Origin of the sequence: Corynebacterium sp. HMSC062A03 (assembly GCF_001811145.1) — a bacterium.
Classification (GTDB): Bacteria; Actinomycetota; Actinomycetes; order Mycobacteriales; family Mycobacteriaceae; genus Corynebacterium; species Corynebacterium aurimucosum.
Genome location: NZ_KV803652.1, coordinates 1 through 55,676, shown reverse-complemented (window position 1 = coordinate 55,676; position 55,676 = coordinate 1). Strand labels below are relative to the sequence as shown.

Here is a 55,676-nt window from a genome sequence, read left to right as displayed (position 1 = left end):
CCGTCAGAGTTGACCGCGGAGCCCTTGATGACGGCGTGGATGGTGTCGCCGTCGCGCTCGGCGTCCTCCAAGCGCTTGAGCACGAGCACGCCCGCCGCATCCGCGCGGACGATGCCATCGGCATCATCGGAAAAGGCGTGGATGGCGCTGGTGGGGGAGGTAACCCCCAGCTCACTAAAGCCGATGGAGGCGTGCGGCGAGGCCAGGATGTTCACGCCGCCGGCGAGGGCCGTATCGGCCGCACCCACGCGCAGATCCTTCACCGCCTGGTTGACCGCTACGAGGGAAGCCGAGCACGCGGTATCCACGTTGAGGGAAGGGCCGCGCAAATCGAAGGCGTAGGAAAGGCGGTTAGCCACGATCGCTGAGGACGTACCCGTCATGGCATAAGGGTGCATCTCCGCCGGGTCGGCGGTAATCAGCATGCCGTAGTCATTGTTGGTGGAGCCCATGTAGACACCGGTGGCGGTGCCGCGCAGCTGGTTGGCGGGCACCCCGGCATCCTCGAGAGCTTCCCACGCCACCTCTAGGAGAATGCGCTGCTGCGGGTCCATGTTGGCTGCCTCCAGCGGGGAGAGGCCAAAGAACTCGGCGTCGAAGGAGGCGATGTCCTCGATGTAGCCGCCGTCGGTGTTTTGCTGCTCCATCTTCTCGCTGGTAATTGGGTCGGAGGAGTACTCCGACCAGCGCCCGACGGGCAACGGGCCGGTGCCCGCGCGGCCCTCGACGAGCATGGTCCAGAACTCGTCGACGTTCTTGGCTCCCGGGAAACGGCCGGCATAGCCGATGACGGCGATATCCCCGCCCGCGAGGGAAGCAGAACGCGGCGAAGCCTCACGCGGCGCGCTTTCTGCCAAGGTGCCGGCCGCGCCGTTGACAAGGCGCTCGGCCAGCTGCGCAATGGTGGGGTACTCGTAGGCCACGGTGGGCTCGAGCTTAATCCCGAGGAGGTTTTCTAACTCGCCGGAGAGGACGACTGCGTCACGCGAGGACAGCCCGAAATTCTCCAACGGTTTGGTGTCCGTGATTTCCTCAGCTGATAGGCCGGTGGTCTGCGCAACCCAGGTGCGCAGCCAGCCACGAAGCTCTTCAACGGTCATAAATCTTTAGCTTTCTTACGCGGACTAAAACTAACTAAATGTGCGGTCGATTTTGCGCAGCACAAAAGCGCGCACATCGATGCGTATATAGGGGTTATCGGACGATTATCCCACTTTGTTAACTTGGGTTTCATAACCGACATACCCACAGGCAGCGACAACCCCCGCTCCGCGGTTGCGCGGAAACGGGGGTTGAACAGGCGTGGTTTCGGAAGGCCTAGGAAGCGAGGTAGCTCTTCTTCGCCACGCGGCGGGCAATCTTGCCCGAGGAGGTGCGCTTGATCTCATTAGCGTTGAACCACTGGATGACGGCCGGCGTCACGCCGTGGTGCGCGGAGACTGCGGAGCGGATGGCTTCGGACGCGGCGGCGTCATCGGCTGGGTTGGCGCCGTCGGCGCGCTCAATGAGCAGCACGAGTTCCTCGGTGCTACCACCCTCCACGGAGAAGGCCGCGATGGAATCCGCACGTACGTGGCCCGAGGCCTCCTGCACGGTGCCTTCGATGTCCTGCGGGTAGTGGTTGCGGCCAGCCACCACGATGAGGTCCTTGAGGCGGCCAGTGATGTAGAGCTGGTTATCCACGATTGCCGCCAGGTCACCGGTGGCCAACCAGTTGTTATCCTCCGGCGCGTTCGGCACGCGGGAGCCCTCTTTCAGGCGCTCCCCCAGCGTGTTGTGGAAGGTCGAGGTGGTTTCCTCCGCGCGGTCCAGGTAACCGGCCGCGCGGTTATCACCGTGGAGCCAGATTTCGCCCACTCGGCCATCCGGCAATTCGGCCTTGGTCTCTGGGTCCACGATGGTCAGGTGCTGAGCCACGACGCTCTGACCACAGGAGGCATAAGCCACGGAGTCCGCGGACTTCTCCACGATGACCGCCTCGCCGTCGGCCAAACGCTCGCGGTCGAAGTGGGAAATAATCGGGCGCTCCAATGTCTGCGGGGTGGTCACAATCAGCGAAGCCTCCGCCATGCCATAGGAGGGGCGCAGGGCATCGCGGCGCAAGCCGTACTCTTCCTTGCCGAAGGTCTCCCAGAAGGAATTCACCGCGGACTCCGTGACCGGCTCCGAGCCGATCACGATGCCATCAACGTTGCTGAAGTCCAGCGTCTCACCTTCCGCCGGGGCGCCGTAGCGCGCGGCGAGCTCGAGGGCGAAGTTGGGAACCACGGCATAGGTTCCCTGCAGCTGCTCATCGATGGGCTGGCGCTTGAGCTGGTCAATCCAGCGCTTGGGCTGCTGTACGAAGTCCCGCGGCGTCATGATTTCCAAGTTGAAGCCCAGGATGGTCACGAAGGTTGCCAGGATGATGCCCATATCGTGGTGCATCGGTAGCCAGGACACCACGCGCGCCGGCAGCTTGATCTGCACCGCGGTGAAGATCTGCAGCACGTTGGTCATGATGTTGCGGTTGGTCAACAGCACACCCGCCGGGGTGCGGGTGGAGCCGGAGGTGTACTGCAGGAAGGCCGGGTGGTCCACCGGCGCGGTCTGCAACGCGGCCAGGGCCGCCTTGCCCTCCTCGGTCTCCAGCGGGTTCACCCAGCTCTGCGCCAAGGAATCCGGCAGGGAGTCGATGGAGATGATGCGCGGGCGCTCAGACGCCGGGCGGTCCGCGAAATAAGCTCGGTTAGCCGCAGCTGAAATGTTGTTGGTCAGCACGATCGACGGGTTGGCATCGCCGAAGACTGCCCGCAGGTGATCGGTGTGGCCGGGCTCGTTCGGATCGTAGAGCGGAAGCGGCGTCATGCCCGCGTACATCGCGCCGAGGAAACCGAAGATGTACTCGGGAGAGTTGCCCGCCAGGATCGCCACACGATCCCCCATCTTGCCTACCTGCTGCAGGCGTGCTGCTACCGCCTTGATGCGGGTATTGACCTGGGAGCGGGTGATATCGCGCGGGGTGCCCTCCGGGTTATCGGTATAGACCCACTGGCGCATGACCGGGCGATCCGGGATTCCCGCCTGCTGCTCCGCGGCATAGACGTGTTCAGCGAGCCCCGCCAACGTCAGGTGAGGCGGCAGGGCAATGTTGCCCTTCTCGTCGAAGAACTGGCCGATCAAGGCTTTCAGGTCCATGTGGGAAAGCTCCTTCGTAGGGTTGAGAGGGGCACGCACCCCTACTTCACGTACTTTTGACATTGAAAATATCAGAAGAGATGTGCCGAGCGTTACATGGCACGCGGTGGAGGTGGGGTGCGGGGGCGTCGCCAAGCACTACTGCGCGTCGATGGTGTCCTTCGCCCACTGCGTGACCCACTGATTGGCCGTGGTGCCTTCGATGACGTCCGGATTGTAGGCATACAGTGCATGAACACCGTTGGCGTCGATGAGATCACGCGCGCGTTCGAGCCCGTTGCTGACATCCAGCGGGGCATCACAAATCGAGTCATTCGGCGCACAGATTTGGAAGGTGCGGTCCGCCAGCGCCCCGAAGCCATTGGCGCGCTCACCGCGCATCGTGGCACCCGGGACGATACCCTGAATCAACGTCGAGACCGGCTGCAGGGCAATCTCCGCGCCCACACCGCCGACGTGCGCGCCCGGGTTAATGCCCACGCCATCCTGGCGCCGCCCATCCGCAATGAGAGCTACGCCCGCCACGCTTTCTGCGGGCACGGGACCGTTACCGCCGCCAATCCGGTCCGCCACATCACCCGCGATGACCGCTCCCTGCGAAAACCCGCTCAGGATGAATTTCGTGTTCGGGCAGGTCTCGTGCATGTAGGTCAACTCGCCCTCTAGGCGCGAGGTGCCCTCATTGCGGGAATCGTCGTAGCTCATCTCGTGCTGCGCGTTGATGTTCTTAAACTGCGCGGTGTACGGCAGCGTCCACACCTTGACGTCCTCGGGGACGTAGGCCTCCTTCAGAGGATTCGTAATCGACAGCATGAAGGAGTTCGGGTTCGCGCCTGGGTTAATGGGATCATCGTCCGCAGCGGATTCCCACGTTCCCGGAGCGGAGATAAACTCCACGCGCGGGCACCAGTCCGGTTGCTCGGGGCTCGCGTCCCCCTCCTCCTGGGAGGGGGCGGGCTCCGCCAGGTTCCCTTGCTCTCCTTCCTCATTGCTATTGAGAAAGTGGACCGCTCCCCCGCCAATCACGGCTAGGAGAACAACGACGGCAAGGACGGTGAGTGTTTTACGCATGAAGAAATTTCTACCTTGACAAGGCGCGGGATTGGCTGGAAAATCCCTGCCACATTACTGAGCGCAGAGCTTGTTGCCCTGCTCGGTGATGAGCTGGACGACGTCCTCGTGGCTGAGTTCCGTGCGGCCCTGCTCGATGAGCTGCCCGGCCACAGCCGGCACGGTGACGGCATCGCCCTGGCAGGAAGCCTGCGCAGCACCCACCAGTTGGTCTTCTACGCCGTCGATGTTCACACCTTTCTCAGCCACTGCAGCCAGGAAGTCCTGGTCCGGGCCTTGCGCGGGCACGGGCGTTGGGATTTCGGAGATCTCGCGCGCACCACGGTCTTCCGGCTCCTCGCCTGGCGTTCGCTCGGCCGAGGCGGATGCAGAGCTTTCGGACGCCTTGCTTGCCGACGATTCACCACTCGCCACCGAGGAGCGCTCCAGCGGAGCCACGGAGGTTTCGGTGGCATCACCCTCGTCGACGGTGGCGGAACCGCAAGCGCTCAGCAAGGTGCCGGCCGCAAGCAGCACCGCCGCACCAGCTGCTGCGGTGGGTCGGGCAGAGAAAAGACGCATGACAGTCCCTACTTCTTATCCGCCTGGACCTGACCCATGACCTCACGAATGACGCCGTGCTGGAAGGACTGAGTCAGTCCGCCTGCCGGAATGGAGGCGTAGTCCTTGGTGGGCCAGCCAAACTCACCCTGCTCCCAGCCGTGCTTGCCCCACTCATCAAAGATCTTGCCCTTGAGGATGTAGTGCGCGCCGGAATCCATGGACCAGTAGATGTTGCCGTGTTCGAATTCCTGGAAGAAGCCGCCGTTGACGGCCGTCTCCTCGCCCACCGGGTAGCCCAACTCGGACTCGGCAGCCTTCAGCTCCTTGTATTTCACGCCGATAGCACCGTGCACGATGTGGGTGGAGCCATCCGGGTTGCGGGTTAGCACGCCGTTCTCGAAGTCCTGGACCTCGCCCTCGCCAACCTTGCGCGGCTCGGACACCGGGTACTTGAGGTCGCCGCCCTCGAAGCCGTTCTTGCCCCAGGCATCGAAGAGGTCCTTCGAGATGGGCCAAGCGCCGGTCTCCGGGGTCCAGTAGATGGAACCGTGCTCGAAGTGGACGTAGCGGCCGCGGCCGTCCGGGGTCTTTTCCTCGCCGGTCTTCGGGAAGCCCAGCCAAGAGGTCGGGCCACCGAGCTCGGAGTAGCGCGCACCAATGCGGCCAATGACGGCGTGGGCACCGGTCTCCGGGGACCAGTAAGCGGTACCGGCCTGGAAGTCCTGGGCCTTGCCGCGATCGGCAACGTCATACTCGTTGTTCACGCAGTCACCGATAATGCCGGACTTGGTGGCCTCTGCAATAGCGCCGATCGGGGTGCAGTCAGCGCCGCGGTCACTCTTGTCCAGGCCGAGAGAATCAGCGATGTAAGGCCAGGCCTCGGTCATCTCGAACTGCCAGTACTCCCAGCTGTGAACGCCGGTCGGGCGGAACTTCACGACCGGCTCGACACCGGCGCGCTTGGCGTAGTCAACGAAGGTCTGGGTGGACATGCGGGAGATTGCCTCTAGACCCACGCCGGCCATGTTGGCCTTGCCCTTGGCCACCGAACCAAGCTGGCCGTAGTCATCCTTGCCGTTGCCAGCGGAGACGTAGACCTTCATGTCCTTGAGGTTCTCGATGCCCAGCTTCGGATCGTGGTCAATCCAATCCTGGGAGTAGAGGTCACCCCACATGTTGGTGGAGGTGAATCCGCCAGCATCAGCCTGGGCAGCGGTAATAGCCTCCGGCATACCCGTGGTGGTGGTATCGAGGTAGCCCGAGAAGGAGCCAACGTACTTGAAGGCCCACGGGTTCCGCTCAGCTAGGTTCATGGCGGCGGTACCACCCATGGAGATACCGGTAACGGCGCGCTTGCCGTTGGAACGGTAGCCCTTCTCCAGAATCGGGATAAGCTCCCGCATCAGGAAAGTCTCCCACATGTAGTGCGTGCCGTTGTCCTCCTTCTGCCAGTCAGAGTAGAAGGAGGACTCACCGCCCACCGGCATGATGAGGTTGACGTTGCGGTCGGCGTACTGGGAGAGGATGTTGGTCTCGATAGTCCAGCCGGACTCGTCATCGCGGGCACGCAGGCCGTCCAGCGCCCAGACCTCCGGGAAGGTCTTATCCGGGCTGGAGTACCAGTCACGCGCGAGCTGGATCTGTACGACCTGCTCCTTGTCCGGCATGGCAGCGGACTTGATGTAGACCATGAGGTGGCGGTTGGTCAGGTACTCAACGCGGGAAACAGATACGCCCTCCGGCAGGCCCTCAATCTCCGGGTATTCGGTATCTACCGGGGTACGCTGCGGCGGATTAGAGGGAGCGAAGGAATCGGAAAGGTTGGAGCTGCCTAGGAGATCAGTAATGCCCTCGGTGGAGGAGCTGGACGACTGCGCGTTGGCGATTGGCAGCAGCGCAAAGCCCACTGCCACGGCGGTGGGCAGTGCGGCGATGGTCAGGCCCTTGCGGGCTGCGGACGGGGAACGCAGGCCGGACGCCTTGGCGGACCGGCGGGGCTGAGTTGACGCAGTGTTCGGCATTGAAGAGTCCTTGTAGGGGTAAATCGAGATGAGGGCACGCGGTGCCGCGAGCGGGCTCCGCAGGTTCCCCTCCTGCGGAACTCGCCGCCGCACGCGTGGTGAGCGGTCTAATGTGTTCTCAAGTTTAAGTTTAACTTGAGACTTTCGGTAGGGGGACACGCCCAGCAAACCAATGAAAAAGCCGCCGTGCTCTTAAGCACGGCGGCGAGACAGTAAGTACTTACCAGGCGTTCATAACGTTAAGCACCTGCGGCTTGGAGCGCTCGAGTTGGTAGCCGAACTGCTCCCAGTTGTGCAGGCCCTGGGCCGGGTAATTCGTCTGCAAGCGAACACCCATGGCGCGAGCCTTCAACTCCCACAGGCGGGTGGTGCCGTTGGCAAAGCCCTCCAGCGCCACGCCGGCCGCGATGTGTTCCGGACGGTAGCGCTGCTGATCCAGCGGCCCCGGGATGCCGGAGGCGGCGGAGACGTAGACATCCGTTCCGTTCGCAGCCAGATCCGGGATCAGGTTGAAGGGGTCATTGCTGAAACGCTTCGGGTTGATGATGGACCCGTACATGGCGTTGATGTTGAAACCGCCGGCGTCGAGAAGCGCCAGGCGCATGAAGGTCTGGGCACCCGGCAAGGTCGTGGTGAGGTAACCGGAGTAGGACAGCGCCTGACGGAACTGCTCCGGGTGCTTACCCGCGAGGGTAATAGCAGCGGTAGCGCCCATGGACAGGCCGGCAACGGAGTTATTGTTGCGGGCCACACCGAAGTTGCCCTCAAGGTAGGCCGGCAGTTCCTGCGTCAGGAAGGTCTCCCACTGGTAGTTAACCGGCTTGACCAGATCGTAGGTAGCCGGACCGTTCCAGTCCGCGTAGAAGGAGCCAGCGCCACCCACCGGCATCACCAGGGTGATGTTGTGGTCTACATAACTGCGCGCAGCGTTGACGTCATTGACCCATGCGTTGGTGAAATCGGTAGCGCGCAGGCCATCGAGCAGGTAAAGACCCGCATTGCCGCCGTTCTTAGCGGGCTGGATCTGCACTGGGATGTTGCGGCCCATGGCCTGGGACCACACGTCGCAGCGCTGTACCCAGTAACCGACGCGATCCCATTCGCAGGCGCCGGTGGCGTCGCCACGCAGCCAGTCACGGTGAGCGGCGGATGCTTCTTGCGTACCCGCGGTCACGACCAGGCCCAGAGCCACAGCGATGGCTGCCACCACTGAGAGGACCCGAGTCCGCAGGCCGGAGCTTAGTGAACTCATGTTTCTCCTTAACGTTTTTACTGCCACTAGTACATCGCCAACACGCCAGCGATAGTTACAGATCAATAACAGGAATCTTTCGTAGCGTAACGCACCCTGGCAATTTTCGCCTACCCATGGGGGTGCTCCCCAGCTCACACCAAGCTAATGGACAGGATAATCGCTGGGCTCATCGGAGAGCATGAGGGTGCGGCCCGAGGTCAGTGAGAAGGTCAGGTTTTTGAGGAAGCGCTCCCGCGTTAGGGGCTCACTGTAGGAAGCGATGAGCTCCTGCACCTCTGGCGTCGCCAGCGCCGCTCGCGCCTGGCGGGTCTTGTCCTTGTCATACCACGGCGGGAGGTACTCGATGTCCGCGCCCGTCTGCGCAGCCTGCCACTCCACGTCGAGGTGCTTGTCGTGGCCCACGCGCCCGCCTTCCTCACGGGGCATGCGCGCCGCCAGCGGGGTGGCCAAGCCGATAGTGTCGAGAACTCGGACATTGAGCGGCGCGTTCATCGACGTCATGCCCAAGTTCACCAGATACACCGTCGGCGGCTGATCCATACCCGGCTCGCGCGGAACGGTGAGCCAATTGAGAAGGTCCTTCTCCTCATCTTCCACATAGATCGTGGCCAGGGCATCTCCGTCCACCAGTTTCTCGCCGGCTTCTTCATAGCCGCGCATGAACTTCATCCCCAGGTAGTCTTTGGCCGAGCGCGGCGGGTAGCCCGCCTCACGGTTGGTGGCATAAGTCCAGAAATCACGTTCGTCCACGATAGACAGCGGTTGCTCATAAGCCTCCCAGTCCATCGGGTGCCCGCGCAGCACGATGACGACAGCCCACACCGCACAGAAGACTGCTGCAAGCGCGGACACCAGCTCCTTTAGCGGCATCACGAAAACCGGGAGGAGCGCAGCGAAGAGCGGCAGCAGCAGCATGCGGCCATGCATGAAGTCACCGCCGACGCGCAGCACGTACAGCACGTGCACCGCCGCGGCCCCGACCATCAGGTAGGTCACGGTGGTGGAACTGCGCAGGGCTGCCGGGCGCAGCTGGGCGCGGAAGGTCCACAGCGCCGCACCCGCCAGCACGAGAACGGGCAGGTACAGGGCATAAGGCCCTATAAAATCCTGCAGGTAGTTCAGGCCGCTGCCCCACGCGCTTGACGACGCCGACTTTGCCACCGCCGTGTGCGGCGTCAATAGGCCGTAATAGCCCATGCGGAAGAACTGGTAACCCGCGGGGATGGGCAGGGCCGCGCCGAGGATGCCGAGCCAGGCTTTCCAGTTGCGGTGCGTTGCCAAAAGCAGGAGGCCGGCAAGGCCGCCGTAAAGCGCGAACTCCGGGCGCACGAGCCAGGACAAACCAGCCCACAGCGCGAGCCAATAAGCACTAGTATTCGTGCGGGATTGCGCCCAGTGCTGCAGCAGCGCCCAGAGGCCGGCGAGGTAGAAGATGGACAGCCCCCATTCCAGCCCGGAGGTGAAGAAATCACGGGCCGGAGGCAGTGCGAGGTAGACCAGCGCGCCGGCGGGAGCCACGAGTGGTGCAGAAAACTGGCCCGAGCGGAAGAAGGCCCGGGCTGTGGCCCACGCCCCCAACATCATGGCCGCGACCGCCAGAAACAATCCCAGGTTGACGGCGATGGACTCCAGCGGGGCGTTCGTGACCCAGCGGGCAAGCAGGATAAGGTACTGCCATAGCGTCGAGGTATTGGCCTCCACGCGCTCACCCACGTTGAAAACGGGGCCGTTGCCCTCCTCCAGGTTGCGCACGGTACGCAGGACGATGAGGCCGTCATCGGAAATCCAGCGGCGCGCGAAGCCACCCCACAACGAGAAAACTCCGATCACGATGACCGAGGCCAACGCGCTGAGCGCCGCCGCGGTACGTGATTCGGATTTTCGCATGAGGAGAGAGTTTAGCCCATCATGACCGGCATGATGTAAACAGCCATAGCAATGCAGGCCAGCCACAGCAGAGCCAGAATCTGGAGGACGCGGTCCTCCAGGGCAATCTCATCCGGGGCACCACCGTTGCCGCGGTCCACGTCGGCGGCATAGCGCAGAATCGCGATAGTAAACGGCACCATGGACACCTGGTACCACACGCTGGCCGGGCCATCAGACTCGTTGGAGAGCTGGAATCCCCACAGGGAGTAGGACATGACAACTGCGGTGGCCGCCAGGGTCCACACGAAGCGCAGGTAGGTAGGCGTATAGCCCTCCAGGGATTTGCGTATCTTGGCGCCCGTGCGCTGCGCTAGAAGGATCTCCGAGTAGCGCTTACCCGAGGCCATGAACAGGGAGCCGAACGCGGCAACCAGCAGGAACCATTGCGACAACACGATGCCCGCGGCCACACCGCCGGCCATGGTACGCAACATGAAGCCGGAGGACACCAAGGCGATATCGATCACCGGCATGTGCTTCCACCCGAAGCAGTAGCCCAGCTGCAGGCCAATGTAAATGGCCATGACGATGGCGAGCTCCAGGCCCGCCGTGGCCAGGAACGACAGGCCGATCGAACCGATGATGAGCACTGCCGCCATGACATAGGCCAGGCCCACCGGAAGCACGCCGGCCGCGATTGGGCGGAAGCGTTTCGTCGGGTGCGCGCGGTCAGCCTCTACATCGCGGGCATCGTTGATGAGGTAGATGGAGGACGCGCCCATGCAGAAGACGATGAAGGCGAGGAGGACGTCGAGAAGCACGCGCGTGTGAAACAGCGACTCCGCGCCCGCAGCCGCAGGAGCGGCCAAGACTAAAACGTTCTTGACCCACTGCTTGGGGCGCAGGGCCTTCACCATGCCATCGGCGAGGTTCTTCGGCGGCTTGCGCTTGCGGCCGGTATCGATGCCGGAGGTGTGCGGCTCAGAGTGGAAGACTCTCTGTTCGCCGTCGTCGACGCGGTTGGGTCGTTCGCTCATGCGGTCTTCCTTTCATAGCGGTGACATGCTTCCGCGGTGGCGGCTCCCAGCAGGGCACCGATCGCCGTATCGGATGGGTAATGTACCCCGAGCACCATACGCGAGGCCATCATGACCGGCACACCAACGAGCGGTGCCGGGGTTCCTAGAACGTGCGCTGCACCCACGAGGAACGCGCTTGTCGACGTCGCGTGGGACGACGGAAAAGACAGCTTAGACGGGGTTTTCACGCCGACTTTGACGTAGTCATAGTCCGGGCGCTTGCGGCGCACAATGCGCTTGATCACAACGCTGGCCGCGTGCGCCGTGAAAGCACCCGCACCGACGGCTAGCCACTGGCGGCGACGCGCCGGATTCTGGTAATTCACGGCGACACCTAAGCCGGAGAGCGCCAGCCAGCCCAGGGCGTGCTCGCCGAAGTGGCTTAAACCCCGCGCGGTGGGCAGAACACCGGGCGCATCAAAGGCCGCGTCCTGAATCTTTTCGAGGACGTGGGATTCGGCGACAGAAAGCTTATTGGGCATCGAAGACCTTTCGCCAGGACTCGCGGGAGGTCAGCGCCGGCAGGGCCGCGCGGTACTCGGCGCGCAGGTCATCGAAGTTATCCTCGATTTCCTTGAGCAGCTCGCGGGTGGACTTCACCAGCTCGAGGGCCAGCTCGCGGTCGCGCTTGCGGAAGGCCACGCCGGTGCCACCCGCGGTAGAGACGGTGGCGGAATCGACGCGGGAGAGCGTGAACCAGCGGGCCTCCTCCGGGGTGAGGTTGAGCTGCGGCGCTTCATGGTGTGCCGGGTCTTCCTTGGTGACCAGGTGCTTGGCGGACTTGATGAGCCACGGGATCTTCTTGATCTTGCCCAGGCGGCCGCCGACATTGCGGGTCGGCACGCCCGGCGCGCCGGTGGGCGCGGGTAGTTGGTCCGCCGAATCGATAATGACGGCGTCCGGGAATTCCTTACGGATTGCGGCGATGCGCGGCAGCGAGGACTCCAGGATATCGAAGAGCTGGTCCGGGCCGGCCAGGAAGTCCTTCATGGCCTCCAGCTGGATGGCCATGGTGGAGTACTCCATGCACATGGTGTGCTTGAGGGTGGACTTGAAGATGGACTTGGTAATCCCGCGCGCATCACCCTCGTGGTAGAGGGCCGCCACGATGAGGCGGTTGCGCAGGTGGAAGTAGGCCTGCCAGTCGATGGCATCGTCCTTATCCGCCCATGCCATATGCCAGATGGCCGCGCCCGGCCAGGTCACCGTGGGGAAACCGTGGGCGGCGGCGCGCAGGGAGTATTCGGTGTCATCCCACTTGATGAACAGCGGCAGCGGCTGCCCGATGCTCTCCGCGACCACACGCGGGAAGAGGCACATCCACCAGCCGTTATATTCCACGTCGACGCGGCGGTGCAGCGCGCGGGAGTCATATTTCTTCGGATCGAGGTGGGACTGCGCGTCACCGATGGCGCGCAGCGGGTACTTGGCAAAGTCGTGGTCGTAGACGGCGTGCTCGGCCGCGCCCCACATGAAGTCAGCGCGGTTCACGCGCTCACCGGTGGTACGCAGCTGGGAGCGCTCCTGCAGGTTAAGCATCTGCCCGCCCACGATGAAGGGCTTGGCGGCATAACGCGCCGCCTGGACTGCGCGGAGGATGGAATCCGGCTCGATGGCAATGTCATCATCCATGTAGAGGATGTAGGGCGAGTCTGTATTCTCCAGCGCCTCGAACATGATGCGGGAATACCCACCCGAGCCGCCCAGGTTGCCCTGGCGGAACTCGCGGAAGCGCTCACCGAAGTGCGCAACGGCTTCGTCGTAGCCCGGCTCGTCCGCCGGGTGCTGGTTGCCCTGGTCCGGCATAAGGACGTAGTCGATGATGCCGTCCACCACCGGGTCCTCCGCCAGCGCCTGCAGCGCCGCGACGGCGTCGGTGGGGCGGTTGAAGGTCGGAATGCCCACGGCAACACGCTTCTCCTGCGCCGGGTACTCGCTGCCGTCCGGCAGGAGCTGCGGGTTCGGGGCGTGCGGGGCGCACCAGGAGGCGTCGGCAAGCACGGTGTCCTCAACGGCGGAGGCATCGAACCACAGCAGGCCGCCGTCCTCGAAGTTCTTCAGGGGCAGCTCGAACTCGTGGTGCCCGGTGGTCACCACGTGGTTGGCGACGGCGATGCGCTGGCCATCCTGCTTAGAGCGGTACAGGGAGATGTTGGCCTCGCCCTCGACGTCCATGACCAGCACGATGGACTTCAGTTGGGACCAGCGGCGCCAGTAGGCCGCCGGGAAGGCGTTGAAGTAGGTCTCGAAGGAGGCCTCTTCGCCGGCCGGGATGGTCACGGAGGTGCGGCCACTCCAGCTGAGGCGCTCGCGGTTTTGCTCGGACTCGATGAGGTAGAGCATGCGGACGTCGACCGGCTCGCCACGCTTGGGCAGCAGGATGCGCTGTACGGGTTCGTACGCAGCAGAATTGTTGGCAGTCACGATATCTTCGGTTCTCCACACAGATTTCGACAGTATTCAGAAACCAAGATTAGTGCTTAAGCGCTGCTGCGCTGAGTTCCCACGCGGCTGCTCTTATATGACTCCTTGTCCACATCCGCGCGCCTTAATCTACTGCAACGTCCACTTCAGCCGAGCTTTGCGCAAGAAAGATGCGCCTTGGCGAAAGGTTTCACACCAGAGGCTGGTGGAACCCTTTACGTCCTGGTGCGCCAGATCCCCAGATTTGGAACCCGAAACCTCCAGTTCACTGCTCAACTAGGCCACAGTGCTTGACGACGCCGACCTGCATGTTTCGGGTTCTAGGTCTGGGGGAATGGTTATGGCACTGGAATGCTCGACCCGACAAGTGGCAAATCACAGCTCTCAGGGTTTAGGCCGTCACCGGCGCATCCTCCGAGATGGGCTCGATCCCCAGGCGGTTGAGCATGTAAAGCACACGGGCGCCGAGGTCATCGGCCAGCTCACGGGTCTCTTCCACGGTTTCTGCGGTGGCGATGTCCCAGATCTTGACGTCCTTGCCGGCTTCATCGCGCGGGACCTCGCGGCCGAGGTACACAATGAAGTCAGGGATAGTCACCAGACGCAGGTCCTCGACGTAGCGGTCCGGGTGCTCCGCCATGCCGCGCTCCTGGAGCACGTGAGCCATGTGCGAGTCCGGATCATTTTCGGGGTGGGCTACGGCGGCGTCGACCAGCAGGGCCTCGCCAGCATACTTCTTCGTCAGCGCCACAGCGGCCTGCGCCAGCGCGTGGTCGGTGCCCGCGGAGAAACGCACGTGGATGCGGTGGGTGCCGAAGTGCGCGCGCACCTCGCGCTCCACCATCACGGGAATGAATTCTTCTAAAGTCGCACCAGCTTCGTGACGCGCGATGGTGGCATCGAGGAAGGAGTCGATCTCCCGCGCGGTGTACTCGTGGCCATAATCTGCGTGCAAGTCGTGGCGCAAGGTATCGAAACGGCGGGCGTTCGGGGAAGTCATCTCTAAACTCACTTTCTGTTCGCCTATTGTTAACCTACTGTTAACCTTAAGTGATTGTTGGCCAGACCACAAGTTTTTATTTTCTTTGGTCTAGTTCCGCACGCTGGCAAAACCTCCCCATAAACGGCCAAAGGCCCGCCGGGTGTTCCGGCAGGCCTTCTTGGATTGTTCCTTCTTCTTATCGGGAATGCGCGTTGCGCGACTGCGCAGCTTGAGGTGTTCCTCGAGCCGCTCCGGGGACATCTTCCACATGCTGCGGTCTGCGCGCTTCTTCTTGCGCTGCGCCATGCCGTCACCTCCTTCCATCGAGGTGTTTCAGCATAGCGCGCCACGCTGCACTACCGGGAGCAGCCTAGTGGCCGCGTTCCTGCTCCAGCACCTTGCCCTCGTTCCAGAACGGGGCCAGCTTGTTATCGAACAGGCTCAGCGCAGATGCGATGGCCATGTGCATATCCAGGTACTGGTAGGTGCCCAGGCGGCCGCCAAAGAGGACCTGGTTCTCGCGGGCCTCAGCGGCGGCGAGCTTGCGGTAAGCCTCCAGCTTGGAGCGGTCCTCCGGGGTGTTGATCGGGTAGTACGGCTCATCACCCTTCTCCGCGAAGCGCGAGTACTCCTTCATGATCACCGTCTTATCCTTGGGGTACTTATCGGCGCGCTCCGGGTGGAAGTGGCGGAACTCGTGGATACGAGTGTAGTCCACGTCCGCGTCGTTGTAGTTCATCACCGGGGTGCCCTGGAAGTCACCGGTCTCCAGCACCTCCATGTCGAAATCGAGCGTGCGCCAGCCCAGCTCGCCCTCAGCGAAGTCGAAGTAGCGGTCCAGCGGGCCGGTGTAAACTACCGGCGCGTTTGGCGACGCCTCTCGCAGCTCCTCGCGGACGTCGAACCAGTCGGTGTTGAGCTGAACGTCGATAAGCTCGTGCTCCGCCATCTTCTCCAGCCAGGCCGCATAACCATCAACCGGCAGGCCTTCGTAGGTGTCGTTGAAGTAGCGGTTGTTGAAGGTATAGCGCACCGGCAGGCGGGTGATGTTGCCGGCCGGCAGCTCCTTCGGGTCGGTCTGCCACTGCTTGGCGGTGTAATCGCGGATGAAGGCCTCGTAGAGCGGGCGGCCAATGAGCGCGATGGCCTTCTCCTCCAGGTTTTTCGCCTCATCCACGGCGAACTCGCCGGCCTGCTCCTTGATGAGCTGGCGCGCCTCGTCCGGGGAGTAGTAGCGGCCGAAGAACTGGTTAATCAGACCCAGACCCATCGGGAACTGGTAGGCCGTGCCGTCATGCATAGCAAAGACGCGGTGCTGGTAGTCGGTGAAATCGGTGAACTGGTTGCAGTACTCCCACACGCGCTTGTTCGAGGTGTGGAAAAGGTGCGCGCCGTACTTGTGGACCTCGATGCCGGTCTCCGGCTCAGCCTCCGAGTAGGCGTTGCCGCCCAGGTGCTCGCGGCGCTCGACGATAAGCACCTTCTTGCCCAGCTGGGAGGCTGCGCGCTCGGCCACGGTCAGGCCGAAGAATCCAGATCCAACAACAATGAGGTCATATGCAGTCATGAGCATCAGCTTAAAGCAGTAACGCGCATAGAACGGCGGGTGACACCCAAGCGAGAAAACTCGCGTGTCACACCCCCTTTCACTCCAACACCTGACGTAACATCTGTCCCGTTAGTTAACTTTTTGCGCTCCTTTTAACCTTGTGGCGCACACCATCCTAGGGAGTAACAGTGCACCTCAAACGTCGTCTTGTTCCCGCGAAATCGACGTGGTCCACGCCGATTATCGCCACGGTCACCTCGATCGCTGTGGTCGCCGCCGCAGCCGTGGGCGGCCAAACCCTTATCCACACCCAGGAAGCGGGCAGCGGGCCCATCGAAGTAAGTTCGGCCTCCGAGTCCTTCGGTTCTGGCGAAACGGTCGTGGTGGATGACCCGGCCATCGCCGGCCAGGGCGAGGGCGAAGGCCCGCGCGCGGTCAAGCAATTCCACCGCGATGAGACCTTCTCCTCTTTTGCCGTGACTTGGAAGGGCGCGCGCGATGTCGCTGCCTTCGTCCGCGCCAAGCAGCCAGACGGGTCCTGGTCCGAGTGGTACGACATGGACTCAATGTCCTACAACAACGATGATCCGAACGCCACGAACGGCACCGAGCTCATCTTCGTGGGCGATACCAACGACGTGCAGGTCTCCATCAACAATGTGGATCTGGTAACCGGGTCGAATCTGGACGAAGAGTTCACCGAGACCCCCGTTGAGGACGCCGCGCTTGACGACGCCTCCTTCAACGTCGGCGACATCGCCCCCGTCGCTGAGGCCGAAGAGCTTCCCGCCAATAGCGACGTGGAAGGCCTCGAGGCGGTCTTCATGGACGGCAACGCCCAGGAGGGCGAGGTCATCGAGCCAACCGCTGAGACCGATGGCATGCCGCGCGTGGTTTCGCGCGCCGGCTGGGGCGCGGATGAGAGCATCCGCTGCTCGAGTCCCACCTATGATGATGGTGTGGAGGCCATTGCGCTGCACCACACCGCGGGCTCCAATAACTACACCCGCGCGCAGGCAGCCGCGCAGGTGCGCGCCGCGTACAAGTACCATGCGCAGAACCTGGGATGGTGCGATATCGGATACAACGCGCTGGTGGATAAGTACGGCACCATCTACGAGGGCCGCTACGGCGGTCTCGCTAAAGCTGTGCAGGGTGCGCACATCGGCGGTTTTAACAAGAACACGTGGGGTATCTCCATGATCGGCAACTACGAGACTGCGCAGCCGACGGAAGCCCTCTTGGAATCTGTCACCGACCTCGCCGGCTGGAAGGGCGCCATTTCCGGTGTCGATCCGACCTCCCGCGTCTCCCTTCGCTCGGAAGGCTTCGGTGGTTCGCGCTACCCAGCAGGCGCCTCTGCCCCGGTCTACGGCCTCTTCGGGCACAGCGACGTTCACTTCACTGCCTGCCCGGGTAAATACACCATTGCCCAGTGGCCGACTATCCGCCAGGCAGCGCACAAGAAGTACCTCGCCATCAAGTCGGGTGCGTCTGGTTCGACGTCCACGGACTGGGGCAGCGGAAATACCTCTACGCCAGACTCCTCTGGCTCCACGCCGAAAAACAATGCGCCGTCCGCTCCCGCACCGGCCGCTCCGGCACAGGAGGCAACGTCCTCGCTGGGCGATACCGAAATCCCGATGAGCACCATCACCGCACTAGTCGGCCTGGCTGGCACGCTCTTCGCCATCATGTATGCCCGCTCGGACCAGCAGATTGACACGGATAAGACGGTCAATGGCCTGCCGCTGGAGCAGATCCCGGGCATCGTGACCAAGGTGTTGGCCCTGAGCAAGAACGAGGGCCTGAAGCAAACGTGGACGGCGGTCCTTAATGCCTTCGGCCCGGCGCTGGGCCTGGCGGTCGGCGGTCCGGATGAGTCGGCAGGCATCATCTACCAGCTCTTCCAGAACGGCGTCGTGCTGAGCTCCGAAGACACCGGTACACACGCTCTGGTGGGACGCATCGCCAAGGAATGGGCGTCCGGCAACAACTCGGCGACGCTCGGCTTGCCGACGTCCGACGAAGTCCCCACCGGCTTCGGCAAGGAAGTCCGCGTGCAGTTCCAGGGCGGATCCATTGTCTACAATCCGGAGACTGAGCAGATTCAGGTCTTCACGGACTAATCCCAGCCGCACCGTGTGCGCGTGCAGCTCTGTGGGATCGCCGATGTCGCGGGAGCCACCTGGCGGCTTCCGCTTCAGCGTGTGTTTGGGATTGGGGTTTAGGTATCCGGCGGTACTGAGTCGAGTAAATCCCCGTTAGCCTGCTGCTGCAATGCAGCTTGTGCCGCTTGGTATGCCGGCTGGGACGTAATCGGCTCCGCCCAAGGCGGTACATAATCCACCCCGCCCCGCAGCCTGAAAACATAACCAGCACCCGTCGGCTTATCCGGATCATCATCATTGATGCCGTTGTGATAAGCACACAACATCGTCAAATTCGGCGGATCCGTGGTCCCACCAGCCTGCCACGGCACCAAATGATGCACCTGACAATAGTCCGCCGGCTTATTACACCCCTCACGCGCACACGTCGGATGCTCCGCACTGGCCATAATCCGTTGCTCAAACCCCGCCAAACGCCGCACCCTGTGCAACCACACCGGCCCAATCGTCGGATGCACCAACGTGACATACCCAACCTCAGCAAACTTATAAGTGACAAACTCCCGGCCAGTCATCCGCCCGCCATTGGTGAGTTCAAGCTCAATATCATCACCCTCACCCCGCACAATCCGATCAAACTCATCCAAGGTCACCACCACATTGGTAGCCACCGCAGGCTTAGTGCCCCCGTGCGCCTTATCAAAGAACACCTGACCTGCCGCATCCAACAAATCAGCCGGATTAATCGACTCCAACACCCCGCGCATCTCACTAATGCGCAAGGCTGAATCAGTAATCGTCAACGAATGCGGCCCCACCTTCCGATACGTCAGACGCACCCCAACCTCCGGCACCCGCCGCGGTCGCAACTGCTTCAACCGTTCGTTTGCCACCTTCGGGATACGGTGTGCTGGGGTCCCCGCCAACCGGACACGCAAATTCCACGCATCCAACTCCTTTTTCACCTTGGCGGTATAGGACTCAATCAAACTCAACGTCGCCACATCATGCTTGTGAGCAACCGCAGCCGCACGGGCCTGGCGCTGCTTGCCCGTAAAACGCGTCGACCCGAAATACACCCCATGCAATCCAGCCAACTCCGCAGCATCAGCCTTTGATGCACCACGCGCGCGTAAATCATCCACACTGCCCACCGCAAGCCCCACAAGCTCCAACCCCGAACTGCGGTAGGAGAAATAAGTCTCCAAATCCCCCATGCGACAAAGACTAAAACACCACCACCCACCCCGCAACCGGAGGCAAAAACTCTCAGGTTCCGCCACAAATAGGGCAGGTAGCGCGGGGTTTCACGGCTACAGCGCGGCGGGGTACAGCAGCGCTAGAACCAACGCTCAAGGACCTTTGCCACACCTGCTTGGTGGTGCGCTAACGTCACAGTATCTGCGGCCGCCACGACATCCGGGTGTGCGTTCTCCATGGCAACACCGCACCCAGCCCACTCGAGCATCTCGATATCGTTGGGCATATCGCCAAAGGCGATGATGTCTTCGCGGGCGATACCGTGGTGCTCAGCCAACCACTTAATTCCGCGCTGCTTCGTCACGTTGGGGGCCGCCACCTCGAGGATGCCCTCGGACATTGAGTAAGTCACGTGGGCAAGCTCGGAATCGATGTGGGGAGCGATGAGGCTGTAGAGCTCCGGCGCGGAGAATGCGGTGTTGCGAATCAACAGCTTCACCGCCGGCCGGGACACCAACTCCCCCACGCTAACCAGCCCAAAGCCTTCGAAGAGCGCGTTTTCCGAATAGTGCGACTCAACCACGAAGAGTTCCTCAACCGGATCCATAACCGAGCCTCCCGTGCGTTCCGCACCGAAGCCAACGCCGCCATGGGGCTCGAGTACCTTGGTGGCCACCTCCACGATTTCCGCGAGGGCCTCCGGCGAGAGTTCGTGGGCGGAGAGCACGCGGTCTTCCGCCGAGTCATAAATCACCGCGCCATTTGATGTCACGCACACTGGGCGCACGGTCAGCTGGTCCAGCACAGGCATGATCCAGCGGAAGGGCCGGCCAGTTGCCAAGGCGAACTCGCTGCCCGCGGCAACTGCTCGGGCCACTGCTTCGCGGTTTCGCCTGGGCACCCGGTGGTTCCGGTCCAATAAGGTGCCGTCGATATCACTAATGATGAGGCGCGGAGCGCGGTCCGAAAATACGTCACTGGCCATAGCCCCGAGTCTACGTCAGGGCGACACGCTCAATGGCGTGCCCGCAACGTGGTCAACCACCACACCGTCCGACTGTCACGCAGGAGCTCCACCACCGCGTTGCGTCCAGCCGCACTCGGCGACTTCTAAAACGACGAAGGCGGCCGCAACGAGAAGGCTCGTGACGGCCGCGTCTTCGCACAAAGACTCCTGGTTAGCTCTTAGGCGATAATGTCGTCATCGTCCACGTCTTCCCAGTTCAGGGAACGCTTGATGGCGCGCTTCCAGTCGCGGTAGAGAGCGTCTACCTCGTCCTTCTCGCGCTGTGGCTTCCAGACCTTGAAGTCTCCCTGCTGGGAGCCCAGCACGCTGAGGTCATCCCAGAAGCCCGAGTCCAAGCCGGCGGCAAAGGCCGCACCGGTGGCGGTAGTCTCCACGTTCTTCGGGCGGTGCACCTCCACGCCGAGCATGTCCGCCTGGAACTGCATGAGCAGCTCGTTCATGGTCATGCCGCCGTCGACGCGCAGCTCGGTGATCTCCACGCCGGAATCAGCAACCATGGCGTCAGCGACGTCACGGGTCTGGTACGCGGTGGATTCCAGGACCGCGCGGGCCAAGTGCTTGCGGTTGGCGTAGCGGGTCAAGCCCACGATGACACCACGAGCGTCCGGGCGCCAGTACGGAGCGAAGAGGCCGGAGAAGGCCGGCACGATGTAGACGCCGCCGTTGTCCTTGACCTCGCGGGCCAGGTTCTCAATGGACGCGGAGTTCGGGATAAGTTGCAGGTTATCGCGCAGCCACTGCACCAGGGAACCACCCATGGAGACGGAACCCTCGAGCGCATAGACTGGGCGCTCGCCCTCGCGCTGGAAGCACACGGTGGTGAGCAGGCCGTTATCGGAGAACTTCGGCGTGGTACCGGTGTTGAGCAGGAGGAACAGACCGGTGCCGTAAGTGTTCTTGGCAGAACCCGGGCGGAAGCAGCCCTGGCCAAACATGGCGGCCTGCTGGTCACCCAGGATGGCGCGAATCGGCACACCGGACAGCGAGCCACGCTCGCGGACAGTGCGGAAGTCGCCCAGGGACGGACGGATCTCCGGGAGCATGGAGGTCGGGATACCCATCTCCTTGCACAGTTCCTCATCCCACTCGAGCTTCTCGATGTCCATGAGGAGGGTACGGGAGGCATTGGTGACATCGGTCGCGTGCAGGGCCTCTTGGCCGTTGTCGCCGTCGGCGCCACCGGTGAGGTTCCACAGCAACCAGGTATCGATGGTGCCGAAGAGCAGCTCGCCAGCCTCAGCGCGCTCGCGGGCGCCCTCCACGTTATCGAGGATCCACTTCACCTTCGGGCCGGCAGGGTAGGAATTGATGATGAGGCCGGTGCGACGACGCCACTTGTCCGCACCGTCGTCGCCGGCGAGTTCCTTACAAATGTCGGTGGTTCGGGTGTCCTGCCACACGATGGCGTTGTAGACCGGCTTGCCGGTGTTCTTGTCCCACACAACGGTGGTCTCACGCTGGTTGGTGATACCCAAAGCGGCGATGTCTTCAACGTTGATGTCGCCGTTGGCCAAGGCCTCACCCACCGCGCGGCGGGTATTGCTCCAGATTTCCTCTGGGTCATGCTCGACCCAGCCCTTCTCTGGGAAAATCTGCTCGTGCTCGAGCTGGCCGACGGACACCTGCTCTCCGTCGTGGTTGAAAATGATGCAACGCGTGGAGGTCGTACCCTGGTCAATCGCTGCAACGTAGCTCTTGGTGGACATAACTTTCTCCTTGTCGGGGGTGTTTTAAAGGGCTATGGATAGCAGGCCAACGGCGACGGCCGAGAGAGTCGGCGCGACGACCGGAACCCAGGCATAGCTCCAGTTTCCAGTGCCCTTGTCTTTGATGGGGAGGACAAAGGCGTACATGATGCGGGGGCCGAGGTCACGAACCGGGTTGATGGCATATCCGGTGGGGGTGCCGAGGGACAGACCGATAGACACGATGACGAAGGCCACGCCGAAGTAGCTCAGCGGACCGAGCTCGCCGCCGGCAGGACCGAAGGCGATAAACATAAGCAGCACGGTGGTAGCGATGAACTCTGTCACTGCGTTCCAGCCGTTATTCGGGTGCGCCGGGTTCGTAAAGAAAATACCGCCGGTATTCTTGTTGGCTCCGGTGACGTTGCCGGCTTCGTCGACATTGTTGGCATCGAAAAGCTGCTTAAACGTTGCCCACGCCAGGAAAGCACCGAGCATGGCGCCCAAGATCTGACCCAGGAGGTAATAAGGCACAAGGCTCCACTCAAGAGAGCCGTTGACAGCGAGCATGATGGTCACCGCCGGGTTAAGGTGACCGCCAGTGGGGTCCGCGATGCTAGCACCCAAGTAGACGCCGAGGCCCCAGCCCATTGCGATAACGATCCAGTCTGAACCGCGCGCCGCGGAGGTGCGGAGGTTTACAGTGGCGCAGACGCCGTTACCCAACAGGAGCAGCACTGCCGTGCCAAGGAACTCCCACAGGAATGCATCAGTTCCGGTCATAACTTGTCCTTTCTCTTTTGCCTAGGACAAAGGCCCAGCGAGAGACAGCAAACGTCCTCGCTGGGCCCCGTGACGCTTAGGCTTCTTCCTTAGTGGCTCGTGCGCTGCCAGCGCGCTCGAGAATGTCATTTGCCTCACGGTCGGTGAGGGCAGCCTCGGCGGCAAGCTCCGCCTCGGTGTGCTGCTTGAAGTGGCTAACCTCGCGCTCAATGTCGCTCTGGTCCCAGCCCAGCAGCGGCGCGACGAACTCAGCAATCGGCTGAGCAGCGGCAACGCCTCGGTCGGCGAATTCGATGGCTACGCGCAGGCGGCGAGACACGATGTCGTCGATGTGCAGTGCACCCTCGTGGGTGACGGCGTAGCGGGCCTCAGCCCAGATGTAGCTCTCAGCGCCCGGAATCGGCTCAAGGAGGGAGGCATCTTCGGCGGCCGGAGCCAGCACCTCGCTGATGAGCGAACCGTAGCGGCCAAGCAGGTGCTCGATGCGCTTCTCGTCGAGGTTGTAGCGGCGAGCAAGCGCCGGAACCTGGTTGGCCAGAGCATGGTAGCCGTCCGCGCCCAAGATCGGGGTGCGCTCGGTGACGGATTCTGCCACCTTGAAGCCCAGTTCCTTAGCGGCCAGGTCCACCGCGTCCTTACCGATGACGCGGTAAGTCGTGTACTTACCACCAGCAACGGAGACGAGGCCCGGGGCTACTCGGGCAACGGCGTGGTTGCGGGAGAGGTTGGTGGTGGAGTCGGACTTACCGGACAGCAGCGGGCGCAGACCGGAGTAGACACCAACGATGTCCTCGCGCGTGATCTTGTTGCGCACGCGCTGGTTGACCTGGTCCAGAATGTAGTCGATATCCGCCTTCGTCGGAGCCGGGTCCGGCAGGGACAGGCCCTTCTCCCAATCGGTGTCGGTGGTACCGATGATCCAGTACTCGCCCCACGGAATGACGAAGAGCACGGACTTTTCGGTGACGAAGCACAGCGCGGCATCCGCATCGAGGGCATCCTTCGGGACCACGATGTGAACGCCCTTAGAGGCGTGAACGGTGAACTTGCCCTCCGCGCCGGCCATGTCCTGAATCTTGTCGTTCCAGACACCCGTGGCGTTGATGAAGACCTTGCCCTTCACGGTGGTCTCGCGGCCGGTCTCGAGGTCACGGACCTTTGCGGCGGTGATGCGGCCGCGGTTGTCCTTCTCGAAACCGATAACCTCAGTGCCGGTGCGCACGCTTGCGCCATACTCAGCGGCGGTACGCAGGACGGTCATGGTGTGGCGGGCGTCGTCGACAAGCGTGTCATAGTAGCGCACGCCACCGACGACGGCATCCTCCTTGAGGCCCGGGGTGACCTTGAGCACGCCCTTGCGGGTGAGGTGCTTCTGCATCGGGACGCTCTTGGCACCACCCATGAGGTCATAGAGGGTAAAGCCGCCGAACATCATGACGCGCTCCCAACCGCGGTGGGTCAGGGGGAAGATGAACTTCAGCGGCTTGACCAGGTGCGGGGCCAGGGTCGACATGTTGAGCTCGCGCTCCTTGAGGGACTCCGCAACGAGGCGGAAGTCAAACATCGCCAGGTAGCGCAGGCCACCGTGGAACATCTTGGAGGAACGCGAGGACGTTCCTGCCGCAAAGTCTTGGGATTCCAGCACGGCCGTCTTTAAACCGCGGGTGGCCGCATCCACCGCAGCACCAGCGCCGACTGAGCCGCCGCCGATAATGACGACGTCATAATCCTCGGTGGAGTAGTCGTTCCATGTCTTTTCAAAATACTCAGGGTTGAAGCTGTTAATACTCGTCGTGGTCATTGTTGACCGAGTCTCCTCTCTCGCTGCACGGCGTCAGAAAGCCCTGCCCTCGTTGACGGTATGCGCAGCATATTGTGCTCATCCACCACGCACCCAGTGTGCCGATTCCTCGGCTAATTGCTCGGATAGCGGATGAAGAAGAAGTTTTCTCCCACTGCCAATGCTATAGATCACCCAATTTTCTCTCTGGAGACGCTACTCACACGTAAGTTCCGCTTCCGTAAGCTGGATCTTTTAAGACATTCCATAGGTGGACAAAATAAAATAACACCCCCTTCCGGGGGTGCTAACGGGCGTTCCGAACGCTTCTTAAGTCCAGGGTGTCAAGACTTATTTCTTCTCCTGCTGCAAGCGCGCCATGGCCTCCAGCACCTCGGCCATTCCGTAGCGCTCAGTGGAATACGTCACCGCCTGCGCAGCCTTAATCACCTCAATGGGCGCAGTCTCAAGCGCCACCATGCGCACGGCGACGCCCTCCCCGCCCTCCGCAAACGTTTCATCACCAGGCTCATTCGCAAAGAATAGAAGGTCCGCAGGCTCGACTCCGATCCTTTTCGCCACAGCCGCCAGCCCCTCGGCGGGCGAGGACGCCGTGACTACTACGCCCCCAGGAGCATCGTTGAACTGTGCCCCGTCAGCACCTTCTGAACAGTCGATCCGCCAACAGGATTGGGGGAGGTCGCCAAAGGCTGCAGCGTCGAGCACCTCTCCCTGCGGCGAGAGCACCACCAACTCCTCCACTTGTGGGTGCAAGTGCGTCAGCGCTTCCTGAAGCCGCCTCGAGATTTCCCCGTTCTCCATGCTGAGCGCACTCTGATCAGCCACAATCACGCGCGGCACCTCAGAGTATTGAGCCTTCACGCGGTGCGGCAGGCGGGAGACAATAATGCGCGATTGCGTCGCCGCAGAAAGTAGACCCTGCTCCACCACGGAACCGGCAAAAATCTCCTTGCTGCTCGCAGTCATAGAGGCCTGGGCCTCGACCACATCGGACTTCAGTTGCGCCATAACCTCCGTGACCTTGTCGCGGCCTTCTCCGACGCCGCGCATGGCTTCCTCGACCACCGAGTTAAGGTTCTCCTTGATCCATTCCAGGGTCTCTGGAGCAGTACGCGGGCGCTCTTTGCCTTTGTCAGTAGCTGAGCTTTCAACTTGTGCGCCGTCGTTTTCTTGCGTGGCGTCGATGTTCTCGTCGCCAAGCTCTGCTCCCGATTCTCCGGAATCAGCCCGCTTCATCAGCGCCATCCGGTCCCGCATGAGCTCCACGGTGGCCTCGGAGACGCGGTCCTTGAGGTTAGTCAGGTCATCACGCAGCCGGCGCACGCGGTAGCGCTCAGACTCCACCTCGGAGTCCTGGGCCTCAGCCTCCTCCAGCGTTGGTGCCCCACCACCCTTGCGGGCGGGCACCCAGAACTCCCCGGCTGGCATCGGTCCGAACTCCGCCTCATACTCCGCCCACAGGCCCTCCAGGGCCTCCTGCATCCGACGGCGCACCTCCGCGATATCCGCGTCAAAATCGCCCGTCGTGTAATAAGGCTCCAAAGCCTTAATCAGCACCGGCGTCTTCGTGCGGCCCAAGTGCTTCTTCTGCCCCTTCGTCCAAATACGCTGGGAGCCAAAGATAACCTGCGGAATAATCGGCACGCCCGCACCATGCGCAATACGCGCCGCACCGTTACGCATGCTGCGAATTTCAAAGCTGCGGGAAATCGTTCCCTCCGCGAAGACCCCCACGAGTTCCCCACTCTTGGCTAGTTCGATGCCTTTGACAATCGACGCCCCGCCATCGATACGGTCCACCGGGACATGCCCCATGACCTGAAAAAGCTGCCCGGCCACCGGCACTTGGAAGATGGAGGCCTTAGCCAAGTAGCGCACCAAACGGCGCTTGCGGTAAGCCAAGAAGGCCCCGAAAAGGAAATCCATGTAACCCGTGTGGTTGCACACGATGACGGCTCCGCCCTTATCCGGGATATTCTCCTCCCCGGACAAGCGCATCTTGAGCCCCTGGGCCAGAGTCACCCCGCGGCCGATGTGTGTGATCTGCCGGTAGAGGAAGTTAGTCACAGCGCTCATGGTGCTCCAAACAGCTAAGACCCCGCCGTCGAGAGCAGCGAGGAGGGACAAGAGAGGGCGGCGCGCGAAGCCCCGCGCACCGCGTTCTTCTAGGAGTTTACGGGGTACAGCACGTCCTTGCCCACGAATGGGCGCAGGGCCTCCGGAACCACCACGGAGCCATCTGCCTGCTGGTGGTTCTCCAGGATGGCCACGAGCCAGCGGGTGGTAGCCAGGGTGCCATTGAGCGTGGCGGCGTACTGGGTCTTGCCGTTCTCATCGCGGTAGCGCGTGGACAGGCGGCGCGCCTGGAAGGTGGTGCAATTCGAGGTCGAGGTGAGCTCGCGGTACGTGCCCTGGGTGGGCACCCACGCCTCGTTATCGAACTTGCGCGCCGCAGAGGAGCCCAAGTCTCCGCCCGCGATATCGATGGTGCGGTAGGGCAGTTCCATCGCCGCCAGCATGTCCTTTTCCATGTTCAGGAGCTTCTGGTGCATCTCCTCGGCGTCTTCCGGCTTGCAGTAGACAAACATCTCCAGCTTGTCGAACTGGTGCACGCGCAGGATGCCGCGGGTGTCCTTGCCGTGCGAACCTGCCTCGCGGCGGAAGCAGGAAGACCAGCCTGCATACTGCAGCGGCCCCTTGGACAGGTCGATGATCTCTTCCTTGTGGTAGCCGGCCAGAGCCACCTCTGAAGTGCCAACCAGATACAGGTCATCTGCCGGCAGGTAGTAAACCTCATCCGAGTGCTGACCCAAGAAGCCAGTTCCCTGCATGACGTCCGGGCGCACAAGCACCGGCGGAATCATCAGCTTAAAGCCTGCCTCACGCGCCTTCTGCGCAGCCAACATCAACATACCCAGTTGCAGGAAGGCGCCGTCACCAGTGAGGTAGTAGAAACGTGCGCCGCCTACTTTGGCGCCCCGCTTGACGTCGATAAGCCCCAGCGTCTCACCCAGCTCCAGGTGATCCTTCGGTTCGAAGTCGAACTGCGGCTTTTCACCGACCTCCTCGAGGACGATGAAGTCATCTTCGCCACCCGCCGGAGCACCCTCCACCACGTTGGAAAGCTGATACTGCAGCTCCGTTACCTTGGCCTCGGCCGCGGCCGCTTCCTCGCCGGCCGCCTTGACCTTCTCCTTCAGCTCGTTGGAGCCCTCCAGCAGCGCTGGGCGCTCCTCGGGGGAGGCCTGGCCAATCTTCTTGCCAAAGGCCTTCTGCTCCGAGCGGAGCTGGTCTGCCTTCACAATGGCCGCGCGGCGCTGTTCATCGGCGGCGAGCAGCTGGTCCACCAAAGCGGGGTCCTCCCCACGGTTTACCTGGGAGGCGCGGACGACATCGGGATTTTCGCGAAGAAACTTGAGATCAATCACGCCGGATAGTCTAGCGCACGGCCATACCTTTGCGCTGGTCATAACCAGCGCATTATCATGAATAACATGGCACCTCACATTATTACCGACGGCCCCGTGCCCAAGCACGCTCAGCTGCGGGATATTCTCTCCGAGCTCTGCCGAACCACCCTCAAACCCGGTGACATCCTCCCAGGCGAGCGCATTCTCGAAGAAACCTACGGTGTTTCCCGCATCACCGTACGCCGCGCCATCGGTGATTTAGTGGCCGAAGGCCGCCTGCGGCGGGTGCGAGGCAAGGGCACCTTCGTGGCTCCGAACCCACTCGTCTCCCGGCTCCATTTGGCATCCTTTTCCGATGAGATGGGCTACCAAAAAGTACAGGCTTCCTCGAGAATCCTGCTGGGTGAGCGCAGCACCGCCCCCAGTGAGGTCTGCGAGTTTTTCGGCACAGAAACCACCGTGGCCCACACCCACCTGCGGCGCCTGCGCTTGGGCGATGGCGAGCCTTATTCCATTGACGATGGTTGGTATAACTCCGCCTTCGCGCCGACGCTGCTAGAAAATGACATCTATAACTCCGTCTACGCGATTCTGGATAGCACCTTCAAGGTCCCCATCACCGAGGCCGAGCAGACAGTCACCGCGGTGGCGGCGGAGGACGACATCGCCGAGCTTCTCGACGTCCCCCCGAACACCCCGCTTCTCCACATCACCCGCCTCGCCCGCTCGGGGGACCGACCGGTTGAATGGTGCTCCTCGGTCTACCGCACTGACCGCTACCGCCTTACGACCCACGTCTCCCGCTCGCATACTTAGCGGCTCCATGGTGGCGAACAGCGCTGGGCGGGCTAGAAGCCAGGGCCGCTAAGGGAGTAGTATGAGGAGTTCTATGAGCACTTCATCTGCATGGCGCTCCGCCTCCGCCATCCGCGTCGTCCTCGTTGCAGCCGTGGCCGCGGCCGTCTTCATGGCCTCCTACGGCCTCTTTAGCGGCGAGCCAACCGGCACCGATTCGGCCGGGAATGACTCCGCTAGCTCCAGCGCCGACGGCAGTCAGGCCGCCGATCCTTCTACCGCCGACGGTGAAGCTGCTCCCTTCACCACCGCCTCCGCTGGGGCATGCGTGACCTGGGACATCGCCCCGGATGGCACCGCCACCGGTTTTGAGCAGATCAGCTGCGATAAACCACACCGCTTCGAAGTCTCGGCTCGCGAGGATCTCAGCGCCTACCCCACCAGCGAGTTCGGCCCCAACGCCACGCGCCCCGACATCACACGCCAAAACGCCCTGCGCGATGAGCTGTGCGAAGCACCCACGGTGAGCTACCTCAACGGCAAGTGGGATCCCAACGGGCGCTATGACATTGCTTCCATCCTGCCCCCGGCCGCATCCTGGGATCAGGGTGACCGTACCTTGCTGTGTGGCCTGCAGACTACCGACGCCAACGGCGTACCGCAGGAATCCACCGGCAAGGTCAGCGAGGTGGACCAGGCGGTCGTCGCCAAGCCCGGCGAATGCCGCAAGGTGGATGATAAACAGGTACTCAATACCGTTCCCTGCCAGGAACCACACCAGATGGAGACCGTATCCGTCATCAACCTGGCCGAAAAATTCCCCAATGGCTACCCCAGCGATGAGGACATGGATAAGTTCCTCTCCGAGACCTGCACCCAAAATGCCATGGATTATTTGGGCGGCGAGGAGAACCTCTACCAGTCCACGCTGCAACCTTTCTGGGGCGCGATGAGCCGCGAGACCTGGGAGAGCGGATCCCGTTCGGTGAATTGCTCGCTGATCCACATCAAGGACGGTCACTTCTCCGAGATCACCGGCTCTGCCACAGGGGGACGCGAGGCCCTGAGCATTAACGGCGCCCCGCCGACCGAGCAGCCGAAGCGCAACCCATTGCGTGACCCGAATGCTCAGCCGGGCGGCGAGAACGCCGAGCCAGCTGGTGCAAACGCCGCTCCCGCCACCCCCGAGGCTGCGGCTCCGGCCCTCTAGGCTCCGGTCATTGAACAGGAAGTAGCCACATGTACGCAGTCAGCGAAGATCGCTTCGAGGAACTGGTCGGCGAGGCCCTCGATAAAATTCCGGATCGCTTCGTTGATCAGATGCGCAACCTGGTCATCCTCGTCGAGGAAGAGCACCCGGAGAACCCTGAACTGCTGGGGCTTTATGAGGGCGTCATGCTCACGCAGCGCACCGCCTCACACACCGGCTACCTGCCGGATACCATTTCCATTTACCGGCAGCCTCTGCAGGCCATCAGCAACTCGGAAGAAGAGCTCGCCCACGAAGTCATGGTGACCGTCTTCCACGAGGTCGGGCATTACTTCGGTTTCGAGGAGGAGCGCCTCCACGAGCTCGGCTGGGGGTAGGTGCCCAAGGCACCTACCGTGACCACAACGAAACCTACCGCGGCCGCAGCGGGTTAGACTTCGGTATCCGCCCAGCGCTTGAGCGTCCACTGGCCAAAAGGCTGGCCCTGCGGCTCCATGAGGGTAAAGCGGCAGTTCGGCATGTAGCCGGTATAAGCAAAGTCTGGGTCCACGCCGCAGGCATGCCTCGTCACTACGCGAATGGCGGCGCCGTGGCTGACGACGACGATGTCTTCATCATCCTCCAGCTCCGCAGCGAGATCCTCCAACACCGGTTGGTAGCGCTCGAGCACATCCACGTAGCTCTCACCGCCAGGCATCCGGGCGGACTCATCACCGTCGAGCCAGCCGCGCAGTGCCACCATGTATTCGCGGTGGGTATCCTCACTACCGCTCATTTCATGATCACCGGCAAAGACCTCGTGCAAGCCTGTACGCACTTCCACGGGGACATTGCGCTCATCGGCGGTCTCGCCGAAAGCACGGGCGGCCAGCATCGCGGTCTGCTGGGCGCGCAAGGCAATGGAACACACAAAGCGCACACGGCGCCCTGCGCACAGTTCAGCTAACTCGCGGCCGACATCTTCCGCTTGGCCGCGGCCGCGCTCGGTGAGCTCGGCGCCTGGGGGCCGGGTATCCATAACGCGGTCAATATTGGAAAAGGTCTGGCCGTGGCGCAGCAGGATAATTCTTCCGGTCATGCTTCACCACACTATTGGCCGGTGCGCGCCTGCGCTACCCATTCATCGGCTTCTTGCAGCCGCGCCAGATCCCGCGGGCCCTCCCCGAGTGCCGTGGCGGAAGGCCAGGAACCAACGAACACGACGTCCTCCGCCCGCAGCCACAGTGCCCGCAGAGCCTCCGCCACCGGCTGGTCCTCAATGTGTCCGATGAGATCGGCGTGGAAGCGATAGTTACCGAAGACGATGCGCAGCGGGCGGGATTCGATGCGGGAGAGGTCCACCCCGCGGTGCGCGAATTCCTGTAGGGCCCCTACCAGGGAGCCCGGCTCGTTGGGCAGGGTGAAGATGACGGACGTCCTGTCGTTGCCGGTCCGCTCGGTCGGCTTTCCGGCCGGTCCCACGAGGACGAAACGAGTCGTGGCCCCCGCGACATCTGCCACATTCTCCGCAATAGAATCCAGTCCGAAGACCTCCGCTGCGCGGGCAGGGGCGGCAGCGACATCCACCTCCCCGCGCGCCACGGCCTGCGCCGCCGCACCATTCGACGCCGCCGGAACATACTCCACGTCCGGCAAGTTCTGCTTCAACCAACCGCGCACCTGCTGGTAGGCCACGGGATGCGTAGAGAAGGTGCGAAGATTCTCTGCGGTAGTGCCGGGGCGCACCAGAATGGAGAAGGACACCGGCAGGTCTACCTCGCGGTAGATCTGGACCCGGGAGCCGTCGGCAAGCGCGTCAAAGGTGGCAGTAACCGGCCCGTCCACGGAGTTTTCGATAGCCACGCAGGCATAATCCGCCGCACCGGAACGCACCGCCGACAGCGCCTCGGCCGGGGAGCTCACCGGCATCCCCTCGGGGGAAGCAAAGTCTGCGGCGAAATGCTGCATCGCCGCTTCCGTAAAGGTTCCAGCGGGCCCGAGGAATGCGATCGTGGTGCTCATGACAGCAACTTTATCTCACACAACTACTAAACTGAGCCGCCATGGAGAGCACCGAGTTCACTCTGGACAAGCTGCGCGAGGACCTATCTGGTCTGAGCCCTGCGGAGCACGGCTTCACGTACTTCGACCTCGAACGCCGGCCGCAGGCGCACGGGCGTTTGAGCGGCTGGATTCTCTCGGTTAAGGATCTCAACGATGTCGCCGGCATGCCCACCACGCTCGGGCATGCCGAGCGTGCCTACGTGGCGGAGGAGACCGATCCTTTCGTGCAGGAGCTTATCGACGCCGGTGCGCTCGTCGTCGGCAAATCCGCCGCACCCGAGCTGGGTCTGCGCGTCGACACCGAACCTGTCGGCCTGCCCCACCCCGATAATCCGCTCTACCCAGGCCATACCCCGGGTGGCTCCTCCGGCGGGGCGGCAATCCAGGTGGCCCGGGGCCTCATGCGCGCCGCGCATGCCTCCGACGGTGGCGGTTCCATTCGCGTGCCGGCCGCTGCCTGCGGTGTCGTCGGCTTTAAGCCCGCCGGCGAGGACCTCTCGGTGCAGGGGTTCATCACGCGCAGCATCGCCGATACCGCAACTCTGCATGGCCTTAACCCGCGTGCCCGGCGCGCCCGCATCGGCGTGCTGACGGATCCCCTCTTCGCTCAAGCTGAGGTAGCCCCGCACATGCTGCGCGCGGTCGCAGAGGCCACCGCTACCTTTGAAGGCGCGGGTTTCGAAACCGTGGCTATCTCCCCCTATCCCCAGGCCGCCCGCACCTTTGAGGCCTTCCAGCACATCTTTAGTCGCCGGCTGGCTGGCCTTGACTTCGCGGAGGGTTACGCGGAGTGGATCCGTGCGAAGGGCCGGCGCGTCACGGACTCCGAATTCGCCGCGGCCCGCGCCCACGCCGCCCAGCTACCGGAAATGCTGGCACAAGAGTGGGACGTCGACGCCATCTTGAGCCCCATGCTGGCCTTCGATCCACCCCGGCGCGGGCACTTCCTGGCACGGGAGCACCAGGCCAACTTCGATGAGCAAACGCGGTGGTCACCGTGGGGATCGTTGTTCAACGTGGCGCAGCTGCCCGCTATTTCTGTGCCCTGGCCGGTGCGCGATCACCCGCCGGTAGGCGTGCAGTTAGGCTCACTCACGCTTGACGAGTCCTCCCTTCTCGGCCTCGCCCAGGTGCTTCACCCATGACCGCGCGCTCACGCCTGCGCGCGGAAATCCTCATCGTCCTCACCATCACTTTTGGAATCTCTGGTGTTCGCGCCGTGCTACGCCTGACCGATTCTCTGCTCAACCCGGCCCCGCTCAACGAGCAATCGGTCACCATCAACGCTTCGCAGTCGGCGACTTCGCTACTGGACCTTGCCTTCCAGCTCTGCAGTGCCGCCGTGCTGTGTGCCTGGGGAGCGCTTGCCCTTTATTTGATTTCTTTTCCGCCCCGCCCACAGTGGCGGGACGGCCTGCACGGCGCGGCGTTGGCGGCGGTTATTGGGCTTCCCGGGTTGGTGCTGTATTACGTGGCGTTGCACTTCGGCTGGACCAAGGAGGTGGTGCCGGGGGCCTTCGATAGCTGGATTGAGATCCCGGTGCTGCTGATTAAATCCTTCGCCAACGCCTGGGCGGAGGAACTGGTGGTGGTGTACTGGTTCATGACCAGGCTCAAGCAGTCTGGGTGGGCCTTACCCGCAACGCTGGCCGCCTCCTCTATCTTGCGCGGTTCTTACCACCTCTACCAGGGAGTCTCCGCCGGCTTTGGCAATATCATGATGGGCCTGCTTTATGGCTGGTATTTCCACCGCACCGGGAAGGTATGGCCTCTGGTCATCGCGCACTTTCTGATCGACGCCGTCGCTTTCGTGGGCTACGCACTGCTCTTCGGCGCTTAAGCGGTGCCCGGACGCCGAAAAGACCACCACCGCGCCCTGTGGGATAGGTGGGGCGCAAGTGGTTTCGCGGTACAGTGTTCCCCATGACCTACCAAGGACGCGATCCCGAGCGCGAAGCTCGCCGTGCTGGCGAGCCCCACGGCACTCCCCGCCGCGCGGGCTCCGCTGATTCTGCGAGGCCTTCCCGCCCCTACGACCCGGCTGGCCCGCACGCCTCACATGCCTCCGGCCAGGACGCGGGCGAATTTGTCCTTGGTGCCGATGGGCAGCCCTTGCGTGATCGCTACGGCCGTCCGGTGCGCCGCCGTCCATCCACACAGCGCAGCACGCCGTCTCAAAATTCCCCACGCACCCAGCGTCCCACCCCGCGTCGCTCACGGCCGGAGGAAACCCGCTTCGACGTCGATGCCTACATGGCCCAGCACTCCCCCGCGCGCCCAGCGCCCCGCCAGAGCGCGGCCACCCGGGAACCTGCCGCCGGCGCATACCGGCGAAGTCCCGACGCACCGCCACGCAGCTATTCCCCACAGGCTCCCTCCCGCGGGCGTGCCGCAGGACGCCCACATAGCCGCCGCAAGAAGGTCAACCCGGTCAAGCAAGCTTTCGGTTGCCTGGGCTGGCTGGTCGTCATCGCCCTCGTCTTCATGGTGGCCTTCACCTTGTGGACGGATTCACGCCTCACCCGCATCGATGCCCTGCCCACCGAACAGGTGGCGCCGACCTCTGGGACGAACTGGCTGTTGGTGGGCTCGGACTCCCGCCAGGGCCTCACCGAGGAACAACAAGCGGAGCTAGGTACCGGTGGCGATGTAGGCGTCGGCCGCACCGATACCATCATGCTGCTGCACATCCCCAGCTCCGGAAAGGCCCAGCTGGTCTCCATTCCACGCGATAGCTACGTCGACGTGCCCGGCTTCGGCATGGACAAGGTCAATGCTGCCTTCACCTACGGTGGGCCCCAGCTGCTGACCCACACCGTGGAACAAGCCACCGGCCTCCACATCGATCACTATGCGGAGATCGGCATGGGCGGCTTGGCAAACGTCGTGGATTCCGTGGGCGGCGTGGAGATTTGCGTCAAGGAGCCCATCAACGATCCGCTCGCGGGCATCGACCTTCAAGCGGGCTGCCAGAAGCTCCGCGGCCCAGATGCCCTTGGCTACGTGCGCACCCGCGCTACCGCGATGGGTGACTTGGACCGCGTCGAGCGCCAGCGCGAGTTCTTCGCCGCGCTGCTGGATAAGGCAACGTCCTTCTCCACCATTGGCAACCCCTTCAAGGCCGTCTCCCTGGTCAACCACACCACGGATTCCTTCATCGTCAACGAGAAGGACCACGTGTGGCATCTTGCCCGCGTGGCGCTGTCGATGGCCTCAGGCGTGGAGACGACGACGGTGCCCATCGGCGGTTTCCAGGACACGGTCGTGGGCAATGTCGTCCTCTGGGATGACGCTGAGGCCCAAGCGCTCTGGGACTCCATGCGCTAAGGCTTCGACCGGTCGTTTCGATCAATTAAGGCTCCAAAACCGCCTTGAGGTTTTGGAGCCTTAATTGATCGATATGTACCTAAGCTTTGGGGCTAAAGCACCCAGGAACTAGCGCAGCGTCACCTGACGGGACTTAATGTTCTGCAGCTGCTTGCGCTCATCGGCATCGAGGTTGGCGTCGTTGGAAATCTCCTCTTCCAGCGCCTTATTCACGCGAGACAGCTCGGACTCGTAAGAATCGTGCGCGACCTCTGGGTCGAGGTCGAAGACCGGGGCGATGAGACCATGCGTGCGGAAGACACCGGCGAACTTGGTGTTCTCGCCCAGGTTGAGCTCACCGCGAGCGGCAATGCGCGCAAGCGCATTGAGGAAAGCATTCTCGTCATCGCAGGGGCGGACCCAGCGGATGTGAGCCTTGCCGCCACCAGCGTTGGCCCAGAAGGCGGTGCCGACGAAGCCTTCGGCCTCCTGGCCCACCTGGTAGGACTCGATGACGGAATCATTGGCTCGCTGCAGTGCCTGTGCCATCTGCGGCGGAACCTGCGCGCCCTCCGGCATCCACCACGCGAAGTCCTGGTAGACGTTGATCTCCAGCTCGGCGTCCTCCTCCAGCAGCTCCTTGAGCTCCGGCTGGGAACCATCAGCAGCAGTGGACTCGAGGGTGGAGCCCGGCGCGTTGTTCTTCACCCAGTTCAGAGCAAAAGCCAAGTCGCGGCCCGGGTTGTGGGTGTGGGACTGCACCTGCAGGCCCACGAAGGCCTCACCACCGGATTCCTCATCACGGATGAGCGCCGCGGTAGCACCGGGCAGCACGGTGGCGACGTAGACATCCTTGTCGAAGCCCTTGACGGACAGCTTCGCCGTTGCGGAAGGAACAAATTCCTGCAGGGCGACGAGGCTAGCCTCAGCGGCCAGCCCACCAAAGGGGCGAGGGTCCTTTTCCAGGGCAGCGCGCTCGGCGGCGCGGGCAGCGAGCTTAGCTTGGCGGCGGGACATGCCCTCCGGCAGCTGTTCGTTCTTCTTTTTCTTCTTGGCCATACTGAACAACTTACCTGTTCATTACAGCTCAATGGCATGCAGGGCCACTTCCGGCTGGTTCGTGGCGAGAATATCTACCCCGTTGGCCCACGCCCACTTCATGTCCGCGGGTTTATCGATGGTCCACATGTACGTGGGCAAGCCGTGCGCGCCGATCGCGTCGGGCTGCAGCTTGCCGCGCAACAGCGACATGCCCAGGCCAGTGGGCTGCGACAACAGGATGTCGGGACGGTTGAAATGGCGCTCCCAATCGCGGCGCAGGTAGATGCGGTCGACGTGCGGGGCAAGTGCTGCCATTCGACGAATGGCCCGGTGGGAAAAGGAAATCATGTGGATCCGGGGGTCGTCGAGAAGCCCTGCGTAGCGCAGCCGCAGCACCATCTGTTCTTCGAGGATGTCGCCTTGCCCCGAGGGATGCTTGGTCTCAATGTAGAGGTGGTGTTTCTTATCCCCGAGCATGTCGAGGAGTTCGTCGAGAAGCAGCATGCGCTGGCCGCCGCCAATCTTCAGGCGGCGCAGCTCCTCCCAGGTCATCCGAGACACTCGGCCTGAGCCATTCGTGGTGCGGTCCAGTGTGGGATCGTGATGAACCACCACCTTGCCGTCGCTGCTCAGGCGGATATCGCACTCGATACCGTGAATGGGTAGCTCGAGCGCTTTTTCAAAGGCAAGAGGGGATAGCTCCGGATATTTCCCGGAGTATCCCCTGTGGGCGACAATCTTCACTAGCCGAAGATTTCTTCCTTGATGGTGTTGAGAGTGTTGAAGGAGTTCTCGAAGCGCTCCTTCTCGTGGTCATCGAGGGCCAGCTCGATAACGCGGTTGACGCCGGAGCGGTCAACGATGGCCGGGGTGCCGATGAAGACATCCTCGTGGCCGTACTCGCCCTGCAGGTAGGCAGAGACCGGGAGAGCGACGGCCTGGTTCTGGATGACCGCGCGGGTGATCCGGGCCAGGGCCATGCCGATGCCGTAGGAGGTGGAGCCCTTAGCGTCGATGATGTGGTAGGCAGCGTCGCGGGTGTCCTCGAAGATCTTCTCGATGCGCTCGTTGTAGCCCGGGTCCTTTTCAGAACGGTGGGACAGGGAGACACCTGCGATGTTGGCGGAGGAGACGACCGGCAGCTCGGAATCGCCGTGCTCACCGATGATGTAGGCGTGGACGGAGGTCGGTGCCACGTCATCCATTTCAGAGAGCATGTAGCGGTAGCGGGCCGAGTCCAGGACGGTGCCGGAGCCGATGACGCGCTGGTGCGGGAAGCCGGAGGCCTTCCACACTGCGTAGGTCAGCAGGTCCACCGGGTTGGAGGCGACCAGGAAGATGCCGTCGAAGTCATTCTTCATGACGTCCGCCACGATGGAGTTCATGATCTTGACGTTCTTGTCCACGAGCTGCAGGCGGGTCTCGCCGGGCTTCTGAGCGGCGCCGGCGCAGATGACGACCATGGAAGCGTCCTTGCAGTCTTCGTAGGTACCCTTGGTCACGCGGGTGCGGGACGGGGCCCAGACGACGCCATGGTTGAGGTCCATGACGTTGCCCTCGAGCTTCTTTTCGTCGATGTCGATGATGGCCAGGTGATCAACAGTGCCCTGGTTGACCAGAGCGTAGGCGTAAGCAACTCCAACGTCGCCAGCGCCGATGAGTACTACTTTGTTTCCAACATGATTTCCCATGACTCCTATTGTGCCCCTAATGTCCGAGTTTTGCTCGTTATGCGCCCGAATTCACAGGTTAAGTAGTCCGATCTCACATTTTTATGCCCGATTAGGTCTGATTAGTGGCATCACTGCACGTTCGCCCCAAAGCTGGTTCAATGGCCAGCATGCGTCAACTCGCGCGCCGCATCGCCCTCAAAACCGCCCGCACAGGACTTCAGGCTGCCATCTTTTCCTTGGAGCTCATCAGTGATCTCACCCCTGGAATGCGCATGACCGGCAGGCGGCGCCTGCCGCAAAATATGTGGCCCGGGCTCTTCGGCGCCGAAGTAGCGACCTGGGCAGCCGTCTCCCCGTCGCTATTGCCACGCCCGTGGTGGGTTACCGCTGCCAACGTGGCCATCGGCCAAGGCGCGGGACATCTCGCCGCCACCACCGCGGCTTTCGCAGCGAAGCGCGCCCTACGCCACGCGGGCCGGCGCCCCCAGGATCGGGTCGGCCCCACCACTCGGCGCTATTCCTACTACTTGCTGGGGCTCGGAACCTTCATCGCGGGCATACGCTCCCTGCGCAACCAAACAGAGCAGGCCCGCCTCGTGGGCAAACTCAATGACCGCGGCCCGCAATCCGCCGCACTAGGAATGATGGTGGGTACCGCAGGCTACGGCGCCTTGCTTATCGTAGGGGAGGCGGCTCAGCTTACCGTCACTCAACTTTCTCTCCAGGTGCAGCGTTGGCTGCCCCGGTGGATTGCCTGGCCCCTAGCCGGCGGCGCGGTGGGCTTCGCCGCGGCCGTGGCCAGCGACCGCATGGTCTGGCGCCGGCTGCTCCACAAAGCCACTATCCAGGGCCTTGCCCTCAACAAGCTCGTCTATCCGGGATCTGTCATGCCGTGGGAGCCGGAACGCTCCGGCAGCCCATGGTCCCATGAGCAGTGGACGGCTGTCGGCTCACAGGGCCGCGTTTTTCTCGACCGTGGCCCCCGCGCCCAGGACATCAAAGAGGTCATGCACTTTGACCGAGCGCGCGAACCAATACGCATTTACATCGGCCTCATCCGCGGCCGTGGTCCGCACGCCGCCGCCCGCCACGCGGTGGCGGAGATGGACCGCACGGGGGCCTTCCACCGCGACACCATCGTGCTGCAGATGCCCTCCGGCTCAGGCTGGATCAATAATTATTCGGTCAGTGGCTATGAATTCCTCACGCGCGGCAATTGCGCCACCGTGGCCTTGCAATTCGACTACCTGCCTTCCATGTTTTCCTACCTGGTGGATAAAAACCTCTCCCGCACTTTTGCGCGCGAGCTCATCGCCGCTGTTCACGCCCGCCTCGAGCTCTTGCCCGAAGACAACCGCCCCAAGCTGTACTTAAGCGGCGAATCCCTGGGCTGCTATGCCATCGTGGAAAACTATGAGACGGTCGAAGATTTGCTCGCGGCGTGCGATGGCGCGGTATTCACTGGGCCACCCCGGATGACCAGTTTCATGCGCCGCCTGCACCGCGAACGCGGCTCCTTGGAGCGCTTGCCGCTTATCGACGGCGGCCGGCACCTCCGCTTCGCCGCAGTCCCCGCCCACATGGAGCACGATGCCTTCGGCGAGCCTTATGGCCCCTGGGAGCGCCCGCGGGTAGCGGTGGGGCAACACGCCTCCGATGCCATCGTGTGGTGGGATAGCAAGCTCATTTATGCCCGCCCCAACTGGATCCACGAGCCGACCCCGCAGACCTTGTACGCAGATACTTTTAACAACCTGCGCTGGCATCCGTTCATCACCTTCTGGCAGGTAGCACTGGACCAGATCAACTCGCTCAACGTGCCGGGCGGCCACGGGCACAACTACTTCGAGGAAACCTTCTGGTACTGGGATTCCGTCCTCGGATCCCAAACGCGCACACAACTCACCCCGGAATTAGCCGAGCGCATGCGGGTCTTCGTGGAGCGCGACCAGCTCAACAAACCTTCCGACTTCCGCACGCATGTGCGCAAGCAGCTCTAGCCGGACTCACGTCCGTAAGCAGCTCTAGCCGCACTTCACACCGGTGCTGTGGTGCGGGCAATAGCCATTGGGCACCTTATGCAGGTACTGCTGGTGCTCGTCCTCAGCCAGGTAGTACTGGCCTGAGTCCGTCTCACTGAGGAGGGTGACTTCGGTGGTGGTGGCGCCGAAGCCGGCGTCGGCAAGCTTGCCCGCGTAGGAATCCACAAGCTGCTGGATCTCCGCGCGTTCCTCTTCGGTCTCGGGGTAGAAAGCCGAGCGGTACTGCGTGCCCACGTCGTTGCCCTGGCGGAATCCCTGGGTCGGATCGTGGGCTTCCAAGGCCTTGACCACGAGGTCGCGCAAGCTCACGCGCTGCGGATCATACGTAATCTGGACAGCCTCCGCATGGTTGGTCAGCCCGCGACAGACCTCATAATAAGTGGGATTCGGCGTGGTGCCGCCCGCATAGCCCACGGACGTGGACTCCACGCCCTCAGTTTCCCAGAACATCTTCTCCGCGCCCCAGAAACAGCCGATGGCGATGATGAGGGACCTCTGCCCCTCTTTCCACGGTCCAGTAATCGGAGTGTCTAACACCGCGTGGGGCTGTGGGGCCTCTAAGACGGGCTCCGCGCGCCCGGGAAGGGCGTCCTTAGCCGCCACCAGCGTGGGCTCTGGCCTGAAAAGAAACATGCTGGATTCTCCTTCGCTTAGTGTTGTCCTCCCCTTATACTCCGCTGCATTGCCTGCAATCCAGGTTTTTGTTCACGGCAGCTCCCATAGAAAAAATATTGTGGCCAAATTCTCATCCGGCCCCTACCATGGGGCCTCGTACCCCAAAGAAAGGATGAAACAAATGGCTGTTTACGAACTTCCGGAACTCGACTACGCATACGATGCCCTGGAGCCGCACATCTCCGCTGAGATCATGGAGCTGCACCACTCCAAGCACCATGCTGGCTACGTTGCTGGCGCTAACGCTGCGCTCGAGGCTCTGGAGGAGCAGCGCAACGGCGAGGCTAACGCTGACGCCATCCGCGCCCTGTCCAAGAACCTTGCCTTCAACTTGGGTGGCCACACCAACCACTCCATCTTCTGGAAGAACCTCTCCCCGAACGGCGGCGGCGAGCCCACCGGCGAGCTGGCTGAGGCTATTAACCGTGACTTCGGCTCCTTCGAGAAGTTCAAGGCTCACTTCTCCGCCGTTGCTACCGGCCTGCAGGGTTCCGGCTGGGCAGTTCTGGGCTACGACCACGTTGCTGGCCGCCTGGTTATTGAGCAGCTGACTGATCAGCAGGGCAACATTTCTGTGAACTTCACCCCGCTGCTGATGCTGGATATGTGGGAGCACGCCTTCTACCTCCAGTACAAGAACGTGAAGGCTGATTACGTCAAGGCTGTCTGGAACGTCTTCAACTGGGATGACGTTGCTGAGCGTTACGCTGCTGCCACCAAGTAAGCACTCTGGCCTCCTTTAAGGCCATATAGTTTCGACCGCGCTGGGTCCTCTTCATTGAGGCTCAGCGCGGTTTCGCGTTGTGACTCCCTCTACAGGCTTTGCGGAGGACCACCCAACCCCGATATCCAGACCGCAACTGCCCGATCCGCCAAAGTTATGCGCCGCCATTGCAGATCCGAGAGGGATCTTCGTCATGTTGGGCAGTTGGCCTATCCGTTAAGACACTCTGCCGCCTGGGAGCACCAGTGCCAGGCTGCCACACGAGGTCTCCAGCCCTGAAACGCTCCGCGCGTTGGCGGCCGCGCTGCCGTTCGATAGCTAGTCAGCGGTGCGTGCCACAACGAAATCCTTGAAGTGCTCCACCGGCGGGGCATCATCGCCCTCGCGCCACACCAAACCCAGCTCACGGTAGGCCTCCGGTTCTAAGGGAATGAGGTTGCGGGCTTTCAGGTACGGGTCATCAAGCGGCAGCAACGCTGATCCCAGTCCGGCGGCCACGAGGCCGGCCACGGTGGTCAGCTCCATCGACTCGAAGACCAGGCGGGGGCTAAAACCGGCTTCGCCTGCCAGGGAATCCAGAAGCATGCGCGTTCCATAACCCGGCAGCATGCCGATGAAGGGCTCGTCGCGAAAATCTTCCATGCGCACATTGCCTTTTCCTGCCGCCCAATGCCCTTCCGGGACCGCCAGCCCCAGTCGTTGCAGCTTGAGCTGGTGCCAACCCAGCGGGCCTGGGTTTATAGGTCGGGGACCAACCAGCGCTAAGTCGGACTCGCCGGCTGCTACTCTGTCCACCAACTCCCGGGCCGCCCCCTGGTGCAGGCGAATATCCACGTGCGGGTGTTGAGCGCGATAAGCCTTGAGTAGCTCCGGGACCATCCACGTGCCCAGGGAATGCATGAAATCGAGGCGCACGGTACCGCGCTCCGGATCCATAAGTCGGGACACGGCATCGCGCGCAGCGGCTTCCGACAAAAGCATCCGCCGCGCGTGTTCCACGAAGGCCCGGCCGCGCGCATTGAGCCGCAGACGCCGGCCGCTGCGCTCAAACAGGCTGGCCCCCACTTCGGCTTCGATGCGCTGCACGCGGCGGGTCAGCGCGGATTGGGAGAGCCCGAGGGCGTCGGCAGCCGCGCCGACGAGGCCATGGTCGGCCACGGCGACGACGCCGCGCACATCCTCCAGATTCATGCACACCTCGCATGCTTTATGTGACTTTTAGACATTTTACACATAACCCGCGCTAGGCCATGCTTGATGCATGACCAGAACGCGGCGCGCCACCATTGCCATGCTCTTCGTGGGCCTGGCAATTTTTTCTTGCCTCTACCCCACCCAAGCCATGCTGCCCACCTTGGTGGAGGACATGGGCATGTCCCCCACGGAAGCCGCCATGACCATCTCCGCGGCCACGGGTGCCCTGGCCATCTGCGTGATCCCCGTGTCCATCATCTCCGAGCGCATCGGACGCGGAAAACTGCTGCTTGTGTCCACCATCGCGGCCACGCTCATCGGCATGCTCGTTCCGCTGGCCCCCAACCCAGAAATCCTCATCGCCACCCGCGCGCTCCAGGGAGCCGTCATCGCCGGCGCACCTGCTACCGCCATGGCCTGGATTTCGGAGGAGCTAGAAAGTTCCTACGTTGCCCGTGCCATGGGTTTGTACATCGCCGGCACCACCATCGGCGGACTGACCGGCCGTCTCATCCCGACTGGGCTGCTCGAGCTCACGTCCTGGCGCTGGGCCCTGGCAGGCTCCAGCCTGGTCACACTCATCCTGGCCATCATCGCGGCGATCTTGCTGCCCTACCAACAGAATTTCACCCCGAAGGAGATTCACTTCCGCTCGGAGCTGCGCGCCATCTTCCGCCATGCCCGGGACACCCGCCTGATCCCCTTATTCATCGTGGCCTTCGTGGCGATGGGCACCTTCGTGTCCCTCTATAACTTCTTGGCTTTTAGGCTCATCGACCACTTCCACCTCTCGCCGGGCTTGGCTGGCTTGGTCTTCCTCTTCTACCTCACCGGAACCTGGTCCTCGGCGCGCGCTGGCCGGCTGGTTACCCAAGTGGGCCATGCCAACACGCTGCTGCTCTCCTGCGCGCTCTTTGCCGTGGGCATCGCGCTCTGCATGGGCTCGCTGATCCCCACCCTGCTGGGCATCGTGCTCTTCACCATCGGTTTCTTCGCGGCGCACTCCACCGCCTCGGGCTGGGTGGGGCACATCGCCACCCACGACCGCGCGGAGGCCTCCAGCCTCTATGTCTTCTTCTACTACCTGGGCAGTTCTATCCTGGGCGCGCTGGCCGGCGTGCTCTTTGACTCCCTGTCGTGGATCGGCTTCATCACCGTCTACGCCGCCCTCGCCGCAGGTATCGCGGCGCTGAGTTGGGCCGTGAGAAAAACCGGATAAAATCGTGTTTTATGGATAAGTGGTCACCGCGTACATGGCACCGGAAGGCATCGCGCCCAGTCAGTCTGTGGATGATGGTCTTCCTCATCGCGGGCGCGACCCATACCTTTATTCCGAACTACCGCTGGGTTCTCATCCACCTCTTCACGCTCGGTATCCTCAGCAACAGCATCGTGGTGTGGTCCCAGCATCTCACCGAGAAGTTCGTGCAGCTCAAAGTACCTCTTTCTGCCCGCCCGCGGCAGCTCGCACGCATTTATCTGCTGAACATAGGCGTTGTTTTCACCCTCGTAGGGCAGATGCTCGTCGAAGCCTGGGAACGGCACTGGCTGCTTACGCTGGTGGGTGCCGCACTCGTTGCGACTGCCGTGGCTTGGCACGGCGCGGCCCTCTTTGCCTTATGGCGCCGCGCGGAATCCAAACGATTCCGCCCTGTCGTTGCTGGTTATGTGGCCTCCGCCTTCTTTCTTGCCGTGGGCGCCACCCTGGGCGCTTTCCTCGCGACGCATCCCTCCCATCCGCGCCTACTCATCGCCCACGTGGCTGCCAATATTGGCGGCTTCGTGGGCCTTGCGGCAGCCGGCTCACTGACCATCTTGTTCCCCTCCATCTGGCGCACCAAGGGAATCAATCCGCGCATGAGCTTAAGCTTCACCCTGCTGGGCCTAGGCGTGCTAGCTACTCTGGTGGGCAGCATCTGGAATGTTCCGCAGGTAGGCCTCATCCTCTACTGCGCGGGCTGGGCGCTCAGCCTGCAGGGCTGGCTCATCAATGTCCTCACCGTGCTCGACGATCCGCGCGGACGCATTACCTTCCCAGCGCTTTCTGTGCTCTTTTCCTCCCTGTGGCTGCTCGGCGGGCTGGTGTACTACACCACCCAGCACTTCTTCTCTAGCGAGCCAAAGATTCCCATGCTCGCCCTCGTCGTTGGTTTTGCTGCCCAGCTGCTCATTGGCGTCATGGGCTATATGCTGCCCACCACGATGGGCGGCGGCCCTTCAGCGGTACGGGCGGGCCTGCGCGAATACAACCGCTGGGGGCTCGGGCGATCCGTCTTCATTAACGGCGGACTCGCCCTGTGGCTAGCCACCGATAGTTCCCTCACCATGGTTGCCGCCTCCCTGCTCTGCCTTGGTTCCATGGCAGTCTTCCCCATCCTCACCGCCCGCGCGGTCAAGGCCCAGAAAGCCGTGCTACTCAAGAAGGCCGAAGGCCCAGCCCCGACGAGCACCACGGATTGGGACCAGGCCTGGGTGGCCCTTGCAGTGCTCATCATCCTCGGCGGACTCAGCCTCATCCTGTAGATCCCCAGACCTCGATCCCGCAACCTCCTGCGTGAGCGGTGGGCGTCGGCAAGCGCTTGGCGACGCCCACCTGCAGGTTGCGGGTTTCAGGTCTGGGGCCTTGCAAACAGGAAGGCAGAGAGAAGCTAGGGCTCGAGGGGGGACACTCCCGGCGCGCCGTGAGACATCCACTCGCGGACGGCGTGGGTAGCGCGCACATCGCCCGCGTTGTAGCGCAGAATCTGCGCCCGCGCGGCGGCATCCCCGGCAACGGCGGCGCGGCGGGCATTGACGGATTCCTCACCATCAAACTCTTCCGGCCATTCGAAACCCGCAACGGGGGCCACGGTCTTCAGGCCCAGCCCCGCAGTGCCAGCGAAACTGCGCTTGACGTGGGCGAACATATCCACCCATTCTTCCGAGGAGATGAACTCTTCCACCTCCTGGAGACTGGGCTTAGAAAAACGTTGGGCGGATCTGCGCATCCAATGGTTCTCACCATGGGCGGAGTAGCAGTAGGCTGCGAAGGTCTTTCCTGCCTCATGTGCCTCAGCGCGCACCCGCATGAGCCAGTCCCAGAACTCAGCGAAATTCTCCGCTTCCGCGCGGCCACCGAGCAGTTCCCACGTCACGAAGGAATGGTATTCACCGTCCAGTAGCGCACCCCACAGGTAGGCCCCCTGATCCAGGTAGGCCTCCATATCCACATCAACCTCGACATCCGCGCGGGGAACGCTGACCCGGTCACGGCGCAACAGTGGGACGCCTTCACGCCAGGCAGCGGCAAGGGCGGAAGGGGTGCCGAGGGAGGCATCAATAAGCCCTTGCACTGTCGTGATACCGCGCTCACGATAGGGCTTCGCGCGGTCGCCCGGCAGAAAGAGCGAGATGTCATCGCGGGCTTCCAGCTCCTCCCGGCACAAAGGCCAAAAGCGGCAGGAGGCGCACTCTTTAACGCGGCGTGGGCCCGCTGGTAGTGGCTGCGCCAACGCCTCATCGATGGCAAAACGCGAGGTATCCGTAACAAAAGCTTGGCTGCGATCCTGGCCAATCGCAGCGCCCCTGCCGGAATTCAGGCCTACTTCTTCCAAGCCCCGCGCGGCCAAGGCCAACCGGTAGCCATCGACGGCATGGTGCCGAATCTTGTACTTTGCCGGTAGCGGCTCACTCAACCCCAAACGATGGGTAGGCACAACCAGCGTACGCGAGCTCTCGTGCGGGCGGGCCACGCGGTGATCAGAAACGATGACAGGACTGTATTTGTCCCCATCCCGCACTAGGAGCTCCACGCGCACCATCCACTCGGAAGTAGAAAACACAGCGTTCGTAATGTGCGTATAGCCGTGAACAAGTGCTTCCAGTGTGGCAAGCGCTCGCTCGAAATCATCCCCCTCCAGGTCAATCCGGCGGAAACGCCCTGGCCCCTTCTTGGGAAGGCGGCTGAGCGCAGCATCGATGGCGGCCGCGTGGCGCTCCGCGCGGGCTTGGCTCACCGCGGTGCGTGGGATCTCGGGATGCGCGCGGCGCTGCACTAAGCGATAACGGCAGCCCACAAGATCCGTGGCAACGAGCACATCCTTCACAGCAGGTGAGCTTAGTAGACCACCTTGCTAGAGTTGTAGCGAGACCCTAAAGATAGATTAATAAAAGGACGTTTCAATGGGCATTATGAAGAAAATCCGCAAGGCCCGCCGTGAGGCCCGCGCTGAGATCAAGGCCGCTAAGACCCGCGCAAAGGCAGAGGTCAAGGCTGCAGATAAGGCCAAGCACCGCCAGCAGAAGCTGCTGGCCAAGCAAGAAAAGGCACTTATTAAGTCTGAGGAAAAGGGCTTAAAGAAGCGCCGCCAACACGAGTACAAAATGGCCAAGAAAGAACTCGAACGCATCAAGCAGGGCCGTTTTAATAAGGACAATGTCAAGCGCTATGCCGGTGCCCTGCGCACCGCAGCACCGCTTCTTTTGCCCTTGATCTACCGCGGCATCACTGCCGCCCAGCGCGAGGTGGAAAAGAAGCGCGCGCAGAAAGCCGGTGTCAGCGCCGAACAGCTGGCGTCCTTCTCCGGCCACGGCGCGCCGCTCAAGGCCCGCACCGCGGGTATCCGCAACTCTCTCAAGGACGCGCAGCTTCCCGCTGGTTTCAAGCGCGACGTCAAGGAGCGCCTCAACGAGCTTGACTCCGCGATTGACAATGCCGAGTACATGACTGATCAGCAGCGTCAGCGCGCGCACCGCTCTATTTCCGGCGAGATTGACTCACTGAACGACGAAATCCAGGCCAAGCTGGGCGCTTAGCCTCTCAGCGCGCAGACGTCTACCCTTCAAGCCGCACTACCCTCCCCCAAGCGGGGAGGACACTCGTCGCGTATCCACATCGTTCAGCCGGAATGGAGATTCATGGCCCGCCGCGAAATCACTCAGTTTTTTGATGATATCGATAACAAGCCCCTCAGTGAGGAAGAACTGATCGTCATCCGCTTCAGCGTTGACGGTAAGGACTATCTTCTCGACGTATCCCAAGAAAACGCCGACAAATTCCACGCTGCGCTGGACCCCTTCATCAAGGCGGCCCGCCACCCCGTTAAAAAGGACACCCGCCGCTATAAGCCAGCCGATGTCCGCGCGTGGGCCGCCAAGCACGGCTACCAGGTAGCTGAGCGCGGCAAGATCCCCAACGAGGTGATTTTGGCGTACCGCAACGCCAACAATCTTTAAAGAACGCCCTGCTCGCGGGCAGCAGCCACGGCGGAGGTGCGGGAGCGCACGCCTAGTTTGTCATAGATGTGAACTAGGTGAGACTTCACCGTCGCCTCTGACAGCATCAGTTCCACACCGATCTCACGGTTGGAGGAACCCGCCGCCACCAGCTTCAATACTTCAAGCTCGCGCGGGGTAAGGGAGGTGCGCGGGGTACGCACGCGGGTCATCAGTTTATCGGCCACCACGGGCGAGAGTGCCGAATCTCCTTCGGCCGCCGAACGTACCGCCGCGAGCAACTCCACCGGTGGCGCATCCTTCAGCAGGTAGCCCACCGCTCCGGCCTCGATGGCTCCGAGGATATCCGCATCGGTGTCATAGTTGGTCACCACGAGCACCTTGGGGGGATTCTCCATGGAGTAGCGGATAGCAGCGGTTGCTTCCGCGCCGCCCATGACGCGCGTGCCTTCGATGCCCGCGCCGAAACGCAGATCCATGAGGAGGACGTCGATGCCACCCGCCTGTGCCGCGGAAACAGCGGCCTCGGCCGTAGCTACCTCGCCCACGACCTCGATATCCTCTGCTCCCTCGAGCACCGAGCGTAGACCTAGGCGTACGATCTCGTGGTCGTCGGCAAGCAAGACCCTAATCACGGGCTTCCTCCTCATTGGTACAGTGTGGACAATTTCCTAATCTACATCGTTATCTAAGGGCACACTAACTGAGACCGCCGTGCCGCTGCCTGGCGTGGATTCAATCACGACTTCTCCGCCGAGCTCCTCTGCGCGCCTGCGCATCGCCGATAGACCAATATGGCCCAAACCCGCCGGCTTATTCTCCACCGCCGCGACATCAAAGCCCTCTCCATTGTCCACGACGTCCACGCGCACCTCATCCGGCGCATAGGTCACGGTGACCCGCGCCTTGCTGGCGTGAGCGTGCTTGACGACGTTCCCCATCGCCCCCTGCGCAATCCGCAACAGTGCTGCTTCCACCTTCATGGGCAACTGCTGCGTATCGCCCTCAACGTCCACAGACACGTCGACCCCACCGGTTGCCGCGAAATTATCCGCCATCCGCGTCATGGCAGCTCCCAGGGAAGTTTCCGAGAGTGCCGCCGGCTGAAGTGCCGCAATCATGGCGCGCGCTTCATGGAGGTTATCCGCTGCGGTGCGCCGCGCGAGCTCAATGCGCTCTTGTGCTTTGGGAATATCCTCTTGGTCGAGGTCTCGGTCAGCGGCATGCAGCAGCATCTGGATGGAGGACAGGCCCTGCGCCAGGGTGTCGTGGATCTCGTGGGCGATGCGCTGGCGCTCAGCCGTCATGCCTGCCGTGCGCTCAGACTCTACAAGTTGCGAACGGGTCTTCACCAATTCCTGGTTCATACGGCTCAGCGCCCGGAAGGCGTAGGTAATCGCGATTGTCACCAGGGCCGATACCGCGGGGCCCATGATGCCGCCGAAGGACAACCCACCCGGTATCTGCACCAGCACGGTCATCACCGTGGCCGCGATAACGCAGATGATGCCGGGGATCATCTCCAGTACGTAGAGGTACACAAAATACAGGGAAAACACGAGATAGATGGCCGCGGGCGCCACCGCCAAATCAGCGAGCCACAACACCGTGAGGATGACCATCCAGCCATAACGCGCGACGCGCGGAAGGGTCTCTAAGTAGGCCGACCCCCCGAAGTACACCACGGCAAAAGAAACCAAGAGCAAAAGGTTCAATACACCTTGCCACAGAGGAAGGCGTACCGTGGTAAAAATTGCCACCACCAGCAGCGTCGCTGTCAGGACGTGGATACCGTTGCGCAGGGCATCCGATTCAACCGAGCGCTGGTCTAGTGTGGACGTCATGCGCCACAGCCTACTTCCCTCGCTTACTGCCTGCCTGATCGGCATCGGCTTCGCCGTCGCAGGATGCTCGGATGCATCCAACCCCACGCCCAGCACCCCGGCCGCAAGTTCGGTGCCACACACCGACGCAGGCGATGGCCTACCTATCGACGCCACGGCTGAAGTCAGCGACTGGGAAGACTGCCCCTATCTGGATACCCAATGGGTGGCCGATACCAACGGGCAGAGGATGACCCGGTGGGGCGTCGACAAGCGCTTTAGCACCCCCGCCTGCGTGTTCTGGTCCTACCCCGAGGATCCACAGGCCACCGTCCTGGTTCGGCAGATGCCCAGCGTGGAGGAGGCCCGGGCCGTCGTGGATTGGGCCGCACCGGTAGAGGACACGGAGCTGGCCGAGTTCGATGGCTGGTCGGGTGGGCGCGGCGTCTTTGAGGACCACACGGTCTTTGCCGTGCAGAAGGACAACCACGCCGTGGTGGTGTGGTCGAACCAGCTGCAGACCCTCAAGCCCCAGCTCATAGCCCAGGAAGCCATCAAGAGCTTAGGTCTATAAAGACCTAAGCGTGTAAAAGCCTAAACGGCGACGTCGTTATAGGGCATCTGCGCTGCCACCCAAGGGAAAATAACCTCCATGAGCAGGAAGAAAACACCCACAGCCAGCGCCAGCGCCAGCACCGCCTTCACCGCGGTGGGGCCGGGCAACAAGTTCCAGAGTGCGCGATACATTAGTTCTCCTCCAAGACGGCGGGGCGGTCATTGTCATCCGTGCCGGGCGCTTTGGCCTCCCGGTCAGTCTCCATCGCGTGAATGATCATGCGCTCCGCATTGGAAAACTGCGGGTGGCACGTGGTGAGGGTGAGTAGGGATTCGCTGGGCTCAACCCCCTCCGCACCGGGGACGGGGTGGAGCACACTGACATCGCCCGGCAGCGTGATATGGCGGCCCTGCACCGAATGGTACTCCGGTTTGGCTTGCTGCTCTGGGCTGAAACAGCCGCCCGGGACACCATCAATGGGCAAAACACGGTAGGTGATCCACTCCGTTTCGGTTTCGATGACGATGGCATCACAGGTATCCAGGTTTCCCAGATCATTAAAGGGAGCGCCCTTGCCCACGCGGTGCCCGGCGACGGCAAAATTTCCCGGCTCACCGGGCATCTGTGTCTCCGTGTAGCGCCCTGGTCCGCGCAACAGATCATCCTCGTTGGTGCCTTCCAGAACCGCGAAAGCGAAATCCGATCCAAAGGCCGGTATGTAGAGGCGCGCAAAGGCCTCACCAAGTTTCGGGGCGTGGCCCCCTCCTCGCGGGTTGTGCCATTCTTCCTGCAGCGTCTCATTGGCTTGGTTCTGCATCTGGCCAGACTTGATGTTGGTCCAATAGGACTCATAGAAAGCGAAAAGCAGCAGCAGCACGCCGGCCGTCAGCATGAGCTCACCGATGACGGTACCTACGGTCGGTCGAGTGCGTGCAGTGGGGTGAGGCATACCAGCATCTTAGACTCCCTGTAACGTGTAAGTGCCCCACCACCCTGCAGGAAGAGGAGTAGGCGATGATCAGCATCTTCATGTACCCGGTCTCCGGAATCATGAAACTCTGGCACCTGCTATTTGCTTCTTTCCTGGACGGTTCGATGGCGTGGATCCTCACCATCGTCTTCCTGGTACTCACAGTCCGGGGAATCATCGCTCCGCTGAATTGGCTTTCCGTGAAGCAGGGCCGCATCGGCGCACTCATGCGCCCGGAGATGACCGAGCTCAACGAACGACTCAAGCAGGCCGATTCTGTCGATGATGCCGTCACTATCCTGACCAAGCAGCGCGATCTTAAGGAACGCTTCCAGCACAACCCCATGGTGGGTTGTTTCCCGGTTTTCCTCATCTTCCCAGCCTTCATCGGCCTCTACCAGGTGGTCCTTAGAGTCTCGGGCTCGGCGAATGAACCGGTGGGAATGCTCACGCTTGACGACGTCTCCTCCTTCCGCGCCTCCACCGTCTTCGGCGTCCCCCTCACCGACTTCGCCCGCGAGCATCACGACTTGATCCTGCCGATGCTCGTGGCGGCACTCGCGTTCACCTCGCTGAACACCCTTATCACGCTCTACCGCGGCTACCTCACCACTCTTTTCGATCAGAAGATTCCGCGCCGCTTGTTGTGGTTCATGGCGCTCACGGTCTTTCTCATCCCCTGGATGCTGTGGGCGGTAGCGTGGAACGGTCCCATCCCCGTGACCATCATTTTCTACTGGGGCTGCTCCTACCTCTTCACCTTGCTACAGACTTTGGCGTACGAATTCATCCTGCACAAGCGCTATCCCTTACCGGAAGCTGTCCACGAACAGCGGCGGGAGAGCATTCGACGCTGGCGGGCTAAGGAAAAGAAGAAAGAGAAGAAAGCCGCCAAACAGCGCCTCAAGGACAACCCTGCGTACAAGGAGGAGTTGGCTGCTGCCCGCAAACGCCACTCTGCGATTGTGGCGGAGGCACGCAAAATTCTTAAATCGAATAATCGGCCGGAGGCGCCGACAGAAGCTGAATAGCCAACTGCTTCGCGGTGACGAGCGGGGCGACGTCACGGGTCAGGCGGGCGCCGGCGAGACCACCATCAAGGAAGATAAGAATCTGGCTCGCCTGCTCCTCTGAGGGGTAGCCATTCTTGGCGTTAAGAAGTGCCGTGATGGTGGAATGAATCCACGTTCGGTGCTCCACGCAGGCGGCCACGATGCCCCGCTCGGCGTCTGTCTCTGGGCGTGGGTATTCGCCAGCCGCGTTAAGGAAGTGCGAGCCGCGAAACTCCATGGCTGGCTGCTCTTCGATGGCCTTGTCGAAGAAAGCCAGGATCTTGTTCTCCGGGTCAGTGGCATCTTCGGTGCGCTTTTGCCAATCTGCGCGGTATTCCTCATCGAGGGCCTCGACATAGGCGATGACGAGGGCATCCTTGGAGCCGAAAAGAGAATAGAGCGAAGCCTTTGCCACATCTGCCTCGCGCAAGATGCGGTCAATTCCGATGACGCGGATACCTTCGGTGGCAAAGAGCCGCGTGGCGGATTCGAGTAGTCGGCTACGCGGGCTCGGGCGATTACGGCGCGACTTCTTTTCGGCCATTTCTTCTCCTCACATGACAAAACCGGTTCATCTATACAATATAGACAAACCGGTATGTATGCGAATTATTATTTCTTGCGGCCCGTAATGGCCCCCACGATCCACAGCAGGATGCAAGCACCGACGGTCGCAGTAATAATCATCAGGAACCAGCTATCGCCGACATCCTTATTAAACAGCGCCAGCAAACCGCCACCAATGAGGCCGCCGATAACACCAACGATGAGGTTGGTGAACAGCCCCTGGTCACGCTTCATAATCTTCTCTGCGAGCCAACCCGCAATGATGCCAACAACAATCGATCCAAAGAAACCGAGACCAAGTCCCATGTCACTCACTCCTTCTCTCAACAGTAAATAGCTTTTATTTACGCACTTCCCACTGTACGCGTTAAAACATCAAAACGACCCGGGCCCACCATTTATCCAATAAATGGGCCCGAATCGTTATAGCGGAGTTATGCGAAGGTTACTCGGAGTCCGGACGTACCACCATCATCGGGCAGGGAGCGGACTGCAGCAACGCGCGGGAGGTAGAACCAAGCAGCATACCCTTGAAGCCACCTCGACCGTGGGAACCCACGACGAGCAGCTGAGCGCCCTCGGAAGCTTCCGTCAGCGCACGGACAGGACGGTCACGAGCGATAACCTTCTTCACCTGTACATCCGGGTACTTCTCTTGGAACTCTGCAAGGCGCTCGGTCAGCAGTTCTGCCTGCTCCTTCTCCACCTCAGCCCACTCCGCCTGGGCTGCCGAGAGGCCAGCCAGGGAAGCTTGAACCTGCATATCCATCCACGTGTGAACAGCAATCAGCTCTGCGCCACGGGCATCCGCTTCCTTGAAGGCGTAATCAGTTGCCTTCTGGGAGACCTCGGAGCCATCGACACCGATGACGACAGGACCGTACTTGGTGGACTCAGTGACGTGGTTATCCTCACGGACTACGACCACCGGGCAGGAGGCATGGGAGACCACGGAGGCAGAAACCGAACCCATGACCATTCCGGAAAGACCGCCCATGCCGCGGGAGCCCATCACAATCATGGTGACGTCCTTAGACATCTCCAACAGCATATCGATCGGGGAACCTTCAGCCACGGTGTGGCCAATCTTCAGATCCGGGGCAACCTTGTGGGCCTCGGCGCGGGCCTCCTCAATCTTTTGCAAGGTTTCCGCCTGGAGGTCATCGAAAAGCTCCTTCGGCGGGACCATGCCTTCGGCGTAGAGGAACTGCGGCATCGTATAACTCGATGCGATACGCAGTGGGATACCCCGCTTCACCGCAGTGTTGGCAGCCCAGCGGACGGCGTTCTTCGACGCTTCCGAACCATCGACGGCTACGACGACAATGTCTTCCTTTGCCATGACCTTTCCTTTCGAAGTGCTTACACTTCCAGTCTAATACCTATTATTAGACCTGTGGGGTGGTCGCAGCATCTGCGTTGGCAGGGAAGAGAATGTTGTAGGCGGCCACGACAATGTCACGAATGACGGCACCGATACCATTAGAGAAGAAATCGATGACGGGTGCGAGAATAGAGTTGAAATCCATGGGACAAAGAATATCGCAAAAAAGGCGTGGCGCAACACCACTTCCTATCCGCGATGGACTAAACCCCACTCACGCTCGCGTATCCGACGGGCCAATCACTGCGTGGGACTTCGTACACAACCTCATCACCACGCAGCGCCACCGGCACCCCGAAGACAACGAGGCCGCGCTACAGGCACGCTTCGATGCCAACGAAGTTGTACGCCAAGACGCTTCACCCCTACGCCCCGACAGCATCCTGGCTTCCAACGCCGTGGTGTACTTCTACCGCATGCCGGCACCAGAAACGCCCGTCCCATACGAAATACCGATTCTCTTTGAAGACGAACGCCTTTTGGTCGTCGACAAACCACCCTTCATGGCCACCATGCCCCGCGCCCGCCACATCACGGAGACTGCCACCGTGCGCCTGCGTCGGAAAACCGGAAACAACGAGTTATCCCCCGCGCACCGCCTCGACCGTCTCACTTCCGGCATCCTCGTCTTTACCAAGGACCGCTCCATACGGGGCGCCTACCAAACGCTGTTTGCCGAGCGCCGCGTCACCAAGACCTACGCAGCCATCGCGCCGCTTGCCGACGTCTCCCCCGGCACCGTCTGGCGCTCCCGCATGGAGAAGACCCCGGGGGAACTACAAGGACGCATCGTCGAAGGTGAAGTCAACGCCATCACCGAAGTCGCCGGCGTGGAGCCAGTAGATAAGGCCCCGTACGAAGCTATCCACGGAGCACTACCTGAGCTAGCGAAGTACACACTCAAACCACAGACCGGGAAGACTCATCAATTACGGCTCCATATGCTCCAAGCCGAAGCACCCATTATTGGCGACCCCATATACCCGGTCATTTACCCTGCCGAGGCCGAAGACATGCGGATACCAATGCATTTGACGGCAACGCACATCTCATTTGTTGACCCCTTAACTGGTGCCGACCGTGAATTCTCATCACAATTACCATTACAGACCTATCATCTATTAAATCCATAAATAGATAAACGAAAATAACATCGCCTCTGAACAGTGGCTATGGCCTGAACCCTGGAAAGCAGTTTGGTGCTTGATGTTCTCAACTTCGGGGTTGTGGGGTTGTGTCTTAGATGGCAGGGTAAGCGTTGTTGTTGAGGACGGCTCGGCCGCTTTCGGCGGGGTTTTGGTGGAAGAGCCCGGGCCTGTGCTTGGCTACTTGGGCTTGGTTGTTGCGTGTTTTATAAGTGCAGACGTGGAAGTACATACCTGCAGCGTGACTGATCAGCAGACGCGGGCCTGTACTTGGC

Annotated in this window: 53 protein-coding genes (1 of these 53 running past the window's edge); 16 read left to right on the top strand and 37 right to left on the bottom strand. The window is 62.0% G+C overall.

Annotation, left to right across the window (positions count from 1 at the left end):
- From HMPREF2781_RS04160 to glf, 13 genes are all read right to left on the bottom strand, one after another.
- On the bottom strand, positions 1 to 1,100 hold the start of the coding sequence (locus HMPREF2781_RS04160) for a type I polyketide synthase (RefSeq protein ID WP_070644498.1). It extends 3,745 nt beyond the left edge of the window; 1,100 of the gene's 4,845 nt are visible here — the first part of the coding sequence; the start codon lies at positions 1,098 to 1,100; its stop codon lies beyond the left edge, outside the window.
- A 217-nt stretch (positions 1,101 to 1,317) separates the two neighbouring features.
- Positions 1,318 to 3,177, bottom strand: a complete 1,860-nt coding sequence (locus HMPREF2781_RS04155) for a FadD32-like long-chain-fatty-acid--AMP ligase (RefSeq protein WP_070644497.1) — start codon at positions 3,175 to 3,177, stop codon at positions 1,318 to 1,320.
- A 138-nt stretch (positions 3,178 to 3,315) separates the two neighbouring features.
- On the bottom strand, positions 3,316 to 4,248 hold the full coding sequence (locus HMPREF2781_RS04150) for a cutinase family protein (protein ID WP_070644496.1): 933 nt from the start codon (positions 4,246 to 4,248) through the stop codon (positions 3,316 to 3,318).
- A 54-nt stretch (positions 4,249 to 4,302) separates the two neighbouring features.
- Positions 4,303 to 4,809, bottom strand: coding sequence for a hypothetical protein (locus tag HMPREF2781_RS04145; protein WP_070644495.1), 507 nt, complete (start codon positions 4,807 to 4,809; stop codon positions 4,303 to 4,305).
- A gap of 8 nt (positions 4,810 to 4,817) precedes the next feature.
- Positions 4,818 to 6,731, bottom strand: coding sequence for an alpha/beta hydrolase-fold protein (locus HMPREF2781_RS04140; RefSeq protein WP_371441028.1), 1,914 nt, complete (start codon positions 6,729 to 6,731; stop codon positions 4,818 to 4,820).
- A 301-nt stretch (positions 6,732 to 7,032) separates the two neighbouring features.
- Complete coding sequence (locus HMPREF2781_RS04135; RefSeq protein WP_070644493.1) at positions 7,033 to 8,064, bottom strand: alpha/beta hydrolase; 1,032 nt, start codon at positions 8,062 to 8,064, stop codon at positions 7,033 to 7,035.
- Positions 8,065 to 8,208: 144 nt separating this feature from the next.
- Positions 8,209 to 9,954, bottom strand: coding sequence for an arabinofuranosyltransferase AftB family protein (locus HMPREF2781_RS04130; protein ID WP_070644492.1), 1,746 nt, complete (start codon positions 9,952 to 9,954; stop codon positions 8,209 to 8,211).
- Between the two features lie 11 nt (positions 9,955 to 9,965).
- Positions 9,966 to 10,973, bottom strand: coding sequence for a decaprenyl-phosphate phosphoribosyltransferase (locus HMPREF2781_RS04125; protein WP_070644491.1), 1,008 nt, complete (start codon positions 10,971 to 10,973; stop codon positions 9,966 to 9,968).
- Positions 10,970 to 11,497 carry a phosphatase PAP2 family protein gene (locus HMPREF2781_RS04120; protein ID WP_070443283.1) on the bottom strand — a complete coding sequence of 176 codons (528 nt, stop codon included), beginning with the start codon at positions 11,495 to 11,497 and terminating at the stop codon, positions 10,970 to 10,972. The genes HMPREF2781_RS04125 and HMPREF2781_RS04120 overlap by 4 nt, the downstream gene beginning before the upstream one ends.
- Positions 11,487 to 13,439 (bottom strand): glycosyltransferase, encoded by a 1,953-nt coding sequence (locus HMPREF2781_RS04115; RefSeq protein ID WP_070644490.1) that lies wholly within the window; start codon positions 13,437 to 13,439, stop codon positions 11,487 to 11,489. Before HMPREF2781_RS04115 ends, HMPREF2781_RS04120 begins: the two co-directional genes overlap by 11 nt.
- Positions 13,440 to 13,830: 391 nt before the next feature.
- The gene (locus HMPREF2781_RS04110) at positions 13,831 to 14,439 is read right to left on the bottom strand and encodes a three-helix bundle dimerization domain-containing protein (protein ID WP_070443278.1); all 609 of its coding nucleotides are present in this window, start codon (positions 14,437 to 14,439) and stop codon (positions 13,831 to 13,833) included.
- A 90-nt stretch (positions 14,440 to 14,529) separates the two neighbouring features.
- The gene (locus tag HMPREF2781_RS04105) at positions 14,530 to 14,727 is read right to left on the bottom strand and encodes a hypothetical protein (protein ID WP_070443276.1); all 198 of its coding nucleotides are present in this window, start codon (positions 14,725 to 14,727) and stop codon (positions 14,530 to 14,532) included.
- A gap of 64 nt (positions 14,728 to 14,791) precedes the next feature.
- Entirely contained in the window at positions 14,792 to 15,988 is a 1,197-nt protein-coding gene (gene glf / locus HMPREF2781_RS04100; protein ID WP_070644489.1) for a UDP-galactopyranose mutase, read from the bottom strand.
- A 170-nt stretch (positions 15,989 to 16,158) separates the two neighbouring features.
- Here glf and HMPREF2781_RS04095 point away from each other — a divergent pair, with 170 nt between their 5' ends.
- Positions 16,159 to 18,099, top strand: coding sequence for an N-acetylmuramoyl-L-alanine amidase (locus tag HMPREF2781_RS04095; protein ID WP_070644488.1), 1,941 nt, complete (start codon positions 16,159 to 16,161; stop codon positions 18,097 to 18,099).
- Between the two features lie 98 nt (positions 18,100 to 18,197).
- Here HMPREF2781_RS04095 and HMPREF2781_RS04090 read toward each other — a convergent pair whose 3' ends face one another.
- From HMPREF2781_RS04090 to serS, 7 genes are all read right to left on the bottom strand, one after another.
- On the bottom strand, positions 18,198 to 19,298 hold the full coding sequence (locus HMPREF2781_RS04090) for an HNH endonuclease signature motif containing protein (RefSeq protein WP_070644487.1): 1,101 nt from the start codon (positions 19,296 to 19,298) through the stop codon (positions 18,198 to 18,200).
- A 122-nt stretch (positions 19,299 to 19,420) separates the two neighbouring features.
- Positions 19,421 to 20,266, bottom strand: a complete 846-nt coding sequence (locus tag HMPREF2781_RS04085; protein WP_070644486.1) for a Cof-type HAD-IIB family hydrolase — start codon at positions 20,264 to 20,266, stop codon at positions 19,421 to 19,423.
- Positions 20,267 to 20,466: 200 nt separating this feature from the next.
- A complete protein-coding gene (glpK, locus tag HMPREF2781_RS04080; RefSeq protein WP_070644485.1) occupies positions 20,467 to 22,014 on the bottom strand; it encodes a glycerol kinase GlpK in 1,548 nt (515 codons plus the stop codon).
- Positions 22,015 to 22,038: 24 nt separating this feature from the next.
- Positions 22,039 to 22,776 carry an MIP/aquaporin family protein gene (locus HMPREF2781_RS04075; protein WP_070443264.1) on the bottom strand — a complete coding sequence of 246 codons (738 nt, stop codon included), beginning with the start codon at positions 22,774 to 22,776 and terminating at the stop codon, positions 22,039 to 22,041.
- Positions 22,777 to 22,852: 76 nt separating this feature from the next.
- A complete protein-coding gene (locus HMPREF2781_RS04070) occupies positions 22,853 to 24,577 on the bottom strand; it encodes a glycerol-3-phosphate dehydrogenase/oxidase (protein WP_070644484.1) in 1,725 nt (574 codons plus the stop codon).
- Between the two features lie 330 nt (positions 24,578 to 24,907).
- A complete protein-coding gene (locus HMPREF2781_RS04065; RefSeq protein WP_070644483.1) occupies positions 24,908 to 26,653 on the bottom strand; it encodes a lysophospholipid acyltransferase family protein in 1,746 nt (581 codons plus the stop codon).
- Positions 26,654 to 26,742: 89 nt separating this feature from the next.
- Positions 26,743 to 28,005 carry a serine--tRNA ligase gene (gene serS, locus HMPREF2781_RS04060; protein WP_070644482.1) on the bottom strand — a complete coding sequence of 421 codons (1,263 nt, stop codon included), beginning with the start codon at positions 28,003 to 28,005 and terminating at the stop codon, positions 26,743 to 26,745.
- Positions 28,006 to 28,071: 66 nt separating this feature from the next.
- On the opposite strand from serS, the gene HMPREF2781_RS04055 reads away from it, so the two are divergent.
- The 3 genes from HMPREF2781_RS04055 (at position 28,072) to HMPREF2781_RS04045 (ending at position 30,369) form a co-directional block, all read left to right on the top strand.
- Positions 28,072 to 28,803 (top strand): GntR family transcriptional regulator, encoded by a 732-nt coding sequence (locus tag HMPREF2781_RS04055; RefSeq protein ID WP_201828980.1) that lies wholly within the window; start codon positions 28,072 to 28,074, stop codon positions 28,801 to 28,803.
- Positions 28,804 to 28,876: 73 nt separating this feature from the next.
- Positions 28,877 to 29,992 carry a septum formation family protein gene (locus HMPREF2781_RS04050; protein WP_070644481.1) on the top strand — a complete coding sequence of 372 codons (1,116 nt, stop codon included), beginning with the start codon at positions 28,877 to 28,879 and terminating at the stop codon, positions 29,990 to 29,992.
- Positions 29,993 to 30,021: 29 nt separating this feature from the next.
- Positions 30,022 to 30,369, top strand: a complete 348-nt coding sequence (locus HMPREF2781_RS04045; RefSeq protein WP_070644480.1) for a metallopeptidase family protein — start codon at positions 30,022 to 30,024, stop codon at positions 30,367 to 30,369.
- 53 nt (positions 30,370 to 30,422) lie between these two features.
- On the opposite strand, the gene HMPREF2781_RS04040 is transcribed toward HMPREF2781_RS04045, so the two are convergent.
- Together HMPREF2781_RS04040 and pheA are read right to left on the bottom strand one after the other, a co-directional pair.
- Positions 30,423 to 31,070, bottom strand: a complete 648-nt coding sequence (locus HMPREF2781_RS04040) for a histidine phosphatase family protein (protein ID WP_070443250.1) — start codon at positions 31,068 to 31,070, stop codon at positions 30,423 to 30,425.
- 11 nt (positions 31,071 to 31,081) lie between these two features.
- Positions 31,082 to 31,993 (bottom strand): prephenate dehydratase, encoded by a 912-nt coding sequence (gene pheA, locus HMPREF2781_RS04035; RefSeq protein WP_070644479.1) that lies wholly within the window; start codon positions 31,991 to 31,993, stop codon positions 31,082 to 31,084.
- A gap of 41 nt (positions 31,994 to 32,034) precedes the next feature.
- Between pheA and HMPREF2781_RS04030 the strand changes: the two genes are divergently transcribed.
- The 3 genes from HMPREF2781_RS04030 (at position 32,035) to HMPREF2781_RS04020 (ending at position 35,362) form a co-directional block, all read left to right on the top strand.
- Positions 32,035 to 33,180, top strand: a complete 1,146-nt coding sequence (locus HMPREF2781_RS04030) for an amidase (protein WP_070644478.1) — start codon at positions 32,035 to 32,037, stop codon at positions 33,178 to 33,180.
- On the top strand, positions 33,177 to 33,875 hold the full coding sequence (locus HMPREF2781_RS04025) for a CPBP family intramembrane glutamic endopeptidase (protein WP_070443245.1): 699 nt from the start codon (positions 33,177 to 33,179) through the stop codon (positions 33,873 to 33,875). Before HMPREF2781_RS04030 ends, HMPREF2781_RS04025 begins: the two co-directional genes overlap by 4 nt.
- 83 nt (positions 33,876 to 33,958) lie before the next feature.
- Positions 33,959 to 35,362, top strand: coding sequence for an LCP family protein (locus HMPREF2781_RS04020; RefSeq protein WP_246821767.1), 1,404 nt, complete (start codon positions 33,959 to 33,961; stop codon positions 35,360 to 35,362).
- Between the two features lie 108 nt (positions 35,363 to 35,470).
- Here the strand turns inward: HMPREF2781_RS04020 and HMPREF2781_RS04015 are convergent, their stop codons facing one another.
- From HMPREF2781_RS04015 to HMPREF2781_RS04005, 3 genes are read right to left on the bottom strand one after another with little or no spacing between them, the layout of a single operon-like run.
- On the bottom strand, positions 35,471 to 36,400 hold the full coding sequence (locus HMPREF2781_RS04015; protein ID WP_070644477.1) for a DUF5926 family protein: 930 nt from the start codon (positions 36,398 to 36,400) through the stop codon (positions 35,471 to 35,473).
- A gap of 21 nt (positions 36,401 to 36,421) precedes the next feature.
- Positions 36,422 to 37,126: a glycerophosphodiester phosphodiesterase family protein gene (locus HMPREF2781_RS04010; RefSeq protein WP_049156880.1), complete on the bottom strand. Its 705-nt coding sequence runs from the start codon at positions 37,124 to 37,126 to the stop codon at positions 36,422 to 36,424.
- A complete protein-coding gene (locus tag HMPREF2781_RS04005) occupies positions 37,126 to 38,073 on the bottom strand; it encodes an L-lactate dehydrogenase (protein WP_070443241.1) in 948 nt (315 codons plus the stop codon). The genes HMPREF2781_RS04010 and HMPREF2781_RS04005 overlap by 1 nt, the downstream gene beginning before the upstream one ends.
- A gap of 140 nt (positions 38,074 to 38,213) precedes the next feature.
- Between HMPREF2781_RS04005 and HMPREF2781_RS04000 the strand changes: the two genes are divergently transcribed.
- Positions 38,214 to 40,055, top strand: coding sequence for an alpha/beta-hydrolase family protein (locus HMPREF2781_RS04000; RefSeq protein ID WP_070644476.1), 1,842 nt, complete (start codon positions 38,214 to 38,216; stop codon positions 40,053 to 40,055).
- Positions 40,056 to 40,079: 24 nt separating this feature from the next.
- Here the strand turns inward: HMPREF2781_RS04000 and msrA are convergent, their stop codons facing one another.
- Entirely contained in the window at positions 40,080 to 40,730 is a 651-nt protein-coding gene (gene msrA / locus HMPREF2781_RS03995; RefSeq protein ID WP_070523890.1) for a peptide-methionine (S)-S-oxide reductase MsrA, read from the bottom strand.
- Between the two features lie 163 nt (positions 40,731 to 40,893).
- Between msrA and HMPREF2781_RS03990 the strand changes: the two genes are divergently transcribed.
- The gene (locus HMPREF2781_RS03990; RefSeq protein WP_070523894.1) at positions 40,894 to 41,496 is read left to right on the top strand and encodes a superoxide dismutase; all 603 of its coding nucleotides are present in this window, start codon (positions 40,894 to 40,896) and stop codon (positions 41,494 to 41,496) included.
- 318 nt (positions 41,497 to 41,814) lie between these two features.
- On the opposite strand, the gene HMPREF2781_RS03985 is transcribed toward HMPREF2781_RS03990, so the two are convergent.
- Positions 41,815 to 42,687, bottom strand: coding sequence for a LysR substrate-binding domain-containing protein (locus tag HMPREF2781_RS03985; protein ID WP_070644475.1), 873 nt, complete (start codon positions 42,685 to 42,687; stop codon positions 41,815 to 41,817).
- A 70-nt stretch (positions 42,688 to 42,757) separates the two neighbouring features.
- On the opposite strand from HMPREF2781_RS03985, the gene HMPREF2781_RS03980 reads away from it, so the two are divergent.
- Positions 42,758 to 43,909 carry an MFS transporter gene (locus HMPREF2781_RS03980; protein WP_070644474.1) on the top strand — a complete coding sequence of 384 codons (1,152 nt, stop codon included), beginning with the start codon at positions 42,758 to 42,760 and terminating at the stop codon, positions 43,907 to 43,909.
- 11 nt (positions 43,910 to 43,920) lie between these two features.
- Positions 43,921 to 45,213 (top strand): copper oxidase, encoded by a 1,293-nt coding sequence (locus tag HMPREF2781_RS03975; RefSeq protein WP_070644473.1) that lies wholly within the window; start codon positions 43,921 to 43,923, stop codon positions 45,211 to 45,213.
- Positions 45,214 to 45,338: 125 nt separating this feature from the next.
- On the opposite strand, the gene HMPREF2781_RS03970 is transcribed toward HMPREF2781_RS03975, so the two are convergent.
- Positions 45,339 to 46,775, bottom strand: coding sequence for a TM0106 family RecB-like putative nuclease (locus tag HMPREF2781_RS03970; protein ID WP_210385999.1), 1,437 nt, complete (start codon positions 46,773 to 46,775; stop codon positions 45,339 to 45,341).
- Between the two features lie 76 nt (positions 46,776 to 46,851).
- Between HMPREF2781_RS03970 and HMPREF2781_RS03965 the strand changes: the two genes are divergently transcribed.
- A complete protein-coding gene (locus HMPREF2781_RS03965; RefSeq protein ID WP_070443229.1) occupies positions 46,852 to 47,484 on the top strand; it encodes a DUF6474 family protein in 633 nt (210 codons plus the stop codon).
- A gap of 102 nt (positions 47,485 to 47,586) precedes the next feature.
- The gene (locus HMPREF2781_RS03960) at positions 47,587 to 47,904 is read left to right on the top strand and encodes a histone-like nucleoid-structuring protein Lsr2 (protein ID WP_070644472.1); all 318 of its coding nucleotides are present in this window, start codon (positions 47,587 to 47,589) and stop codon (positions 47,902 to 47,904) included.
- Here HMPREF2781_RS03960 and HMPREF2781_RS03955 read toward each other — a convergent pair.
- Together HMPREF2781_RS03955 and HMPREF2781_RS03950 are read right to left on the bottom strand one after the other, a co-directional pair.
- Positions 47,901 to 48,539, bottom strand: coding sequence for a LuxR C-terminal-related transcriptional regulator (locus tag HMPREF2781_RS03955; RefSeq protein ID WP_010188464.1), 639 nt, complete (start codon positions 48,537 to 48,539; stop codon positions 47,901 to 47,903). The genes HMPREF2781_RS03960 and HMPREF2781_RS03955 overlap by 4 nt on opposite strands.
- A gap of 36 nt (positions 48,540 to 48,575) precedes the next feature.
- The gene (locus HMPREF2781_RS03950; protein WP_070644471.1) at positions 48,576 to 49,748 is read right to left on the bottom strand and encodes a sensor histidine kinase; all 1,173 of its coding nucleotides are present in this window, start codon (positions 49,746 to 49,748) and stop codon (positions 48,576 to 48,578) included.
- Here HMPREF2781_RS03950 and HMPREF2781_RS03945 point away from each other — a divergent pair.
- On the top strand, positions 49,747 to 50,301 hold the full coding sequence (locus HMPREF2781_RS03945) for a DUF2020 domain-containing protein (protein ID WP_070443336.1): 555 nt from the start codon (positions 49,747 to 49,749) through the stop codon (positions 50,299 to 50,301). The genes HMPREF2781_RS03950 and HMPREF2781_RS03945 overlap by 2 nt on opposite strands.
- A 20-nt stretch (positions 50,302 to 50,321) precedes the next feature.
- On the opposite strand, the gene HMPREF2781_RS12495 is transcribed toward HMPREF2781_RS03945, so the two are convergent.
- The gene (locus tag HMPREF2781_RS12495) at positions 50,322 to 50,474 is read right to left on the bottom strand and encodes a hypothetical protein (RefSeq protein WP_010188461.1); all 153 of its coding nucleotides are present in this window, start codon (positions 50,472 to 50,474) and stop codon (positions 50,322 to 50,324) included.
- Positions 50,474 to 51,232 carry a class E sortase gene (locus HMPREF2781_RS03940; protein ID WP_070443223.1) on the bottom strand — a complete coding sequence of 253 codons (759 nt, stop codon included), beginning with the start codon at positions 51,230 to 51,232 and terminating at the stop codon, positions 50,474 to 50,476. The genes HMPREF2781_RS12495 and HMPREF2781_RS03940 overlap by 1 nt, the downstream gene beginning before the upstream one ends.
- Before the next feature lie 65 nt (positions 51,233 to 51,297).
- Here HMPREF2781_RS03940 and yidC point away from each other — a divergent pair, with 65 nt between their 5' ends.
- Positions 51,298 to 52,284 (top strand): membrane protein insertase YidC, encoded by a 987-nt coding sequence (gene yidC / locus HMPREF2781_RS03935; protein ID WP_070443221.1) that lies wholly within the window; start codon positions 51,298 to 51,300, stop codon positions 52,282 to 52,284.
- Here yidC and HMPREF2781_RS03930 read toward each other — a convergent pair.
- The 4 genes from HMPREF2781_RS03930 to HMPREF2781_RS12490 form a co-directional block, all read right to left on the bottom strand.
- Positions 52,241 to 52,849, bottom strand: coding sequence for a TetR/AcrR family transcriptional regulator (locus HMPREF2781_RS03930; protein WP_070644470.1), 609 nt, complete (start codon positions 52,847 to 52,849; stop codon positions 52,241 to 52,243). The two genes, yidC and HMPREF2781_RS03930, sit on opposite strands and share 44 nt — an antisense overlap.
- A 68-nt stretch (positions 52,850 to 52,917) precedes the next feature.
- Positions 52,918 to 53,178, bottom strand: coding sequence for a GlsB/YeaQ/YmgE family stress response membrane protein (locus HMPREF2781_RS03925; protein ID WP_070443217.1), 261 nt, complete (start codon positions 53,176 to 53,178; stop codon positions 52,918 to 52,920).
- A 139-nt stretch (positions 53,179 to 53,317) separates the two neighbouring features.
- Entirely contained in the window at positions 53,318 to 54,214 is an 897-nt protein-coding gene (locus tag HMPREF2781_RS03920) for a universal stress protein (protein WP_070443215.1), read from the bottom strand.
- A gap of 46 nt (positions 54,215 to 54,260) precedes the next feature.
- On the bottom strand, positions 54,261 to 54,401 hold the full coding sequence (locus HMPREF2781_RS12490; protein WP_168160887.1) for a hypothetical protein: 141 nt from the start codon (positions 54,399 to 54,401) through the stop codon (positions 54,261 to 54,263).
- Between HMPREF2781_RS12490 and HMPREF2781_RS03915 the strand changes: the two genes are divergently transcribed.
- Entirely contained in the window at positions 54,337 to 55,389 is a 1,053-nt protein-coding gene (locus tag HMPREF2781_RS03915; RefSeq protein WP_083308523.1) for a pseudouridine synthase, read from the top strand. The two genes, HMPREF2781_RS12490 and HMPREF2781_RS03915, sit on opposite strands and share 65 nt — an antisense overlap.
- Positions 55,390 to 55,495: 106 nt before the next feature.
- Here HMPREF2781_RS03915 and HMPREF2781_RS12605 read toward each other — a convergent pair.
- Positions 55,496 to 55,676, bottom strand: a 181-nt coding sequence (locus HMPREF2781_RS12605; protein WP_210385998.1) for a hypothetical protein, incomplete at its 5' end; no start/stop codon positions are given.

What these genes read in the sequence shown, in the direction of transcription:
- HMPREF2781_RS04155 (WP_070644497.1), bottom strand. Translation starts at nt 3,177, where the DNA reads ATGGACCTGAAAGCCTTGATCGGCCAGTTCTTCGACGAGAAGGGCAAC.
- HMPREF2781_RS04150 (WP_070644496.1), bottom strand. Translation starts at nt 4,248, where the DNA reads ATGCGTAAAACACTCACCGTCCTTGCCGTCGTTGTTCTCCTAGCCGTG.
- HMPREF2781_RS04145 (WP_070644495.1), bottom strand. Translation starts at nt 4,809, where the DNA reads ATGCGTCTTTTCTCTGCCCGACCCACCGCAGCAGCTGGTGCGGCGGTG.
- HMPREF2781_RS04135 (WP_070644493.1), bottom strand. Translation starts at nt 8,064, where the DNA reads ATGAGTTCACTAAGCTCCGGCCTGCGGACTCGGGTCCTCTCAGTGGTG.
- HMPREF2781_RS04130 (WP_070644492.1), bottom strand. Translation starts at nt 9,954, where the DNA reads ATGCGAAAATCCGAATCACGTACCGCGGCGGCGCTCAGCGCGTTGGCC.
- HMPREF2781_RS04125 (WP_070644491.1), bottom strand. Translation starts at nt 10,973, where the DNA reads ATGAGCGAACGACCCAACCGCGTCGACGACGGCGAACAGAGAGTCTTC.
- HMPREF2781_RS04120 (WP_070443283.1), bottom strand. Translation starts at nt 11,497, where the DNA reads ATGCCCAATAAGCTTTCTGTCGCCGAATCCCACGTCCTCGAAAAGATT.
- HMPREF2781_RS04110 (WP_070443278.1), bottom strand. Translation starts at nt 14,439, where the DNA reads ATGACTTCCCCGAACGCCCGCCGTTTCGATACCTTGCGCCACGACTTG.
- HMPREF2781_RS04105 (WP_070443276.1), bottom strand. Translation starts at nt 14,727, where the DNA reads ATGGCGCAGCGCAAGAAGAAGCGCGCAGACCGCAGCATGTGGAAGATG.
- glf (WP_070644489.1), bottom strand. Translation starts at nt 15,988, where the DNA reads ATGACTGCATATGACCTCATTGTTGTTGGATCTGGATTCTTCGGCCTG.
- HMPREF2781_RS04090 (WP_070644487.1), bottom strand. Translation starts at nt 19,298, where the DNA reads ATGGGGGATTTGGAGACTTATTTCTCCTACCGCAGTTCGGGGTTGGAG.
- HMPREF2781_RS04085 (WP_070644486.1), bottom strand. Translation starts at nt 20,266, where the DNA reads ATGGCCAGTGACGTATTTTCGGACCGCGCTCCGCGCCTCATCATTAGT.
- glpK (WP_070644485.1), bottom strand. Translation starts at nt 22,014, where the DNA reads ATGTCCACCAAGAGCTACGTTGCAGCGATTGACCAGGGTACGACCTCC.
- HMPREF2781_RS04075 (WP_070443264.1), bottom strand. Translation starts at nt 22,776, where the DNA reads ATGACCGGAACTGATGCATTCCTGTGGGAGTTCCTTGGCACGGCAGTG.
- HMPREF2781_RS04070 (WP_070644484.1), bottom strand. Translation starts at nt 24,577, where the DNA reads ATGACCACGACGAGTATTAACAGCTTCAACCCTGAGTATTTTGAAAAG.
- HMPREF2781_RS04065 (WP_070644483.1), bottom strand. Translation starts at nt 26,653, where the DNA reads ATGAGCGCTGTGACTAACTTCCTCTACCGGCAGATCACACACATCGGC.
- HMPREF2781_RS04055 (WP_201828980.1), top strand. Translation starts at nt 28,072, where the DNA reads ATGGCACCTCACATTATTACCGACGGCCCCGTGCCCAAGCACGCTCAG.
- HMPREF2781_RS04050 (WP_070644481.1), top strand. Translation starts at nt 28,877, where the DNA reads ATGAGCACTTCATCTGCATGGCGCTCCGCCTCCGCCATCCGCGTCGTC.
- HMPREF2781_RS04045 (WP_070644480.1), top strand. Translation starts at nt 30,022, where the DNA reads ATGTACGCAGTCAGCGAAGATCGCTTCGAGGAACTGGTCGGCGAGGCC.
- HMPREF2781_RS04040 (WP_070443250.1), bottom strand. Translation starts at nt 31,070, where the DNA reads ATGACCGGAAGAATTATCCTGCTGCGCCACGGCCAGACCTTTTCCAAT.
- pheA (WP_070644479.1), bottom strand. Translation starts at nt 31,993, where the DNA reads ATGAGCACCACGATCGCATTCCTCGGGCCCGCTGGAACCTTTACGGAA.
- HMPREF2781_RS04030 (WP_070644478.1), top strand. Translation starts at nt 32,035, where the DNA reads ATGGAGAGCACCGAGTTCACTCTGGACAAGCTGCGCGAGGACCTATCT.
- HMPREF2781_RS04025 (WP_070443245.1), top strand. Translation starts at nt 33,177, where the DNA reads ATGACCGCGCGCTCACGCCTGCGCGCGGAAATCCTCATCGTCCTCACC.
- HMPREF2781_RS04020 (WP_246821767.1), top strand. Translation starts at nt 33,959, where the DNA reads ATGACCTACCAAGGACGCGATCCCGAGCGCGAAGCTCGCCGTGCTGGC.
- HMPREF2781_RS04015 (WP_070644477.1), bottom strand. Translation starts at nt 36,400, where the DNA reads ATGGCCAAGAAGAAAAAGAAGAACGAACAGCTGCCGGAGGGCATGTCC.
- HMPREF2781_RS04005 (WP_070443241.1), bottom strand. Translation starts at nt 38,073, where the DNA reads ATGGGAAATCATGTTGGAAACAAAGTAGTACTCATCGGCGCTGGCGAC.
- HMPREF2781_RS04000 (WP_070644476.1), top strand. Translation starts at nt 38,214, where the DNA reads ATGGCCAGCATGCGTCAACTCGCGCGCCGCATCGCCCTCAAAACCGCC.
- msrA (WP_070523890.1), bottom strand. Translation starts at nt 40,730, where the DNA reads ATGTTTCTTTTCAGGCCAGAGCCCACGCTGGTGGCGGCTAAGGACGCC.
- HMPREF2781_RS03990 (WP_070523894.1), top strand. Translation starts at nt 40,894, where the DNA reads ATGGCTGTTTACGAACTTCCGGAACTCGACTACGCATACGATGCCCTG.
- HMPREF2781_RS03985 (WP_070644475.1), bottom strand. Translation starts at nt 42,687, where the DNA reads ATGAATCTGGAGGATGTGCGCGGCGTCGTCGCCGTGGCCGACCATGGC.
- HMPREF2781_RS03980 (WP_070644474.1), top strand. Translation starts at nt 42,758, where the DNA reads ATGACCAGAACGCGGCGCGCCACCATTGCCATGCTCTTCGTGGGCCTG.
- HMPREF2781_RS03975 (WP_070644473.1), top strand. Translation starts at nt 43,921, where the DNA reads ATGGATAAGTGGTCACCGCGTACATGGCACCGGAAGGCATCGCGCCCA.
- HMPREF2781_RS03965 (WP_070443229.1), top strand. Translation starts at nt 46,852, where the DNA reads ATGGGCATTATGAAGAAAATCCGCAAGGCCCGCCGTGAGGCCCGCGCT.
- HMPREF2781_RS03960 (WP_070644472.1), top strand. Translation starts at nt 47,587, where the DNA reads ATGGCCCGCCGCGAAATCACTCAGTTTTTTGATGATATCGATAACAAG.
- HMPREF2781_RS03945 (WP_070443336.1), top strand. Translation starts at nt 49,747, where the DNA reads ATGCGCCACAGCCTACTTCCCTCGCTTACTGCCTGCCTGATCGGCATC.
- HMPREF2781_RS03950 (WP_070644471.1), bottom strand. Translation starts at nt 49,748, where the DNA reads ATGACGTCCACACTAGACCAGCGCTCGGTTGAATCGGATGCCCTGCGC.
- HMPREF2781_RS12495 (WP_010188461.1), bottom strand. Translation starts at nt 50,474, where the DNA reads ATGTATCGCGCACTCTGGAACTTGTTGCCCGGCCCCACCGCGGTGAAG.
- HMPREF2781_RS03940 (WP_070443223.1), bottom strand. Translation starts at nt 51,232, where the DNA reads ATGCCTCACCCCACTGCACGCACTCGACCGACCGTAGGTACCGTCATC.
- yidC (WP_070443221.1), top strand. Translation starts at nt 51,298, where the DNA reads ATGATCAGCATCTTCATGTACCCGGTCTCCGGAATCATGAAACTCTGG.
- HMPREF2781_RS03930 (WP_070644470.1), bottom strand. Translation starts at nt 52,849, where the DNA reads ATGGCCGAAAAGAAGTCGCGCCGTAATCGCCCGAGCCCGCGTAGCCGA.
- HMPREF2781_RS03925 (WP_070443217.1), bottom strand. Translation starts at nt 53,178, where the DNA reads ATGGGACTTGGTCTCGGTTTCTTTGGATCGATTGTTGTTGGCATCATT.
- HMPREF2781_RS03920 (WP_070443215.1), bottom strand. Translation starts at nt 54,214, where the DNA reads ATGGCAAAGGAAGACATTGTCGTCGTAGCCGTCGATGGTTCGGAAGCG.
- HMPREF2781_RS03915 (WP_083308523.1), top strand. Translation starts at nt 54,337, where the DNA reads ATGACGGCACCGATACCATTAGAGAAGAAATCGATGACGGGTGCGAGA.
- HMPREF2781_RS12490 (WP_168160887.1), bottom strand. Translation starts at nt 54,401, where the DNA reads ATGGATTTCAACTCTATTCTCGCACCCGTCATCGATTTCTTCTCTAAT.